General features: G+C 43.4%; 46 protein-coding genes and 1 rRNA gene. 22 read left to right on the forward strand and 25 right to left on the reverse strand.

Features of this window, described 5'->3' with window-relative positions:
- Window positions 1-4: 4 nt before the first annotated feature.
- The 6 genes from rrf to FTU91_RS05140 all read left to right on the forward strand — a co-directional run bounded on the left by rrf (window position 5) and on the right by FTU91_RS05140 (window position 6,101).
- Window positions 5-119 (forward strand): 5S ribosomal RNA (gene rrf / locus FTU91_RS05115).
- A 335-nt stretch (window positions 120-454) separates the two neighbouring features.
- On the forward strand, window positions 455-1,816 hold the full coding sequence (locus FTU91_RS05120; protein ID WP_180043981.1) for an MFS transporter: 1,362 nt from the start codon (window positions 455-457) through the stop codon (window positions 1,814-1,816).
- 342 nt (window positions 1,817-2,158) lie between these two features.
- Window positions 2,159-3,508 (forward strand): aromatic acid/H+ symport family MFS transporter, encoded by a 1,350-nt coding sequence (locus FTU91_RS05125; RefSeq protein ID WP_166170489.1) that lies wholly within the window; start codon window positions 2,159-2,161, stop codon window positions 3,506-3,508.
- Between the two features lie 102 nt (window positions 3,509-3,610).
- Window positions 3,611-4,186 carry a DUF4145 domain-containing protein gene (locus FTU91_RS05130; protein ID WP_257221658.1) on the forward strand — a complete coding sequence of 192 codons (576 nt, stop codon included), beginning with the start codon at window positions 3,611-3,613 and terminating at the stop codon, window positions 4,184-4,186.
- A gap of 88 nt (window positions 4,187-4,274) precedes the next feature.
- The gene (locus FTU91_RS05135; protein WP_180043983.1) at window positions 4,275-4,598 is read left to right on the forward strand and encodes an ankyrin repeat domain-containing protein; all 324 of its coding nucleotides are present in this window, start codon (window positions 4,275-4,277) and stop codon (window positions 4,596-4,598) included.
- Window positions 4,599-4,916: 318 nt separating this feature from the next.
- Entirely contained in the window at window positions 4,917-6,101 is a 1,185-nt protein-coding gene (locus FTU91_RS05140; protein ID WP_180043985.1) for a PQQ-dependent sugar dehydrogenase, read from the forward strand.
- 637 nt (window positions 6,102-6,738) lie between these two features.
- Here FTU91_RS05140 and FTU91_RS05145 read toward each other — a convergent pair.
- The 5 genes from FTU91_RS05145 to ribF all read right to left on the reverse strand — a co-directional run bounded on the left by FTU91_RS05145 (window position 6,739) and on the right by ribF (window position 12,351).
- Window positions 6,739-7,281: an NADPH-dependent FMN reductase gene (locus FTU91_RS05145; protein WP_180043987.1), complete on the reverse strand. Its 543-nt coding sequence runs from the start codon at window positions 7,279-7,281 to the stop codon at window positions 6,739-6,741.
- 148 nt (window positions 7,282-7,429) lie between these two features.
- Window positions 7,430-7,912, reverse strand: a complete 483-nt coding sequence (locus tag FTU91_RS05150) for a peptidylprolyl isomerase (RefSeq protein WP_180081276.1) — start codon at window positions 7,910-7,912, stop codon at window positions 7,430-7,432.
- Window positions 7,905-8,447 (reverse strand): signal peptidase II, encoded by a 543-nt coding sequence (gene lspA, locus FTU91_RS05155; protein WP_086196606.1) that lies wholly within the window; start codon window positions 8,445-8,447, stop codon window positions 7,905-7,907. The genes FTU91_RS05150 and lspA overlap by 8 nt, the downstream gene beginning before the upstream one ends.
- Window positions 8,440-11,286 carry an isoleucine--tRNA ligase gene (gene ileS, locus FTU91_RS05160; protein WP_180043989.1) on the reverse strand — a complete coding sequence of 949 codons (2,847 nt, stop codon included), beginning with the start codon at window positions 11,284-11,286 and terminating at the stop codon, window positions 8,440-8,442. The genes lspA and ileS overlap by 8 nt, the downstream gene beginning before the upstream one ends.
- Window positions 11,287-11,349: 63 nt before the next feature.
- Entirely contained in the window at window positions 11,350-12,351 is a 1,002-nt protein-coding gene (gene ribF, locus FTU91_RS05165; protein WP_180081278.1) for a riboflavin biosynthesis protein RibF, read from the reverse strand.
- A gap of 319 nt (window positions 12,352-12,670) precedes the next feature.
- On the opposite strand from ribF, the gene FTU91_RS05170 reads away from it, so the two are divergent.
- Complete coding sequence (locus FTU91_RS05170; RefSeq protein WP_166170507.1) at window positions 12,671-13,234, forward strand: 5'-methylthioadenosine/S-adenosylhomocysteine nucleosidase; 564 nt, start codon at window positions 12,671-12,673, stop codon at window positions 13,232-13,234.
- A gap of 79 nt (window positions 13,235-13,313) precedes the next feature.
- Here FTU91_RS05170 and FTU91_RS05175 read toward each other — a convergent pair whose 3' ends face one another.
- The 13 genes from FTU91_RS05175 to ubiG form a co-directional block, all read right to left on the reverse strand.
- Window positions 13,314-13,928: a TetR/AcrR family transcriptional regulator gene (locus FTU91_RS05175; RefSeq protein WP_086196602.1), complete on the reverse strand. Its 615-nt coding sequence runs from the start codon at window positions 13,926-13,928 to the stop codon at window positions 13,314-13,316.
- 346 nt (window positions 13,929-14,274) lie between these two features.
- Window positions 14,275-15,084: an ABC transporter ATP-binding protein gene (locus FTU91_RS05180; RefSeq protein ID WP_180043995.1), complete on the reverse strand. Its 810-nt coding sequence runs from the start codon at window positions 15,082-15,084 to the stop codon at window positions 14,275-14,277.
- A 10-nt stretch (window positions 15,085-15,094) separates the two neighbouring features.
- Entirely contained in the window at window positions 15,095-15,910 is an 816-nt protein-coding gene (gene ssuC, locus FTU91_RS05185) for an aliphatic sulfonate ABC transporter permease SsuC (RefSeq protein ID WP_180043997.1), read from the reverse strand.
- A complete protein-coding gene (gene ssuD, locus FTU91_RS05190) occupies window positions 15,910-17,085 on the reverse strand; it encodes an FMNH2-dependent alkanesulfonate monooxygenase (protein WP_180043999.1) in 1,176 nt (391 codons plus the stop codon). The genes ssuC and ssuD overlap by 1 nt, the downstream gene beginning before the upstream one ends.
- Before the next feature lie 16 nt (window positions 17,086-17,101).
- Window positions 17,102-18,034 (reverse strand): sulfonate ABC transporter substrate-binding protein, encoded by a 933-nt coding sequence (locus tag FTU91_RS05195; protein ID WP_257221659.1) that lies wholly within the window; start codon window positions 18,032-18,034, stop codon window positions 17,102-17,104.
- Between the two features lie 88 nt (window positions 18,035-18,122).
- Window positions 18,123-19,085, reverse strand: coding sequence for a sulfonate ABC transporter substrate-binding protein (locus FTU91_RS05200; protein WP_180044003.1), 963 nt, complete (start codon window positions 19,083-19,085; stop codon window positions 18,123-18,125).
- Between the two features lie 329 nt (window positions 19,086-19,414).
- Window positions 19,415-20,767 (reverse strand): amino-acid N-acetyltransferase, encoded by a 1,353-nt coding sequence (argA, locus tag FTU91_RS05205; RefSeq protein WP_180044005.1) that lies wholly within the window; start codon window positions 20,765-20,767, stop codon window positions 19,415-19,417.
- A 129-nt stretch (window positions 20,768-20,896) separates the two neighbouring features.
- A complete protein-coding gene (locus tag FTU91_RS05210; protein WP_180044007.1) occupies window positions 20,897-21,286 on the reverse strand; it encodes an RcnB family protein in 390 nt (129 codons plus the stop codon).
- A 228-nt stretch (window positions 21,287-21,514) separates the two neighbouring features.
- Window positions 21,515-21,913: an RcnB family protein gene (locus tag FTU91_RS05215; protein ID WP_086196594.1), complete on the reverse strand. Its 399-nt coding sequence runs from the start codon at window positions 21,911-21,913 to the stop codon at window positions 21,515-21,517.
- A 301-nt stretch (window positions 21,914-22,214) separates the two neighbouring features.
- Entirely contained in the window at window positions 22,215-22,370 is a 156-nt protein-coding gene (locus FTU91_RS05220) for a hypothetical protein (protein ID WP_180044009.1), read from the reverse strand.
- A 204-nt stretch (window positions 22,371-22,574) separates the two neighbouring features.
- Window positions 22,575-23,321, reverse strand: coding sequence for a YciK family oxidoreductase (locus FTU91_RS05225; protein ID WP_086196593.1), 747 nt, complete (start codon window positions 23,319-23,321; stop codon window positions 22,575-22,577).
- Between the two features lie 31 nt (window positions 23,322-23,352).
- Window positions 23,353-24,051 carry an HAD family hydrolase gene (locus FTU91_RS05230; RefSeq protein WP_180043141.1) on the reverse strand — a complete coding sequence of 233 codons (699 nt, stop codon included), beginning with the start codon at window positions 24,049-24,051 and terminating at the stop codon, window positions 23,353-23,355.
- Window positions 24,051-24,764 (reverse strand): bifunctional 2-polyprenyl-6-hydroxyphenol methylase/3-demethylubiquinol 3-O-methyltransferase UbiG, encoded by a 714-nt coding sequence (ubiG, locus tag FTU91_RS05235; RefSeq protein WP_166170527.1) that lies wholly within the window; start codon window positions 24,762-24,764, stop codon window positions 24,051-24,053. The genes FTU91_RS05230 and ubiG overlap by 1 nt, the downstream gene beginning before the upstream one ends.
- Window positions 24,765-24,944: 180 nt before the next feature.
- On the opposite strand from ubiG, the gene FTU91_RS05240 reads away from it, so the two are divergent.
- On the forward strand, window positions 24,945-25,562 hold the full coding sequence (locus tag FTU91_RS05240; RefSeq protein WP_180043142.1) for a thiol:disulfide interchange protein DsbA/DsbL: 618 nt from the start codon (window positions 24,945-24,947) through the stop codon (window positions 25,560-25,562).
- Between the two features lie 60 nt (window positions 25,563-25,622).
- On the opposite strand, the gene FTU91_RS05245 is transcribed toward FTU91_RS05240, so the two are convergent.
- Window positions 25,623-26,282, reverse strand: coding sequence for a TetR family transcriptional regulator (locus FTU91_RS05245; protein ID WP_180043143.1), 660 nt, complete (start codon window positions 26,280-26,282; stop codon window positions 25,623-25,625).
- Between the two features lie 172 nt (window positions 26,283-26,454).
- Between FTU91_RS05245 and FTU91_RS05250 the strand changes: the two genes are divergently transcribed.
- From FTU91_RS05250 to rph, 3 genes are all read left to right on the forward strand, one after another.
- Window positions 26,455-27,477 carry a ferredoxin reductase gene (locus FTU91_RS05250; protein ID WP_180081280.1) on the forward strand — a complete coding sequence of 341 codons (1,023 nt, stop codon included), beginning with the start codon at window positions 26,455-26,457 and terminating at the stop codon, window positions 27,475-27,477.
- Between the two features lie 87 nt (window positions 27,478-27,564).
- The gene (locus FTU91_RS05255) at window positions 27,565-28,704 is read left to right on the forward strand and encodes an acyl-CoA desaturase (protein ID WP_180043172.1); all 1,140 of its coding nucleotides are present in this window, start codon (window positions 27,565-27,567) and stop codon (window positions 28,702-28,704) included.
- Window positions 28,705-28,878: 174 nt separating this feature from the next.
- A complete protein-coding gene (rph, locus tag FTU91_RS05260) occupies window positions 28,879-29,595 on the forward strand; it encodes a ribonuclease PH (protein ID WP_166170535.1) in 717 nt (238 codons plus the stop codon).
- 89 nt (window positions 29,596-29,684) lie between these two features.
- Here rph and nadC read toward each other — a convergent pair whose 3' ends face one another.
- Window positions 29,685-30,530 carry a carboxylating nicotinate-nucleotide diphosphorylase gene (gene nadC, locus FTU91_RS05265; RefSeq protein WP_180043145.1) on the reverse strand — a complete coding sequence of 282 codons (846 nt, stop codon included), beginning with the start codon at window positions 30,528-30,530 and terminating at the stop codon, window positions 29,685-29,687.
- A gap of 175 nt (window positions 30,531-30,705) precedes the next feature.
- Between nadC and ampD the strand changes: the two genes are divergently transcribed.
- The gene (gene ampD / locus FTU91_RS05270; protein ID WP_180043146.1) at window positions 30,706-31,281 is read left to right on the forward strand and encodes a 1,6-anhydro-N-acetylmuramyl-L-alanine amidase AmpD; all 576 of its coding nucleotides are present in this window, start codon (window positions 30,706-30,708) and stop codon (window positions 31,279-31,281) included.
- Between the two features lie 75 nt (window positions 31,282-31,356).
- Window positions 31,357-32,907 (forward strand): murein biosynthesis integral membrane protein MurJ, encoded by a 1,551-nt coding sequence (gene murJ / locus FTU91_RS05275; RefSeq protein WP_180081282.1) that lies wholly within the window; start codon window positions 31,357-31,359, stop codon window positions 32,905-32,907.
- A 178-nt stretch (window positions 32,908-33,085) separates the two neighbouring features.
- On the opposite strand, the gene FTU91_RS05280 is transcribed toward murJ, so the two are convergent.
- On the reverse strand, window positions 33,086-33,244 hold the full coding sequence (locus FTU91_RS05280) for a DUF1328 domain-containing protein (RefSeq protein ID WP_180043148.1): 159 nt from the start codon (window positions 33,242-33,244) through the stop codon (window positions 33,086-33,088).
- A gap of 192 nt (window positions 33,245-33,436) precedes the next feature.
- On the opposite strand from FTU91_RS05280, the gene FTU91_RS05285 reads away from it, so the two are divergent.
- Both FTU91_RS05285 and FTU91_RS05290 read left to right on the forward strand, forming a co-directional pair.
- Window positions 33,437-33,889 carry a YcgN family cysteine cluster protein gene (locus FTU91_RS05285; protein WP_086196582.1) on the forward strand — a complete coding sequence of 151 codons (453 nt, stop codon included), beginning with the start codon at window positions 33,437-33,439 and terminating at the stop codon, window positions 33,887-33,889.
- 158 nt (window positions 33,890-34,047) lie between these two features.
- Window positions 34,048-35,322 carry a replication-associated recombination protein A gene (locus FTU91_RS05290; RefSeq protein WP_180043149.1) on the forward strand — a complete coding sequence of 425 codons (1,275 nt, stop codon included), beginning with the start codon at window positions 34,048-34,050 and terminating at the stop codon, window positions 35,320-35,322.
- A gap of 341 nt (window positions 35,323-35,663) precedes the next feature.
- On the opposite strand, the gene purC is transcribed toward FTU91_RS05290, so the two are convergent.
- From purC to dapA, 3 genes are read right to left on the reverse strand one after another with little or no spacing between them, the layout of a single operon-like run.
- Window positions 35,664-36,383 carry a phosphoribosylaminoimidazolesuccinocarboxamide synthase gene (purC, locus tag FTU91_RS05295; protein WP_086196580.1) on the reverse strand — a complete coding sequence of 240 codons (720 nt, stop codon included), beginning with the start codon at window positions 36,381-36,383 and terminating at the stop codon, window positions 35,664-35,666.
- Between the two features lie 36 nt (window positions 36,384-36,419).
- Entirely contained in the window at window positions 36,420-37,025 is a 606-nt protein-coding gene (locus tag FTU91_RS05300) for a lipoprotein-34 precursor (NlpB) (protein WP_180043150.1), read from the reverse strand.
- Between the two features lie 13 nt (window positions 37,026-37,038).
- Window positions 37,039-37,938: a 4-hydroxy-tetrahydrodipicolinate synthase gene (gene dapA, locus FTU91_RS05305; RefSeq protein WP_180081284.1), complete on the reverse strand. Its 900-nt coding sequence runs from the start codon at window positions 37,936-37,938 to the stop codon at window positions 37,039-37,041.
- Between the two features lie 722 nt (window positions 37,939-38,660).
- Here dapA and mhpT point away from each other — a divergent pair.
- The 3 genes from mhpT (at window position 38,661) to FTU91_RS05320 (ending at window position 41,827) form a co-directional block, all read left to right on the forward strand.
- Window positions 38,661-39,866: a 3-(3-hydroxy-phenyl)propionate transporter MhpT gene (gene mhpT, locus FTU91_RS05310; RefSeq protein ID WP_180043151.1), complete on the forward strand. Its 1,206-nt coding sequence runs from the start codon at window positions 38,661-38,663 to the stop codon at window positions 39,864-39,866.
- Between the two features lie 284 nt (window positions 39,867-40,150).
- Window positions 40,151-40,786, forward strand: a complete 636-nt coding sequence (gene pncA, locus FTU91_RS05315; protein WP_180081287.1) for a bifunctional nicotinamidase/pyrazinamidase — start codon at window positions 40,151-40,153, stop codon at window positions 40,784-40,786.
- 96 nt (window positions 40,787-40,882) lie between these two features.
- Complete coding sequence (locus FTU91_RS05320; RefSeq protein ID WP_180043152.1) at window positions 40,883-41,827, forward strand: bile acid:sodium symporter family protein; 945 nt, start codon at window positions 40,883-40,885, stop codon at window positions 41,825-41,827.
- Window positions 41,828-41,921: 94 nt separating this feature from the next.
- On the opposite strand, the gene FTU91_RS05325 is transcribed toward FTU91_RS05320, so the two are convergent.
- A complete protein-coding gene (locus tag FTU91_RS05325; RefSeq protein ID WP_180043174.1) occupies window positions 41,922-43,175 on the reverse strand; it encodes a hypothetical protein in 1,254 nt (417 codons plus the stop codon).
- A 77-nt stretch (window positions 43,176-43,252) separates the two neighbouring features.
- Between FTU91_RS05325 and serB the strand changes: the two genes are divergently transcribed.
- The 4 genes from serB (at window position 43,253) to FTU91_RS05345 (ending at window position 46,436) form a co-directional block, all read left to right on the forward strand.
- The gene (gene serB / locus FTU91_RS05330) at window positions 43,253-44,473 is read left to right on the forward strand and encodes a phosphoserine phosphatase SerB (RefSeq protein ID WP_180043153.1); all 1,221 of its coding nucleotides are present in this window, start codon (window positions 43,253-43,255) and stop codon (window positions 44,471-44,473) included.
- A gap of 425 nt (window positions 44,474-44,898) precedes the next feature.
- Entirely contained in the window at window positions 44,899-45,234 is a 336-nt protein-coding gene (gene aciT / locus FTU91_RS05335; protein ID WP_086196574.1) for an AciT family ciprofloxacin tolerance protein, read from the forward strand.
- 148 nt (window positions 45,235-45,382) lie between these two features.
- Complete coding sequence (locus tag FTU91_RS05340) at window positions 45,383-45,862, forward strand: SCP2 sterol-binding domain-containing protein (protein ID WP_180043154.1); 480 nt, start codon at window positions 45,383-45,385, stop codon at window positions 45,860-45,862.
- Window positions 45,863-45,929: 67 nt separating this feature from the next.
- A complete protein-coding gene (locus FTU91_RS05345; RefSeq protein WP_180081286.1) occupies window positions 45,930-46,436 on the forward strand; it encodes a hypothetical protein in 507 nt (168 codons plus the stop codon).
- Window positions 46,437-46,588: the final 152 nt, after the last annotated feature.

Here is a 46,588-nt window from a genome sequence, read left to right on the forward strand (position 1 = left end):
TTGTGCTGGCGACCATAGCAAGAGTGAACCACCTGATCCCTTCCCGAACTCAGAAGTGAAACCTCTTAGCGCTGATGGTAGTGTGGGATTACCCATGTGAGAGTAAGTCATCGCCAGCTCATTATTCTAAAGCCCCTGCATAAAGCAGGGGCTTTTTTTATGCGGGGAATTTTTATTAAAAAGAAGAATGATTAAAAAAGAACAATTCAATTTTACTTTTATTGATTCAAATTCAAAATTGTCAATTTAAGAATGGTTAAAAACTAAACCCAAGGGTCTAGGATTTTGGTCATTTTTAATACTTTAGTAGAGTGTTTACTCAAAAATGGCTGTGTTCAACTTAGTCAGTTACGAAAGCATGCTGCTATAAATCATTAAAAATAATAAAAAGATTACAGGTCATGTGCTGTGTCGTAGTAATCACAATGAATTAAAACTCACAGGAGGTGGGGATATGACAATGAATACAGTCAATGTAAATGATGTTATTGATAAAGCTGAATTTAAGACCTTTCATTTTAAGGTCGTGCTTTTGTGTTTGGTAATTATTCTGTTTGATGGTTATGATTTGGCAATTAATGGTGTAACTTTACCACTATTAATGAAGGACTGGGGCTTAAGTGCTGTTCAAGCGGGAATGCTGGCCAGTACAGCTCTTGCAGGCATGATGTTTGGCGCGATGCTATTCGGGACTTTGGCGGATAAAATTGGCCGTAAAAAAGTGATCCTGACCTGCGTGGTGTTATTTAGTGGATTTACCTTTGCGGGTGGATTTGCTTCAAATCCAACAGAGTTTGGTGCTTTACGGTTCCTTGCAGGGTTGGGCATTGGCGGGGTATTACCCAACCTTGTCGCTTTAACTTCAGAATATGCTCCGCAGCGTTTAAGAGCAACACTGGTCACCACCATGTTTAGTGGCTATGCGGTAGGCGGTGTAATGGCAGCACTATTTGGTGCCTGGTTTACTCCGAATTTTGGCTGGCAAATCATGTTCTTTATTGCAGGCGTACCATTATTGCTATTACCGCTGATCTGGAAATTCCTGCCTGAATCGTTAACCTTTTTAGTCAAGGCTCAAAAGGATGAACATGCACGAAATATCTTGCAGCGTCTTAGCGCAAATTTAGTCTTGAATGCACAAACTAAATTTGAACTGAGTGAAGTTAAAATTTCTGAACCTGCTTTTGTCAGCAGCTTGTTTAAGCACGGGCGTGCAGGTAGTACGCTGTTGTTCTGGCTTGCATTCTTTATGTGTCTGTTAACGCTATACGCCTTGGGCAGCTGGTTGCCAAAGCTGATGATGGCAGCAGGTTACTCAATGAATAACAGCTTGATGTTCCTACTTGCGATGAATATTGGTGCGGTAATCGGTACAGTTGGTGGCGGTATTCTTGCAGATAAATTCCATTTAAAACCAGTCATTATTACTTTATGTTTATCAGGTGCTGTAGCTTTATCTTTACTTGGCTTTAAATCTCCACAACCTGTGATTTATTTACTGGTTGCAGTTGCTGGTGCATCCGCGATTGGTTCACAAATTTTGCTCTATAGTTATGTCGCACAGTATTATCCGCTAACCGTACGTTCAACGGGTATTGGCTGGGCTTCTGCAGTGGGACGTACTGGTGCGATTATCGGACCAATCCTGATTGGAATGTTGCTGGGTATGGAATTGCCACATCAATTTAACTTTATGGCAGTCGGTTTACCGGTAATTGTTGTAGCACTTGCGGTAGCATTGATTGTTCGTCAAGACAAAGTGGTAAAAGCTGATCCATTAGCGGTGAAAAAACTGAACACTCTAAAAGCCCAATGATCGTATTGTGATCAGAATCTTTAAGCGTTAAATATTTCAAAAATATCTAAACCTCTTCATTTGAAGAGGTTTTTTTATGCTATTTCATAAAAGATTAAACCAATCAAAAAAATAATCGAGCTAGAAGGCCTGAAAAGCCCAATTTACTTATAAAAATGATCATAAATTACTCTAATAATAATGTGATACATCAATCAAATAAATGTTATTTCAGTGATCATAGAAGAATATCAATTAGTCTTATTGTGCGTTAAATCCGGCTTGCGTATATTGCGTCGAATTAAATATTCAGCCGAATATTTAAAGGATGTTACGGACAAGTACTCATGGGAGATGAGAACGATGACAATGGAAACTGTAGATATAAATTCTGTAGTCGACAATGCGAAATTTACGCCTTTTCACTTCAATGTAGTTGCTTGGTGTTTACTGGTAATTTTATTTGATGGTTATGATTTGGCAATTAATGGTGTAACTTTACCACTATTAATGAAGGACTGGGGCCTCAGTGCCGTTCAAGCGGGAATGCTTGCCAGTACAGCTCTTGCAGGCATGATGTTTGGTGCGATGATCTTTGGTTCCTTGGCGGACAAGATTGGTCGTAAGAAAGTCATCATGATCTGTATTGTTTTATTCAGTGGTTTAACCTTTGCTGGTGGTTTTGCCTCTAATCCAACCGAATTTGGGATGTTACGCTTCCTTGCCGGTCTGGGTATTGGTGGTGTGATGCCGAACCTGGTGGCACTGACTTCTGAATATGCTCCACAAAAAATGCGCAGCACACTTGTGACCACCATGTTTAGCGGTTATGCGGTTGGTGGTGTGATGGCGGCATTATTAGGTTCATGGTTTACGCCTGATTTTGGTTGGCAAATCATGTTCTTTATTGCAGGTATTCCTTTATTTTTACTGCCTTTAATCTGGAAATTCTTGCCTGAATCTTTAGCGTTTATGGTAAAGCAAAACAAGCAGGCTGAAGCACGTCGTATTGTGCGTCGCTTGTCGCCAAATACCAAGGTTACGGATCAAACCACATTTACTTTGCCACAGGAAAGTGTACCTGAAGCGGCAAACGTAGTGAGCCTGTTCCGTCGTGGCCGTGCAACCAATACCTTATTGTTCTGGGTAGCATTCTTTACCTGCTTACTGACCATGTATGCCTTGAGCAGCTGGTTACCGAAGCTGATGATGGCGGCAGGTTACTCGATGGATAACAGCCTGATGTTTATGATGGTGATGAATGTCGGTGCGGTTGTCGGTATTGTGGGTGGCGGTATTCTTGCAGACCGTTTCCACTTGAAACCGGTATTGATGGTCCTGGGTATGATGGGTGCGGTTGTGATGAGCTCAATGGGCTTTGCGTCTAACCAATTCTTACTTTACATCTTGGTGTTTCTGGCGGGTGCAGCATCGATTGGTTCGCAAATGTTGCTGTATAGCTATGTTGCGCAATTCTACCCACTTGCAGTACGTTCAACTGGGATTGGCTGGTCGTCTGCGATTGGTCGTATGGGCGCGATTGTAGGGCCGATCCTGATTGGTGGCTTACTTGGCATGAACCTGCCTGCACATTTCAACTTTATTGCAGTCGGTTTACCGGTATTGATTACTGCGATTGCTGTTGCATTGATCATGCATGACGATGAATCTGAAAAGATTGGTTCAGCTGAACCAGCAGTTTCTAAAGCTTAAACATTAAGTTTAAAAAGAAGCCTCCGAAAGGGGGCTTTTTTATTTACTGATCATCTAAAGCAATTTAAATTAAAAAAATCATGAGCTTAAAATTTATAAAAAATGGATTATCGCGAACAATGGGAAAGCTTTTTAAATCCTGAAGTATTTAGAGATCGAATAATTAATATTTCGATGTATATAACTATTTATGAAATGTTGAAAGATTCGATTATTAGTCGAATCAAAGACTTTTATGTTATGACTTTAATTGGTGCTAAGGATTTAGAAGGAGAGGAAGAATATAGATTAGAAGTTTTATCAAGACATAAAAATCATTTCTACGCTTCTATTTCTTGGTTAATAGAAAATGAAGTAATTAATGAAGAAGATAAGGAAAATATTGAAATTTTAAAAAGTTATAGAAATTATTTGGCACATGAAATGAGTGATATCGTTTTTAATGGTGAAATAAAAGACCTGATGAAGAACTTTCTATGTGCTTACCAATTAATTCATAAAATTGAAAACTGGTGGATCGTTAACTTTGAAATGGCAATCAATCCAGATTTTACTGATGCTAATTTGGAAGATATAGATATCGATAATATACAATCAGGGAAAAAATTAATGATTGATATGGCTTTGTCAGTGTTATCAGGAAGTGAAGAACTATTAAAAAAATTCAAAAGTAATTAACCAAAGATTTATATATGATGAACTTTCTTGATGTTGACTGGTTAAAATCAACCATTTCATAATTAGAAAAATTTTAGGTGATACAATTATGACTATTAAATCATTCTCCCCAATCCCTGAAGATGATGACGAACTGCATCTTCCTGAACTGGTGTACTGGGCATCGCTTGGTGATATTGACCAGGTCGAACAGGCTTTACAGGAAGGTTTGGATGTCAACTCTACCGATGAAGAAGGCTATAGTGCTTTACAGGCGGCAGCTGAAAATGATCACTTAGAAGTCGTGAAGCTATTGATCAGTAAAGGCGCAGATGTTGATCATCGCAGTACCTATACGGCTTTAGAGCTTGCTGAAATGGCAGGCAATAAAGAAGTCACAGCTTATCTTAAAAGCTTAAAAGGATTATCTTGATAAAAAGAAGCCCCATCATTTTGATAGGGCTTGTTTATATGGGTTGCCTAGGTATGACTCCTGTCGTACCTCACGTCCTGATGCTCAAACTTTATTATTGTTGTTTTCTGTTTGGGAAACGTCCTGTTTCCTGATGAATTTAGAATAAGAAATTTATCTTGAGGCAGATAGAGGCCAATAGAACCATTTTATGTACGTTATGTCTTACACAGGCTGACCATAGCAAATGAAAGTTTGTTACCAATCAAAAATAGTGATTTTCAATATTGTACTTAGAATAAAACGGGTGAGCTATTTGAATGGCAGAGGATCATCAGGATGAAAATATTCCGACAGCGTATGCTGAGCACTATTATATTGATCAGTACAGTAAGTTTAACTGCATGTAATGCACAAACTGATGCTGTAAGTCCGGCATCCAAGTCAGCAACAGAAACCACATCTTCCAAACCTTCTTCAGGTTCAGTCAATCAAACGTATAAACTCACCAGCGTCGCAGAATTTAATGAACCCTGGGCCATGACAGGGCTGAAGGATGGTCGTTTACTGGTTACTGAAAAAAAGGGAAAGTTACAGTTATTTGACCCCAAAACCAGAGAAAAAATTGAAGTCAAAGGCATACCTGAAGTGGCCTATGGCGGGCAAGGCGGCTTGGGCGATATCGCCTTGCATCCACAATTTGAACAGAATCATATTATTTACTTAAGTTATGCAGAAGCAGGACAGGGTGGTTATGGGGCTGTAGTTACTCCGGGTGAACTGGATTTATCCAATGTTCAGCAACCACAGGTTAAAAATTTAAAAACTATCTGGCAACAGGTGCCTAAAGTACCAGGACAGGGACATTATGCCCATCGGCTGTTATTCGGTTCTGATGGAAAGTTATGGATTAGTTCAGGTGAACGTCAGAAGTTTGATCCTGCGCAAAATATGCAATCCAATTTAGGCAAAATATTGCGTTTAAATGAGGATGGCACATCTGCCTCAGGTAATCCGTTTAGCGGTCAGGGCGAGATTGCAAAACAGGTCTGGTCGTTGGGCCACAGAAATCCCTTAGGTATAGCATTTGATCCTAAAGGGAAACTTTGGGTGGTGGAAATGGGACCGAAAGGTGGAGATGAACTGAATCTGATTGTCAAAGGTGAAAATTACGGTTATCCGCTGGTTTCAAATGGCGATCATTATGATGGCAGAGATATTCCTGACCATCATACCCGCCCTGAATTTAAAGCACCTGAAATCAGCTGGACTCCCGTCATCTCCCCATCTAGTCTGATTTTTTATACTGGTTCGCAATTTCCTGCATGGGAAAATAAGGCCCTGATTGGTGGCTTGTCTTCCAAAGCCATTGTGGTAGTAGATACAGCGATGAAACCTGTGACTGAAGTACAGCACGTGGATATGAAGCAGCGTATCCGTGATCTGCTGCAAGCCCCGGATGGTTCAATTTGGGTGCTGGAAGATGGTAGCAATGCCAGACTGCTGAAAATGACGGCGAAATAAGACAGCTTTTGTAATGATCGTTATATATTTGATTGCATTGAATCAGGCTGCGTAATGCTCGTCTGCATTAAACACATTGGCCTGAATCTGGATCAGTTTACGGTTGCCTTGTTTGCCATTCATGCCCCAATCGGCAATCCTGATATTAACCACAAGGGCGACATCACCTTTCTGTCATTGTAGTCACAGGACATCACGTTAGGTACATGGTATTAAAAAAGGTCTGCTTGTCTTGAGCGTTCCATTTTATTATTTTGTTGAGGATGGCTGGAATAATTCTGAGGGTTATTCTAATGATGCCTCATTTTTGTATGCTTGTGATTATAGAGTTTGAAGTTTCAATAGCATGTAAACTTTAATCGTTTTAGTTGAAGTTTTCGATAAATGCTCAGCCCGATCAGCATCATGCATAAAGAAAAAAAACCCGACATCCTGTCGAGGTTTTTTATATTCTTTCTAAGGTATAACTCCTGTCGTACCTTGCAGCATCCTGCTGTTATATCACTTATCTTTCTAGTTGTAAGTTTAGAGACTTCCTGTCTCGGTATGAGTTAAATATATCGTGAAAGATAATGTGTGAAAAGTAGATATATTCTTCAACTCTTGTAAGCTTAAACGTACAACGATTTTCTAGGTATCAAGTGCTTACGTATTGAATCAGTTTATCCAGTACACTTTTTAAAGCTTTTTCATCAAACTCATTCGGTTCAAATTCTTCGGTTTTATTACGTGAAAAAATATCGCGAATTTCAATCACTGCATTACTGTCCACTAAGCCAAGTTGCGTTCCGACCTGGCGAATCTGGTCGATGGAACGGGAGCCATTGGTTGCACCATAGCCAATATAGGCAGCCGGTTTACCTTGCCATTCCTTACCGACGTAATCGAGGGCATTTTTAAGTGCCGGGCTGTAGCCATGGTTATATTCAGGGCTAATAAAAATGAAGGCATCGCTTGAAGCCACTTTATCTGCCCAGTCTTGTTGTTTGGGTTGATCATAAATGCCCGTTAGGGGAGGATGGCTACCAGCAAAAATCGGCAGAGCCCATTCTTTTAAATCGACCAGTTCGGCCTGAACTGTACTGAAATTGGCCTGATCAATACTGCGCTTGACCCAACGTGCCACTTTAATGGCAGTTCGACCTTCACGCACGCTACCCACAACAATATATATTTTCATGTATAGATCCTAGATTTTTTGAATTGTCATCTTTAACTTATTATCAATATTATCTATTGAATATTAGGGATTTGTATATTTAACCATCGCTGCAAGCAGAAAATAAAAAAGCTCCCGAAGGAGCTTTTAAACGAAAAAGGCTGAAACCTTACATAATTTTAACGCCTTGCTGACCCGCCGGGGTCACTTTAAAGATTTCTACTTCAAAGGTAATGTTTTTACCGGCAAGTGGGTGATTAAAATCAATTTCAGTAATATCTTCACCGACTGATTTCACTACCCCAAACAGACTTTGCTTGGCTTTATCTTCAAATTCAATCATATGACCCACAACAGGAGGCTGTTCGAATTTAACGGTGTCAAATTTCTGTACGTTTTCAGCATTCCATGGACCAAAAGCTTCTTCTGAGGGAAGACTTACGGTACGACGGTCTCCGGCACGTAAACCAAACAGGGCTTTTTCGAAACCCGGCAATAAACTGCCATCACCCATTACCAGGCTGACAGGCGTTTCACGGTTACGGGTGTTGTCAATTTCCACGCCATTTTCAATGGCGACCGAAAAATGCAGCTCGACTTTAGAGCCTTCTGCAATTCGGGTTTCTTCATTTGGATTAATAAAATCAGTCATTTTGTTGCGCTTCCGCACGTTGAATACGGTGTTTTTCCAGGAAAAACGTATCGATCAGGAGCAAGATAGTCCCCACGGTAATGGCACTATCAGCAATATTAAAAGCAGGAAAGTGGCTGTTGTTGTAGTAAACGTGAATAAAATCGACCACATAACCCAAGGTGACCCGGTCAATCAGGTTACCGATGGCTCCACCCAGAATCAGGGCAATCGCCATAGGTAAAATCACGATTTTTTTCGGCATACGCATCAGCCAAAATACAAAAATTACAGATACTAACGCTGCCAGTGAGGTAAAGAAATAGCGTTGCCATCCACCAGCATCGGACAGAAAACTAAAGGCTGCGCCATAGTTATGTAGCAATGTCCAGTTTAAAAAGGGCAGTACAGGGACCGGATCTGCATAGTTCAGATGGGTCGTTGCAAACCATTTGGTCCATTGATCCAGAATAATTGCCACTATGGATAATCCGACCCACACCAGATTGTGCGGGTAGAACTGGAATAAGCCCTTTTTATTTTGTGGATTAGGCATACTTTCTCTCTTCGCCTTGACCTGTAGGAAGGTTAATAATACAGCGAGAACAAAGGCCTGGATGTTCATGATGTGTATTCACATCAGGCAGCACATGCCAGCAGCGTGCACATTTTTCACCATCGGCTGCAGAGACTTTGACGCGTAAACCTTCCAGATCGGTCGCTTCACCTTGCGCTGCATCAAAGGCATTTACAGTAACTTGAGAGGTGATCAGGACAAAACGTAATTCGTCATCTAACTGATCCAGTACCGTTTTCAATTCAGCATTGGCCCAAAGTTCAACTTTAGCTGACAGGTTAGAACCAATCAGTTTGGCATTACGTGCTGCTTCAATTTGCTTGTTTACTGCAGATTTAACGCTAATTAAAGTCTGCCAGTCAGCTTCTGAAACCAGGTTTGCAGTTGACGCGACCGGAATGTCATACCATTCGGCAGTGAACACGTATTTCTCGCTTTGACCTGGAATTAAAGGCCAAGCTTCTTGTGCTGTAAAGCTCAAGATCGGTGCCATCCAGCGTACAAAGGCTTGGACCAGGTGATACAAGGCAGTTTGTGCAGAATGACGGGCTTGTGAATCCGCTTTGGTGGTGTACTGACGGTCTTTGATGATGTCGAGATAGAAACCACCCAAGTCATTGATACAGAAGTTAGTCAAGGCATTGGTGACGATATGGAAGTTCATATCTTCATACGCTTGCTGAATGGTTTTTTGTACGTCCGCAGCACGTTGCAGGATGTATTGATCCAGCGCGATCAATTGATCCACTGGCAAGGCATCAGTAGCTGGCTGGAAGCCATTCAGGTTGGCCAGCAAGAAACGCAGGGTATTACGAATACGGCGGTAACCATCCGAAGCACGGCTAAAGATTTCTTTACCGGCGGTCATTTCATAACGGTAATCGGCAGATGCGATCCAGAAACGCAGACCGTCAGCACCCATATCTTTAATGATGTCTTGCGGGGTAATGATGTTACCCAGTGATTTAGACATCTTGCGGCCTTTTTCATCGACTACGAAGCCGTGAGTCAACAAGCCCTTATACGGTGCGCGTTCGTTAATCGCAATTGAAGTCAACAATGAAGACTGGAACCAGCCACGGTGCTGGTCTGAACCTTCAAGGTACAAATCAGCAGGGTCTTGCAGTTCTTCACGTTCACGTAATACCGCGTAGTGGGTTGTACCTGAGTCGAACCACACATCTAGCGTATCGCGTACGGCATTGTAGTGTTCAGCATCATCACCAATGAAGTCTTTCGCTTCACGGTTGTACCAGCCATCAATGCCTTCCTGTTCGATCAGCTTCGCAACTTCTTCGATTAGTTCAGGGGTACGCGGATGCAATTCGTTGGTGTCTTTATGCACAAAGAACGGGATTGGCACGCCCCAAGTACGTTGACGTGAGATACACCAGTCCGGACGGCCTTCAATCATCGCCTGAATACGGTTTTTACCCCAATCCGGCACAAAGCTGATTTCATTTTCAATCGCGTTCAATGCACCTTGGCGTAAACCTTTGGCATCCATACTGATAAACCATTGTGGCGTAGCACGGAAGATAATCGGGGTTTTATGACGCCAGCAGTGCGGGTAGCTGTGCTTGATTGGGTGATGCGCCCAAAGTTTGCCCGCTTCACTTAATGCTTCAATGATTTTTGGATTGGCTTTATAGATGTGTTCACCGGCAAAAATAGGTGAAGTTGGCAGGTAAACACCATTACCACCGACCGGATTATCGACTTTTAGGTTGTATAATAGGCCGACTTTATAGTCGTCCACACCGTGGCCTGGCGCGGTATGTACTGCCCCTGTACCACTGGTTGCAATGACGTGTTCACCCAGGATGACCGGTACTTGACGATCAGCGATTAACGGATGTTGCAGTTGCAGGTTTTCAAGTTTTGCGCCGGTAAAATCGGCAATCACTTCAACAGTGCTAAAGCCATAACGTTCAGTCGCAGATTCAACCAGATCTTTGGCCAAGATAAAGTTTTGCGGTTGTTTATCTTCACCACGTGCTTTGACCAATTGATATTCAATTTCAGCATGCAGGGCAACGGCCTGGTTGGCAGGTAATGTCCAAGGTGTTGTGGTCCAGATCACGATGTCAGTGCAGTCAGTTACTTGAACACCTAAACGTGCAGATAGGTCTGCTAAATCAACCACGCTGAAACCGACGTCAATCGCGTCTGATTTTTTGTCTTCATATTCAACTTCAGCTTCAGCCAATGCCGAACCACAGTCCAGACACCAGTTCACCGGTTTTAAACCCGGTTCGATATGGCCTGCTTTGGCAATTGCACCTAATGAACGCACGATGTCGGCTTCTTGTTTGAAGTTCATGGTGAGGTAAGGGTTATCCCAGTCACCGAACACGCCCATACGCACGAAGTCTTTTTTCTGTAATTCAACCTGGGTGTAGGCATACTCACGGCAGTGCTTGCGGAAAGTGGCGGCATCGACTTTCACGCCGACTTTGCCGACTTTTTCTTCAACTTTCAGTTCAATAGGCAGACCGTGACAGTCCCAACCCGGAACATAAGGGGCATCATAACCATCCATCACGCGGCTTTTGATGATGATGTCTTTAAGGACTTTGTTGACGGCATGGCCTAAATGGATTTGACCGTTTGCGTACGGAGGGCCATCATGAAGCACATATTTTTTCTTGCCAATACGCGATGCACGAATCTGCTGATAAATGTTGTCGGCATACCACTCTTCTAACCATTTTGCTTCACGTACTGCCAGATTTGCTTTCATTGCAAATTCAGTACCTGGGAGGTTTAGCGTGGCTTTATAATCCACTGCATTTTCAGGAGTTTGCTTATCGCTCATGCAAGTTGTCTTCCAATTTAATCAGTCTGAGGCTGACGCGTTTTACAATAAAAAATCTGGGATTTAAAAGGGAAAATGCGGCGTGTTTTGTCGAAACTCAAGCAGTTTCTCAACATCGTCATCAATTCCGGCTTTTAATGCTTCAAGCGAAGGGTAGTCCTTTTCGCCATGTAAATAGTTCAAGAATGTCACCCGCATTAACAGGCCATACAGATTAGCAGAAACATCAGGAAAATGTACTTCTAATCGCCATTCCGGATGGACTTGTTTGATGGCCGGTCGGGTACCGACATGTCCGGCACCGAACAGGGCGGTAGGTTCATAGCCTGCAATGCCTGATTTTTCAGGATTGTCGGCTTTCACTTTATCTTTTAACGATAGGGTTTCACACATCACCTCTACGCCGTAAATGCCTTTCAAGCACGGTTTATGACGGTTTAGCGCGACATTAATGGTTGGAAAATCAAGGGTTCGTCCAATCTGGTCACCGTATTGTACCCGACCGGTGATGCTATAGGGACGGCCAAGTAATTTGGCAGCAAGGGCTAAATCGCCTGCTTGCAAGGTCTGGCGAATACGGGTCGAACTGACGCGTTCACCATCCAGTGCAACCGTAGTTAAGTTGGTGACCTGAAAACCATAGGCTGTTAAAAATTCACTATTGCCCTGACGGTTTTTGCCAAAGTGGAAGTCATCGCCCAGAACCAGATGTTCTGCATTAAGTTTTACTTTTAACAGTTCAGCAAAGCTTTCAGCATTTAGACTGCGGAAATGGTTATCAAATTTTGCAACGGCAATGTAGTCCACGCTCAGTTTAGTCAGATATTCCACTTTTTCACGCAGTGAGGTAATACGTGGAGGAGCATCATAACCCTTAAAAAACTCCAGAGGTTGCGGCTCAAAAATCATCACCAGCGTTTTTAAATTTTCTGCGGCTGCCAGCTGTTTTAACTGGCTAATCATTGCCTGATGGCCCAAATGTACACCGTCAAAATTACCAATGGTTACGGCCGTTTTTGGCAATTGAAAATTGGGCGCTAAAGCATTCAGGCGGAGCAGCTTCATGGGCGAATCAATAAGTGAAAAGTTATCAGGGCTATATATTGCCATAATCTTACGCGTTCGTCTTGTTGTTGTGTTTTCATACAAAAAAATATTAAATTTCTTGCAAAAATAGTATTTGAAAAAATCTGCATCCAGAAGATTCATTGCATGGAATGGCTTCGAAATCGGTGATGACAAGAAAAATAAATTTAAATATTCAAGTGAATCGGGGGATCAAATTTTTGTACGGGAACGTGCTTATGATTTTAAATTTGCACTTAATTGGTAATTCTTTTCTAATGTGCACAATTTTAAATTTGCGCATCGATAAGGTTTTGCTATGTCTGATCTGGCTTTAATTATGGCTTTGCCCAGTGAATCTAAAGGTCTGTTTGAACAGGCAGGTATCGAAGTCCATTACAGCGGTATAGGCAAAGTCAATGCGGCATTTAAAGCCTTCGAGGTGATTCACAAGACTGGTTGCAAGACCCTGCTCAATTTGGGTACCGCCGGAAGTTCGCATTTTAATGCGCATGAACTGGTAGAAGTCAGCACCTTTGTGCAACGGGACATGGATGTATCCCCGCTTGGTTTTGCAGTCGGGGTTACGCCTATGGATGAGGATCATCCGGCAGAAATTCATTTGCAGTCCTATTTTCAGCATTTGCCTCAGGGTATCTGCGGAACAGGGGACAGCTTTGAAACAGGCTTACCCAAAGTACCATGCCATCTGGTCGATATGGAAGGCTATGCCATGGCCAAAGTCTGTAAAAAACTGGGGGTAAGATTCGTTTCTGTAAAATATATTACCGATGGGGCCAATGAAACTGCGCATCTGGATTGGGAAGAAAATTTATTGTTGGGTGCGAAAAAACTGTCAGAATTATATCAAACGATAAAATAAGATGGGTAACAGTAGTAATTTGGCGACCATAGAAGGCTATGGTCGTATGCCAAAATTATCCTTGAGGATAATTTAACAGTTATGAACGAGGAATGACGCCATATAACATCATATGTACAGTATGTTGAATACAACGTTGTTGCATACTGCGGTTGCGTAAGGTTTTACCCGTGACCATTTCCATTTGCGTGGCAAAATCTGCATAGTTTTGCGTCAATGCCCAAATATTCAAAATCAGCAGTTCAGGATCAATTTCTTTGGCAATTTTCCCCTGTTCCTGCCATACGCTAATCACTTTAGCCTTGCGCTTAAACAGTTTCTTTAAAGGACCTTTTAGAATTGGCAAAATATGGGGTGCACCTTGGATCACTTCCAGCGCAAACAGGCGGGATGCTTTCGGTTGAGTACGTGACACTTCAATTTTTTGCAATAAATAATTGGTAATCGCTTCTTCAGGTTCCAACTCTGATTCCAGCATTTGCAGTGGCGCAAGCCATTTCTGTAGAACGGTGGTGAGCACTTCTACATATAAAGCTTCTTTATTTTCATAATAATAGAAAATATTCGATTTATGCATTTCAGCAATCTGAGCAATCTCGTCTAAGCTTGCCCCATTAAAACCGTAAAGGGAAAATACATCGAGTGCAGCATTTAGCAATTGATGTCTTTTTTGTGTACTCTTTTTTTGTTCCATTGGCAAATTTAAAAAAATTAAAGGGGAAAGGCAAATTGTACGGCAAATCGACAGATTTGTGCATTACTAAAAATTGCATTTTTATCATAATTGATAGTTTATTCTGTAGGTTAGCTATTTAATGAGTTAAAAATCCTATAGAACCTACCGATAGGCAATGATTGCATTTCTTATATAAATGATTAAATGGGATTGATTTTTTTGGTAAATGATACGACTGGTTTTTTGTGTTTAGATTTGGTGCAGTTTTAAAAAAACTAAAGAGTATGTTTAAGCTGGACTAAAAGATGCATAAACCGAGGAAGGATAACGGATCGTTTAGATTCGTTATCGCCGTGTTGCATGCTCAGGTTGCCAATACAGCCTTTAATACTTGCTGTTCCAGCTCGGTAAATGAGTAATCTTTTTTACGTGGTCGAGGCAAATCCACTTTAAACTGCTGGGCAATGTGCCCCTTATCTAACAGGATAATCCGGTCGGCCAGTTGTACGGCTTCACTGACATCATGAGTGACTAAAATGGCGGTAAAGCCCTGTTCAGTCCAGAGTTTTTCAATCAGGTTCTGCATGTCCAAACGGGTGAGTGCATCCAGCGCACCTAAAGGCTCATCAAGCAGCAAAATGCGAGGTTTATGCGATAAGGCTCGGGCCAGTGCAGTACGCTGACGCTGACCGCCTGAAAGTTGTGATGGCCAGAGTCCGGCCTTTTCTTTCAAGCCGACTTTTTCCAGTAGTGCAGAAGCGTTGGCTTGCTGTTCTTTGGCTAAACCCAATTGTACATTTTGCTCAATGCTACGCCACGGCAACAGTCGTGGGTCCTGGAACATGACCCGAATGTCATCGCTGGTGATGCCTTCGCGAATATGACGTGCTGATTTAAACTTGATTTCGCCATAGCTCGGTTGTTCCAGATCGGCAATCAGACGCAGCAGGGTACTTTTACCACAGCCACTGCGTCCGACAATGGCCAGGAATTCACCCGGTTGAATATGCAGGTCCAGATCTTCCAGAACTTTCACTTCGCCATAGAATTTGTGCAGCTGTTCAATCAGAATTTCTGCACCCACCACTGCGTTAGGATTGATATCTGTAGGGTCAGGTTGTTGCGATATTGAGCGTTCTTCAGATACATGACGCCCGATGCTTAAATCAGTCATGTCTTATTCCTTATTTTTGATAGCCAGCGTGCCAACGCAGCAGGTATTTTTCTAAAGCGACGGCCAATACATCGGCCAGTTTGCCCAGCAGGGCATACAGTAAAATCCCTACCAAGACCACGTCAGTTTGTAAAAACTCACGCGCATTCATGGTCATATAACCAATACCGGATTGTGCTGAAATAGTTTCGGCCACAATCAGCAGTACCCAGACCAGACCAAGGGCAAAGCGTAAACCGACCAGAATCGAAGGCATCGCACCCGGTAAAATAATTTCTTTGTATAACTCCCAGCGCGTTAAGCCATAACTTTTACCCATCTCGATCAGCTGCGGATCTACTGAACGAATGCCGTGATAGGTATTGATATAGAGTGGGAAAAATACCCCTACCGCCACCAGAAACAGCTTGGCAGATTCATCAATCCCGAACCATAAAATCACCAAAGGAATTAAGGCTAAAGCCGGAATATTACGGATCATCTGTAACGTGGTATCCAGCAGGGTAGAGGCTGTCTTCGAAGAACCATTCAGCAGGCCGAGTAATAAACCCAAACCGCCGCCGACCAATAAACCGAGCAGGGCACGTCCGGCACTCACCTTGACGTGTTGCCAAAGTTCACCACTGATCAGCAGCTGCCAGAATGCAGCTACGACCGCCGTCGGTGCAGGCAGAATACGGCTTTCCAACAGCCCGGTACTGGAGGCAATTTGCCAGATAACAATCAGTGCAATCGGGAACAACCAGGGCAGCAAACGCTGCCCAAATTGTGTTCCACGTGAAACCTTGGGTTTCGCCAAGGCTCCCGCAGAAATGCTTGTGCTCATTAAGCCGGCTCCTGATGTTTCACTTCCTTCTTGGCCTCATCAGCAACATAGTTATTTGCTACGATTTCACCAAAAGGACCGGTCAAGTTCGGTTGAGCCAGTTTCTTGCGGGTTTCTAAAGGCAACAGCGGGAACACCAGTTCGGCAAAACGAATAGACTCTTCCAGATGCGGGTAGCCTGAGAAAATAAAAGTATCAATACCCAAGTCCGCATATTCCTGAATGCGTGCAGCAACCGTTTCAGGGTCACCCACCAATGCTGTACCTGCACCGCCACGAACCAGGCCTACACCAGCCCAAAGGTTTGGAGATACTTCAAGTTTAGTACGGTCACCGTTGTGCAGTTCAGCCATACGGCGTTGGCCGACTGAATCCATCTGCTTGAATTTTTGTTGTGCAGCAGCAATGGTTGCATCATCCACATACTGAATCAGCTCTTCAGCAGCAGCCCATGCCTGTTCATTGGTTTCACGCACAATCACGTGTAAACGGATACCGTAACTTAAACTACGGCCTTTGGCGGCAGCTTTGGCTCTGACATTTTCAATTTTTTCTTTTACTGCTGCCGGTGGTTCGCCCCAAGTCAGGTAAGTATCGACCTGGTCGGTGGCCAATTCCACGGCTGCATCGGAAGAACCGCCAAACCAAAGTGGCGGGTAAGGTTGTTGTATTGGCGGATAAAGCAGTTTTGCGTCATCGACACTTAAGTGTTCACCGTGGAAAGTGAAACTTTCACCAGTATGTGAATGTTTTAAAATTTCACGCCAGATGGTGGTGTATTCAGCCGCCGTTTTATAGCGCGTCGCGTGATCTTCATACACGCCGTCACCTTTAAGCTCTTGCTCATCACCACCGGTGACCAGGTTCAGCCGAACGCGACCGCCAGACAAACGGTCAAAAGTTGCTGCCATACGTGCAGCCAGTGCCGGTGTGGTAACGCCTGGACGTAATGCCACCAGGAATTTCAAATTTTTAGTGGCATCAATCAGGCTGGCAGCGGTAATCCATGGATCTTCACATGAACGGCCGGTTGGAATGAGTACGCCTTCATAACCCAGGTTATCTACCGCGACGGCAATCTGTTTCATATAAGCATGATCGACCTGACGGGCGCCTTTGCTTGTGCCTAAATAACGACTGTCACCATGCGTAGGAATAAACCAGAAAATTTTCATTGCATTGATCCTTAGATTATTTGCCTGCCCAAACGGCTTGCTGAATATTGATAGATTTCGGAATGATCTTGAGTTCGCTAAAACGGTTGGCGAGCTCTTGCTGATCAGCAATCACTTTTTTGCTGAGCAGAGCAGCACCAGACGGGTTAGGACGACGCTGGATAAAAGTCTGGCTGACAATCGGTTTCAGACCGGTGCTTTGAGCAAACAGGCTTGCAGTCGCAGCCTTGTTGCTTTGTACCCATTTATCGGCAACATTAAGCTGCTTGATAATGCCTTTAAGTGCCTGAGGATGATTCTTAACCAAATCATTTGAAGCCAGATAGAAGGTGTAATTTGGACTTAAGCCTTTCCCTGTGGTCAGTACCTTGGCCTTATCTTCCAGTTGTGCCGCAGCATAGTACGGGTCCCAAATGGCCCAGGCATCAATCGCACCTTTCTGGAAAGCCGCACGGGCATCAGCCGGACTGAGCCAGATCGGTTGAACATCTGTCCATTGCAAACCGGCCTTACGTACTGCCTGCACCAATAGATAATGTGAGCTTGAACCGCGGTGAACCCCAATACGTTTGCCCTTCAACTGGCGGAGCTGGGTAATTTTGGAGTTGCTTGGCACCAAAATGGCAGAAGCCAAAGGTTTTGCCGTTTCATAAGCAAAATAATGCAGTGGCTTGTTGCCTGCCTGAGCATAGACAGGCGGCGTATCGCCGGTTGAACCGATATCTACAGAACCGACGGCTAGGGCCTCTAAAATTTGTGGACCGCCCGGAAATTCATTCCAGCTGATTTTGGCGTTGGGAAATTCCTGTTCAAATAACTTTTGCTGTTGTGCAATCACCAGATTGACAGAAGATTTTTGATAGCCGACACGAAGCTGTTTCACTGAAGGATCAACAGCCCAGGCGGCACCTGAACCCAACATCGAACAAGCAATTAACATGGCATTCATGCCATGACTGGAGGTCTTGAACCATGTGGCTGCTTTGTTGTGTAGCTGATGCTGAGTCATGTTAAATCCCCTAGGTTTTATTTATGATTTACTTCGCCAAAATCGCGGATTGAATATTGAGTTTGTTTGGAATCAGTTTCTGCTGATAAAAGGCATCGGCAACATATTGCTGCTTTTGCACCACCTCATTAGAAATCGGTTGTACCCCAAAGCCCATGCGGGAAATGGACGTTTTCAGGATATCTTTAGACAGTCCTGTTGGTTTTTCCAGCAGCTTGGCGGCTTCGTCCTGATGCTGGGATACCCATTGTGTGGTGGTGTTGAGTTCATTCACCACCGCTTTCAGCACATCTGGATGCTGCTCGGCAAATTTGCGGTCAGCCAGATAAAACTGATGGTTACTGACCAGGTTTTCACCTGTGGCAATGACACGAGCACCAATCTGCTTTTCTGCAGCCGCAAAGAACGGGTCCCAAATCACCCAGGCATCGACTGCACCTTTCTCAAAGGCTGCGCGTGCGTCCGAAGGCGGCAAGTACACCACCTGAATGTCATTTAGGGTGAGCTTGTTGGCTTGTAACACTTTTAACAGTAGATAATGAACATTCGAGCCTTTATTGAGTGCAACACGTTTGCCTTTTAAATCCTGGATGCTATGAATGGCTGAATCTTTTTGCACAATCAAGGCTTCAGCTTTAGGTGCTTCCGGCTGGTTGGCGATATAAACCAGATTTGAATTGGCAGCCTGTGCGAAAATAGGCGGCGCTTCACCTGCTTCACCTAATACAACACTGCCGACATTTAAGCCTTCAAGCAATTGAGGACCGGCTGGGAATTCTACCCATTTCACATTGACGCCCTGATCTTTCAACGCCGTTTCTAAAGTGCCACGTTCTTTAATAATCGGTAACAAGCCATACTTTTGAAAGCCGATATTTAACGTGACTGTTTCAGCTTCTTTTTTTCCGCAACCTGACATCATCATTGCGCCAGCAACTACTGAAGAAAGGACCAGTGATTTCGCCCAGAATTTTGCTTGAATGGCGCTCATGTATGTGTGCTCCGCAATAAGGAAGTGTTGAATATTGAACACATACGCTAAAGCCTTTTCTTTTTCGAAAAAAATAAGAAAAGATAAATTTCTAATGAGGAAAAAAGATAAATAAAATAAAGAAAACCTTATGTAGAAATGTGATTTATCAGGACAACTCAATATCCAGTTTTATTTAATTAAATTATTGATATTAAGTAACTTAAATTCTAAATCTTAAGCGTGGATAAGGATATGCAAAAACGCCATAAACAAATCATGATAAATTTCGATGGGTTTATCATAAAGATATAAAAAATAAAGATATAAGCGGCATAAAAAAAGCCACTTTAAAGTGACTTTTTAAAGACCAGAGAATTACGTTGATAGTTATACAGGGCCTGACGTGCATTTGGCAGGTCATCCACACTGGCGGGTTCAAAACCATGTTCGACAAACCAGTGCGCGGTACGTGTGGTCAGTACAAACAGTTGCTGAATGCCCAGACTTTTGGCCTTGTCTTCGAGATAATGCAGAATCTGGCTGCCGCGGTTGGACTTGCGATAGGTCGGATCGACCGCCACACAGGCAATCTCCGCCGATTTAATTTCATTGGCTGAGGTGGGAATTGGATATAGGGCGGCGCAGGCCAGAATCATCCCGTCCCGTTCAATCACGGAAAACTGCTCAATTTCACTTTCTAATCTTTCACGTGAGCGATACACCAGAATGCCTTCGGCCTCAAGTGGACGAAGCAGATTCATCAAGCCGCCGACATCCTGAATCGTAGCCGTACGCACATCTTCATAATGGGCATCGGTCATCATGGTGCCCGCACCATCACGGGTGAACAGTTCTTCCAGCAAGGCCCCATCGTAGGTATAAGAAATCAGATGTACACGATGTACCCCTTGCAGGGAGGCATTTTTGGCACCGCGCAATTGCAGGGCAATATCGGGATTGGAATCCTGATATTGCAAGATCTGCCGATCCAGCTGATGCGGCGCTATTTCACGCTGCAATTGTCCAAACTCGTTGACCAGACCTTGCTGTTTACCCAAAAAAATCAGCTTGTCGGCTTTCAGCAGAATAGCCGTATTGGTGGCCACTTCTTCTGCCACCAGGTTAAACACCTCACCTGTACTGGAATAGCCGGTTGGACCCAGCAACACAATATTGTGATTTTTCAAATGTCTTTGAATGGCGTCAGTATCAACCGTTCGTACTTCACCCGTCAGCTGAAAATCGATGCCGTCCCGAATGCCATAGGGTTTGGCGGTGACAAAATTGCCCGAGATTACATCAATGCGTGCGCCATACATGGGGGAATTGACCAGTCCCATGGAAAGCAGGGCTTCAATTTGTAAACGGATCGAACCCACTGCATTCATGACGCAGCTTAAAGATTCGCGTGTGGTAATGCGGCGGTGATTGTGAAAAGGCGTTTGAATACCGCTGGCTTTGAGGTTCTGGTTGATTTGCGAACGTGCACCATGTACCAGAATCAGCCGAATGCCTAAAGAATGCAGCAGAGCAATGTCATGAATAATATGCTGGAAATTTTCATGTTGCACCGCCTCACCATCAAACATGATGACAAAGGTTTTGTTGCGGTGGGCATTGATATAGGGTGCAGAATGTCGAAACCAATGCACATATTGTAAATTTGTGCTTTGTGATGTTTCAGATGAATTCGTTTGCATACCTATCTCAAAATTAAAAAATTTCCTTCCTTGATTCTAATCAAAAAATGACGGGGGGAAAGCTAAAAAATAAAAAACACCTGAATTGAATTCAGGTGTTTTTTAGGGAAGAGGAAACTTAGGCCGGTTTTAGTTGATGATGCGCACAATACGGTCGGTACGTTCATTCACTAACACATAGTCGCCGTTGATTTTATACCACTGTTGATAACGGTTGGTATTCGGTAAGCGGCGTGCTTCACGGTCGCTAACTTTATAGCTGGATGAGCTAAATACACGCGGGAAGTTTTGGCCTGCACGCCAGTCACGGCTTGGGTTTACTCGTTTGCTGTCATAACGGTTGTTATTGTCCCAACGGTTGTGGTCATAACGGTTGTTGTTGTCCCAGCGCTGGTCATGTTGTGAGTGTGCCTGCTGATAACGCTGATGATCATCATAGCGATGGTCTGATGCTGCCATCGCTGAAGTTGCCATCAATGCAGATAAAGAAAGCGCAATTGTAGTCAGAATTTTTTTCATTACTTTCACCCTGGATCATTTAGGAAGATGTTTTCGATGATTCAAAATTAGAGGAAAAGTCGAGATAAACGATGTTGGAATCTTAGTTGAATTGTGAAATTGATGGAGAAAAAAAGAAGATTGTAAAAGACTGAAAGTTATAGAGATAAAGGGATAGGCTTGACCATAAAAGTGCAAAAATAAAAAAGCCCAAACTGGAGTTTGGGCATGGAGCATTTAAAACGGCGTTTAGAATCCTTGAATGCGTACAATATTATTGCTGTCTGTATCCACTAAAATATAGTCATTATTGATTTTGTACCATTGCTGGTTACGCGATGGTTTGGGCAAGTCATGGTTTTTATAGTCGACCTTGTAGCCATCGCCACGATAATGCTGTGGCATCACATAGCCCGGTTGCCATTTATGCTGTTGTAGACGCTTGAATCCGCGTTCTTCACGCATACGGCGTTTGTCTTGCATGTCATCGTCATCTTCACGAAAATCGCGACCGCGGCTAAATTTTGGCTGATCGGATTGATCCCAGCCACGATAATTATTGTTTTTTTCATGAGGTCCGGCAAGGCTGACACTACTTGCCATCAAAGCACTGAAAGAAATTGCCAAAACAGTCAAAATCTTTTTCATGTTGAACCCTCATAAAAAAAAGTATTAATTTCACTGATGTTAATGTACAAAATAATTGCAGAGAAACTGTGAAGATCAATCATGCATTTCTTAAAAAATGCAGAGATAATAAGGATATTATGGGAAAATATCTCATCATTTAAAAATCTTCAGCAATTTTATAGCGCTATTAAATATTAAAAAACTTTTGCTTGAGGAAAACTTTGTATCAAAGTTTTGAGATCACGTTGACTGATTTAACAATGTTCTAAGCAATGGGCTGAACAGCGGGTTGGGTTCGACAGTTCTATATAGTTTTCTTTTAGTTCCATTGTTCCACCAGGCCTTGTAGTGAGTTGACAGCCTCAGCAATTGCTTCTGCCTGTTTGACATCATCCAGACCGATGATCAAAGTATTTGAAAGCTGTAGTTTTTCAATACAACGAATCGTTTCAATTTTACGTTTTTGATCTGCCATGTTGAGCTTCCTCATACTGAATGTTTTTGAATGCTGTTCAGCATAGCGGCATTCTTTTAATTTATAAAAACGAATATTTTTGTAAAAATTATCTAAAAATACGATTTAAGCCTTAAATAGCGAAAGTACAGTTCTGAGTTTTTAAAAATTTAAGTCTGCAATAAAAAAAGGAGCATATAGAGCTCCCTTTTTTATTTTTAGAGATCAGTCTTGTGCATCAATGCTTTGACCATTCAAATGCAGGCTGTCATCCCCCATTAAATAGAGGTAAGCCGGCATAATGCTTTCCGGTGTCGCCAAGGTTTTTGGATCTTCCTCAGGATAAGCCTTGGCACGCATGGCGGTACGGGTGGCACCCGGATTGATGCAGTTAAAACGCACATTCGGATAGACATTTTCTTTGGCAAAAATCTGGTTCACTGCTTCAATGGCAATTTTGGATACTGAATAAGCGCCCCAACGTTCCCGTGCTTCACGTCCGACACCGGAACTGGCAAATACCACCGAAGCATGCTCGGACTTTGCCAGTAAGGGCAGCAGTTCCTGGGTCAAAATAAAGGGAGCACGCAGATTCACAGCCATCACATCATCCCAGACATCTACCGGGTAATGCGCCAGTTCGGTACGCTCTCCCAGAATCCCGGCATTGTGCAAAATGCCGTCTAGGCGACCGAACTGTTGCGTTAAAGTATCGACCAGTAACTCATAGTCACGAGGAGAGGCACTGGAGAGCTGCAAAGGCAGAATAGCCGGTTGTGGTGCACCCAGGCTTTCAATTTCATCATAGATGACTTCAAGCTTGTTTAGGGTACGTCCATGCAGCACTACAGTGGCACCATGCAGGGCATAGCTTATTGCAGCCGCACGGCCAATACCATCGCCCGCACCTGTAATCAGGATAATGCGATCTTTTAACAGATCGGGGCGAGGCTGATATTCTGAATATTTCATTGCATACCTCCTCGTTTATATTGTTATGTCGTTATGAAATGAGTGAATGATGATCTTGTTTTACGCCGACTAGTTGATTAATCACTTGATGTAATTCTGCAACTGTCTTCACTATACAATCCGCCTGCCATGCTGTTAAGTTATCTTTGTGTTGCAATGGTAAATAGCCATAGCCTGCCAGAATGGTGTACATATTGGCATTGCGGCCTGCATCAATGTCACGCGGATGGTCACCCACATAAATACAATCTTCAGGTCGTACCTGAATTTGCTTGGCCGCCAGATACATCGGTTCCGGATCGGGTTTGGTGTTGCTGACATCTTCCGGGCAAACCAGAACCGCACAGCGTTCGGTCAGATTGAGTGCCTGAAGCAGGGACTCACTGAGCCAGCGAGGCTTGTTGGTGACAATGCCCCAAGGAATATCCTGACTTTCCAGTTGTTCTAGCAAGGAATGCATGCCTTCGAACAGATCGGTCTCTACCGCAATATCTTCACCATACAAATCCAAAAAGCGCTGGCGATGGGCGAGGAATACCGGATCTTCCACTTCCAGTTCCGGATAGACCAGTTTCACCATGGCCCGTGCACCTTCAGAGACCTGGGTACGAATTAAATCCGCGGCCACGATGTCACAGGGTTTGTCGCGGCACATGTCCTGAATAATGCGAATAAAGTCAGCCGCAGTGTCAATTAAGGTGCCATCCAGGTCAAACAGTACAGCTTTCATCAGGCACCTTCTTTTACCGTATAAACCATATAGTTCACATCGACATTTGGTGCCAGCCAGTAACGTTTGGTCAGCGGGTTGTAATGCAGGCCGGTCATGTCTTTCAGTTTCAGATTTGCTGCCCGGATATCATGCGCCAGCTCGGAAGGCTTGATAAACTTGCTGTAATCATGGGTGCCTTTAGCGAGCATACGCAGAACGTATTCCGCGCCAATAATGGCAAACAGATAAGACTTTGGATTACGGTTAATGGTCGAGAAGAACACATGGCCGCCCGGTTTGACCAGGGTTTGGCAGGCCTGAATAATTGATGCCGGATTTGGAACATGCTCCAGCATTTCCATACAGGTCACCACATCATATTGTCCGGCCTGTTCCTGGGCCAACTGTTCTACCGGAACCTGGCGATATTCAATATTCTGCACGCCTTCCTGTTCGGCATGAATGCGGGCTACATTTAATGGCGCTTCACCCATGTCGATACCCAAAACATTGGCTCCACGACGCGCCATGCTTTCCGACAGAATACCGCCACCACAACCGACATCGAGCACTTTTTTACCGCTGAGACCGCCAGCATGCTCATCAATCCAGTTTAAACGCAGCGGATTGATCATATGCAAGGGGCGGAACTCAGAATGCTGATCCCACCATATGGCAGCGAATGCTTCAAATTTGGCAATTTCTTGTGGATCAACATTCAATTGCGACATCGGTATCACCTCAATCAAGTCATTATAATTTAAAAAAGTTACAGAAGCTTAGTGTAGCGTTAATTCTAAAAAAAGCGATAAATGCCGTAAAAAAGTTCACAGAATGAAAACGAATTCGGCATAATTGATTTATAGTGATCGCATAAATTAAGCATAACGATTTAGAGGACAATAAGGTCAATGAAAAAATTTCTTTTAGGTAGTGTAGCAACGGCTATTTTTGCCTTATCCGGTACTGCAATGGCAGCCAATTTTGTTGCAGGTAAAGATTACACCGTGGTGGCCAATCCGGTTAAGGTTGAAGTTCCTGGAAAAATTGAAGTGCGTGAATTCTTCTGGTATGGCTGCCCGCATTGCTATCGCTTAGAGCCGCATATGCAGACCTGGCTGAAAAAATTACCTAAAGATGTGCGTTTCGTGCGTACTCCGGCGGCAATGAATCCTGTCTGGGAGCAGGGCGCGCGTGGCTATTATGTGTCTGAAGCATTAGGCGTTCGTAAGAAAACTCACTTGCCTTTATTCCATGCCATTCATGCAGGTGGCCAGCAGATTTTTGATCAAAAATCCCAAGCCAAGTTCTTTGTAAAATATGGCGTGCCTGAAGCCAAATTCAACAGCATGTTTAATTCATTTGTTATTACTTCAAAAATAGCGCAAGCCAAACAGTTGGCACAGCAATATCAACTCAGTGGTGTGCCTGCGGTTGTGGTCAATGGTAAATATGTGGTGCAAGGTGAAGATGCCAAAGTCACGCAAGTGCTCAGCTATCTGGTAGAAAAAGAGCGTAAAGCCAAATAAGCAACAGGTTCTAAAAAAACCGCCATCATGGCGGTTTTTTTACATCTGGTCGTTATTCAATTATGAAGAGACCGAATCTTTGGAAGGGTCCCAGTTGGAGATGCCACGGAAAATCAAATGCACTTGAGTCATGGTTTGCAGCTTAAACTGTTTTTGTTGTTCTATACGTTCTTCAGCCTGATATTTCCGGCTAATGTCCATCCAGGTCATGGCCCAGGTAAAAGACAAGTTAATTAAAATATTAGAAAATACTTGCAGGTCTTGGGTATTACCAATGTGCTGCATGGCCTCAATTTGACCCAAATCATTAGCCAGGTCTTCAATTAAAAAATTAATTTCCCGGGCAATCGCCTGGCGAATCACTTCTGATCCACCCCAGCGTTCGGCAATCATAAATACCCACGGTTCAGGATGATGTTCAACTGCCTGAAAAAACAGGTCTAGGCTGATTTGGGTTTCGGTATCTGGCTGATAGATATAGGCTTGTCCCAGCTGATGAAAAATACCTTTTAAATGCAGGGCAACCTGATCAACCAGTTCTAGTCCCAGCTCATTCATGTCCTGAAAATGACGGTAGAATGCCGTTGGTACCAAACCGACATGGCGTGCAATTTCACGCAAACTGATGCTGCTGAAAGAGCGTCCAGACGTGTTTAACGCCAGCGCGGCATCCAAAAGTGCCTGGCGGCTCTGCTGTTTACGCTCATCCCGTATCGACATGCGACTACCCTAAAAAATGCTGCATGAAGTCTATCAAAAAAAAACAAATTAAACGACGAATGTCAGTGAACTGATGTTGACTGAATTAAAAAATGATTATAGTGTACATGTGTTCACTATAAGAACACCTGTTCACTCAAATAAATAGCCAGCAATAAAAGAGGAACGTCATATGAGTCATGTCATGCAATATCAGCCACAATGGATTCGAGAAGATTTCGTCGATTTTATTGCTGAAAAAATCAATCCAGTTTGGGCATGGAAAAAAGTCAAAGCCAGTATTGTCGATGTACAGATGCTGAGTTCAGACTTTTATCAGATCGAGTTGCAGCCGAATCATAATTTTTGTGCTGATGCTTTTTATGCCGGACAAAGTATTTTAGTGACTGTGGTGATTGCAGGTGTGCGTGAGCAACGCAGTTATTCCGTTGTCAAAATCACTGCCAACGGTAACGTGGTGATTGCCGTGAAACGTCAGGGCAAAGTCTCCAATGCTTTAACCCGTTTGGCTGTGGGCAGTGTGGTGGAAATTTCCCAGGTGCAGGGTGATTTCACATTAAGTTCATCTCAACAACCTATTCTGTTGTTAGCTTCAGGCAGTGGTATCACTGCAATTTATTCTTTATTGCAACAGGCCATCCGTCAACAAGTCAGTCAGATTGACCTGATCTATTTCGCGCGTGATGATGCGTTCCATAGCGAATTGCAGCAATTGGCCGAGCAGCATCCGCAGTTTCAATATCATCATTTTAATACTCTGGCACAGAAGCAACATTTAACCGCGGAACTGCTTGAAAGTACCATTTCAGATTTTAAGCAACGTCAAAGTTATGCCTGTGGTACCAAGAGCATGATGCAAAGCCTGAACCAGATTTATCAACAATTCGGCATTGCCGATCAACTCAAACAGGAATATTTCCAGGTGGTGGTCGATGAAAATGCGGCAGTACAACCGGTAATTTTCTTACGCGCTCAACAAGAGTTTGAAGCCAAAACCAATTTGCTGGAAAGTGCCGAACAGGCGGGATTGAGACCCGCACATGGCTGCCGTATGGGCATCTGCAATACCTGTACCTGTACCAAAGTCAGTGGTTCAACCAAAAACCTGCTCACTGGTGAAATCGACCACGATAGCAATACCCAGATTAAATTGTGTATTAGCCAGGCCGTAAGTCCGGTCACTATTAACCTGTAAGCATCAAAATTTTAAAAAACTTTCAGTGATTGATCCCGTTTTGAAACAAGCCATGCTGGATGATCACTCAGGAGAAAAACAATGAATATGTCAGTGAAATTTCCAGAAAACAGTAAATCTAAATATTTAACTGCTGAACAAATTGCCGAATTTGGTGAAAAAGTGGATGCCATTCGCCGCGAAATTATGGACAGCATTGGCGAAAAAGATGCCCAATACATTTATAAAATCCGCGATTTTGTCCGTTATAGCGAAATTGCATCGCGTGGCATGTTGATGTTCGGCGGCTGGATTCCACCAGTCTGGTTATTGGGTACAGGCTTGTTGGGTATTTCCAAAATCGTTGAAAATATGGAACTGGGCCATAATGTGATGCATGGTCAGTTTGACTGGCTGAACGATCCGACTTTAAATGGTGCCAATTATGACTGGGACACCATGGCAACAGGCGATGACTGGAAACATACGCATAACTATATCCATCACACCTATACCAATATTGTCGGTAAAGACCATGATGTTGGCTATGGCCTGATTCGGGTCAGTGAAGCACAAAAATGGGAACCGCGCTTTTTATTCAATATTCCTTTAGCTATTCAGCTTATGGTGTTTTTTGAATGGTATGTGGGCGTACAGAATTTACATCTGGAAGATGCGATTGCCTATAAAACCAAAACATGGAAAGAGGTGTGGAAAGAGTCGGCAAAATTCCGCAAAAAAGCCACCCGTCAGATTGCCAAAGACTATGTGTTTTTTCCATTAATTGCGGGTCTGAATGCACTGCCGGTATTTGCCGGAAATGCAGTGGCGAATGTTATTCGTAGCCTCTGGGCATCCGCAGTGATTTTTAATGGACATTTCACTGAAGATGCCGAAACCTTTGAACCGGACAATACGGCCACTGAAACGCGTGCTGAATGGTATTTACGTCAAATTCGCGGATCGAGTAATTTTAGCGGCACAGAATGGCTGCATATTTTGAGTGGTAATTTGAGTCATCAAATTGAACACCATTTATTCCCTGATATGCCAGCGAACCGTTATGCTGAAGCTGCACCAAAAATCCGTGCCTTATGTGCAGAGTATGGCATTCACTATAATGAAGCCAGTTTCATGAAACAGTTTGCTAGCGTCTGGGTACGTTTGGCTAAATGTTCATTGCCAAATTCATGGACTTCAACCCTTGAACAATCCAAACAGAAATTAAAAAACTTATTGAGCTTTTAAACTTCACTAACAAGCTTAAGGATATGCAGGGTGGGGAGTGAATTTCATGCAAGCTTAAATGGATGCGTCCGGGCTTGATGGTTTTTGCCAATAGAGAATCTCTTGGCAAAACCTGAGAGCATGCTTCTGTTATACTAGGCCGCAATGAATTTTAGCCGAAATTAAGGACTCATTATGCGTATCGACCAACGTACATTAGATCAATTACGTGACGTAAAAATTACCCGTAACTATACACGTTATGCGGAAGGTTCAGTGTTGATTGAATTTGGTCATACAAAAGTTCTTTGTACTGCAAGTATTGATAATTCAGTACCGCGTTTCTTGAAAGGTAAGGGACAGGGTTGGGTGACTGCGGAATACGGCATGTTGCCACGTTCTACCCATACCCGTAGTGACCGTGAAGCGGCGCGTGGTAAACAAAGTGGCCGTACTCAGGAAATCCAGCGTCTGATTGGTCGTAGCCTGCGTGCCATGGTGGACTTGAAAAAACTGGGTGAAAATACCATTACCATCGACTGTGATGTGATTCAGGCGGATGGTGGTACACGTACAGCATCCATTACTGGTGCAGCAGTGGCTTTAGTCGATGCCATGAATGTATTGCTTGAAACCAAGAAAATTAAACACGATCCGTTGAAAGGTCTGGTGGCTGCGATTTCTGTCGGCATGTATCAAGACAAAGCCTTGCTAGATTTGTGTTATGAAGAAGATTCAAACTGCCAAACTGATTTAAACGTAGTGATGACTCAAGCAGGCGAGTTTATCGAGCTGCAGGGGACTGCTGAAGACAAGCCATTTACCCGTGCACAATGTAACGAAATGCTTGAATTGGCAGAAAAAGGCATCCAAGAACTCATTAAAAAACAGCAAGAAGCTTTAGGCTGGTAAGTTGTTAATTTAACAATCTAAACAATAAAAAACGCACCCATCGGTGCGTTTTTTATTGACTCAATTTTTATTGAATTGAGTAGGGGCGATCAAGCATTAAAACGCATGGATAAATCCACTGCTTTCACATCTTTGGTTAACACACCCATTGAAATATAATCCACACCTGAGCTTGCCACTTCACGTAAGTTTGCGATGGTAATGTTACCTGATGCTTCCAGCTTGCAACGACCGGCAACATGCTTCACCGCATCAATCATTTGCTGCTGGCTGAAGTTATCCAGCATCACGATATCCGCTTTTGCTTCTAAAGCCTGGTTTAGTTCATCCCAGGTTTCCACTTCAACTTCCACCGGTTTACCCGGTGCAATGTTATGTGCCTTGCTAATCGCCTGCGCAATACCGCCTGCTGCCATAATATGGTTTTCTTTAATCAAAAAGGCATCAAACAAACCCAGGCGATGGTTCTGACCGCCACCAATCGCCACGGCATATTTTTGTGCAATACGTAAGCCCGGCAAGGTTTTACGGGTATCTAATAATTTGGTATTTAAGCCTTCCAGTTCTTTAACATATAAAGCAGTTTTGGTCGCAACTGCAGAAAGTGTTTGCACAAAGTTAAGGGCAGGGCGTTCCACCGTCAGCAGGCTGCGTGCAGAACCGGCCAGTTTTAAAAAGGCTTCATTGGCTTGTACGCGGTCGCCATCATTTTTTAGCCAGGTGACCTGTACCTTTGGATCATAAGCCTGAATCAGTGCATTGACCCAAGGCTGACCGGCCAGCACCATGTCTTCACGGCTAATAATTGTTGCTGTCGCCTGTTCATCTTCAGGAGTTAATAAAGCAGTGATATCACCTTCGCCAATATCTTCTTGTAATGCTTGTTGAATGTTGATTTGGATCGATTGTTCAAGCAAGGATTGAGATATGCTCATAAGGATTCCCGTATCTTTTTTAACCCATGAAAATTGCGCGTTATTTTAGCACTGTTCATTTAAAAGAAATGTTTTTTTCCAGCGATTTTAGCTGCGGAATTTGAGATTTTAAGTTTAAAGTTTTAGGATTGCGCTAAAATCATCAGCTTATGCGAACAGGACTCAGGATTGGACTATGCAACAGGCCCCCTTTTTTCAGGTCATCGACGGTCAGTTAATCGGTGCCAGGCAAGTACCTTCCCCAAATTATAATCAACGTCCCGAACACACCGAAATTCAACTGGTTGTGGTGCATAACATCAGTCTGCCGCCGTCACAATTTGGTGGGAGATATATTGAACAGTTTTTTCAGAACCAGCTGGACTGGTCAGAGCATCCTTATTTTCAAAGCATTGAGGGCATGCAGGTTTCTGCCCATCTGCTGATTTTACGCAGTGGTGAAGTGCTGCAATTTGTCAATTTTAATGATCGGGCCTGGCATGCCGGACGTTCGACTTACCTGGGCAAAAAAGAATGTAATGACTATTCTATTGGCATTGAACTGGAAGGCAGTGATGATTTGCCTTTTGATGATGTGCAATATGCAGTGCTGGCGCAAGTGACGGCTGCATTGCAAGCGGCTTATCCCAAAATTTTACAACATTTGGCCGGTCACTCGGATATTGCGCCTGGACGTAAAACCGATCCGGGCCCATTTTTTGACTGGGTCAAATTCAGAACTTTATTGCAGCAGCATAAAATCCATCAATAATAAGTGGGCTTTATGATTAAACAACGAAACTCCATGTGGAGTTTCATTACAATAGCGACTTAATTTTTTCACTGGGTGGTTACGATGGCGCTTTGGCGATCGACCTTTATTGTTAGTACAATGACCATGTTGTCTCGGGTGCTGGGCTTAGTCCGAGATGTGGTGTTGCTGAATGTGTTTGGTGCAGGTAAAGATTTCGATACCTTTGTAGTGGCCTTTCGTATTCCGAACTTTTTCAGGCGCTTATTTGCCGAAGGTGCATTTTCACAGGCTTTTATCCCGGTTTTAACCGAATATAAAACCACCAAAACCCATGCCGAAGTACAAATCCTGATTAGCCGGGTGTTTGGCTGTCTGGCCACCTTTATGACCAGCCTGACCTTTATTGCCATGGTGGCAGCACCTGCGGTGCTGTATATCTATGCGCCCGGTTTCCATGATGACCCGGAAAAATTTGCCCTGGCGACGGATATGTTTCGTCTGACCATTCCTTATCTGCTGTTTATGTCTTTAACGGCTTTTGCCAGCAGTATTCTGAACAGTTATGGGTCTTTTTCAACCCCGGCATTTTCGCCTGTACTATTGAATATCACCATGATTGCAGGCGCATGGTGGCTAACGCCCTATATGGCCGAACCGATTATGGCACTCGGCTGGGCGGTGGTGATTGCCGGTATTTTACAGCTGGTCATTCAGATTCCAGAGCTGTGGCGTAAAAAACTACTGATTCCACCTAAAGTGGATTTCAAACATGAAGGTGTGGAACGCATCATGAAATTGATGCTTCCAGCACTGTTTGGTGTTTCGGTTACCCAGATTAATCTATTGCTCAACACAATTTGGGCATCGTTCATGCAGGATGGTTCGGTATCGTGGTTATACAGTGCCGAGCGGATGACGGAATTGCCTTTGGGGTTGATCGGTGTGGCGATTGGTACCGTGATTTTACCTTCACTGTCTGCACGTCATGCCGAACAGGATCAGGTCAAGTTCCGTGGCATGATTGACTGGGCCGCAAAAGTGATCATGCTGGTCGGTATTCCTGCCAGCATCGCCTTATTTATGCTGTCTACTCCAATTATTCAGGCCTTGTTCCAGCATGGGCAATTTACCTTGCAAGATACTGAAATGACTGCGCTGGCCCTGCAATGTATGAGTGCCGGGGTAATTTCCTTCATGCTGATTAAAGTCTTTGCCCCGGGCTTTTATGCCCAGCAAGATACCCGCACACCTGTGCGTGTTGGCTTGATGGCTGTGGCAGCCAATGCCATTTTAAACGTGGTGTTTATTAGTTTCTTTAAACTGATTGATTGGCATGCAGAGCATATGGCCTTGGCCCTGGCTTCTTCAGGTTCGGCCTTGGTCAATGCCGGTATGCTGTATTTTTATCTGCATAAACGCAATATTTTCCGCTTTGCCGGACACTGGAAAAAGCTGTTCCTGCAATATGCAGTGGCGAATGCCGCGATGATTGCTGCACTGTGGTATGGATTGAGTTGGTACAATGGAGATGTATCACAATGGATGCGTATACTGGAAGTGATTGGTTTATGTGTCGCTGGTGTGGTGGCTTATGCGATTGGTTTATTGGTCACCGGCTTTAGACCACGCCATTTACGACCTTAATTTTTATCTTAAAACTCTACACGGTGAGATAAGTTAGATAAAAAGATATTTAATTTTTGATTCGGTTCTTTTGCTAGGTAGATAATAGAAAGCTGAATAAAAAATCGGATATGAAAAAAGAGCCTGAATAGGCTCTTTTTTTTGATCAAGTGAGATATTTTAAGTGGAGTTCATTCAACTAAACTCTTCCCCTGGAGAGGAAGCCGATGATTGCTAAAATAACGGCAACCACGAGTAAAATAACCGCAAAATCTTTAGATAATCCTGCGACGCCAGCAAAACCTAGTAGACTTGCAATCAGTGCAATCACTGCAAAAATAATCGCCCAACGGAACATAAGCTTTCTCCATGTGTTGTTATTTTCAAAGTAGATTCAGTATAGGGGCGGAAAATTTCCAGCAGTGTTATGCTTATGTTTAAAAAATGTTCAGTTTGACGGCAAATCGATGATTTAAAGTAATAATCACGTTTATGGACTGTAATCATGCACAGGTTATAATAGGCTTCATTTGCTAATTTTTGCCTTGCTATGACCGAATCCTTACGCCCACAATTTTGGAAAGAATATGCTCTAACTGAACTTAATCCTGCCGAATGGGAAGCATTATGCGATGGTTGCGGTCTCTGCTGTTTAATCAAATTAGAAGATGAAGAACTGCAAGAAGTCGCTTATACCAAGGTGGCTTGCAAACTTTTAGACTGCAAAACTGCACGTTGTAGTAATTATGAGCAGCGACTTGACCATGTGCCGGATTGTATTCAACTCACACCAGAAAAATTAGCCACTATTCATTGGCTGCCGCCGAGCTGTGCTTATCGCCGTTTAAAAGAAGGTAAGAGTCTACCTGCCTGGCATTATTTAAATACAGGAACACGTGACAGTGTGATCAAGGCGCGCAAATCGGCAGCAGGCCGTTGTATTTCCGAAACAGAAGTCAATGAAGATGATCTTGAGGAATATATTGTGCGTTGGGTGCGTTAATTTCCTGTTCATCATATAATTTTTGGCTGAAAAAATTTGCAAATTTCATCCTCACCCCGACCTGATACAGCGATTTTTTTGTAAATCGGCTCATTTGAAATGCGCGATATTAAAATTACATAGTAGACTTAGTTTAAGTACAGTAAAGAAATAACAAGATGTCTGAGAGCCATATTCCACTCCCTGAACGACTTCGTCCGCGTGATTTGTCCGAAATTATCGGGCAAGATCATTTATTGGGAGCAGGTGCCCCCTTACGTCAAATGATTGATCAGGGCCATTTACCTTCCATCATTTTTTGGGGGCCACCAGGCGTTGGAAAAACCACCATTGCTTTGCTTTTGGCTCAAGCCGTGGATCGGCCCTTTATCAGTTTATCGGCGCTCAATACCGGAGTAAAAGAACTGCGTGAAGTGATTGCCGAAAGTGGCGATTTATTGACCCCGGTCGTGTTTATTGATGAAATTCACCGTTTTAACAAGTCACAGCAAGATGCCTTATTGAATGCAGTAGAAAAAGGCAAAATTACCTTAATTGGAGCAACCACAGAAAATCCCTCTTTTGAAGTGAACAATGCCTTGTTATCGCGTTGTCAGGTGTATACCTTAAATGCGCTGGATGATGAGTCAATTCGAACTTTATTGAATAATGCCATACAGCAGGATGCCTTTTTAAAAGAGCGTTATATCCAAATTGAAGAATACGAAGCATTACTGCAATTTGCGGCTGGAGATGCACGTAAGGCGCTTAATCTTCTAGATTTAATTGCCAGTACTTTTGAACCGGAACTGGAAAATATCATCACCAATGCCATTGTGGTCAAGGTGGCGCAGCAGAATATTGCCCGTTATGACAAATCGGGTGAGCAGCACTATGACCTGGTCTCTGCCTTTATTAAATCCATCCGCGGCAGTGATCCGGATGCAGCGCTGTACTGGATGGCGCGCATGCTAAAAGGCGGCGAAGATCCGGTGTTTATTGCCCGTCGTATGCTGATTGCCGCTTCGGAAGATATTGGCAATTCCAATCCGAATGCCTTGCTTCTGGCAGGCGAATGTTTCCGTTCGGTACAGGCTGTGGGCATGCCGGAGTGTCGTATTATTCTCGGTCAATGTGCAGTGTATTTGGCGACCAGTGCCAAAAGTAACAGCACTTATCTTGCTATTAATAAGGCACTCGACCTGGCTGAAAAAACTGCAAACTTGCCTGTGCCGCTACATTTACGCAATGCACCAACCAAGCTCATGAAAGAGCAGGGCTATGGTGTGAATTATCTCTATCCGCATAATTATCCAGAGCATTTCGTTCTGCAAGAGTATATGCCACCTGAATTAAAAGGCACCAAGCTATACGAATCTGCACGGAACAAGCGCGAAGTGGAAGGAGAAAAACTGCAACAGCGTCGCTGGATGCAACAGCAACAACAGCAATAACAGTCAAGATGATTCCAGGCGCTGAGGCATTTTCTTTCATGCTAAGTTTTTTCAGATGAAAAAATGTAAAAAAAAGCCCAATCCATAGGACGGATTGGGCTGAAAATAGGATGTCTTAGGGGAGATACATCCTAGAGGGTAAACTAAAAATTTTGGTCGGTCAGCAGGAGCTTATAAAGTCATTGACTTCAACTTCTTGCTGCCCGGTATATAAGATATATTAAGTAAAAAAACCAATATTGTAAAAACGATCATTTTTATTAATTAAATCTGTTTTTTCGATTTTTGGAGATATAAAAAACCGGGCTGTTTAGCCCGGTTTTTGAAATTCGATGAACGAATTAGATATCAGAAAGGTCGATACCTAAACGTGCAGCAACTTCTTCATAAGCTTCAACAACACCGCCTAAACCTTGACGGAAACGGTCTTTGTCGAGTTTTTTCTTGGTGTCTTTGTCCCATAGACGGCAACCGTCTGGAGAGAATTCATCACCCAGTACGATACGGTCGTGGAATACACCGAATTCAAGTTTGAAGTCTACAAGTAACATGTTACCTGCATCGAACAAGCCTTTAAGCACTTCGTTCACTTTGTAAGTGAGTTCTTTCATCTGTGCCAACTGTTCAGCAGTTGCCCAACCTAAAGCAATCGCTTGAGATTCGTTCACCATTGGATCGCCAAGCGCATCATCTTTGAAGAACAATTCGAAAGTAGGTGGAACCAGTTCTTTACCTTCTTCTACGCCTAAACGACGGCATAAAGAACCGGCAGCATAGTTACGGATTACACATTCAACTGGAACCATTTTCAATTTTTTCACTAAAACTTCAGTTGGAGAAAGAAGTTTTTCAAAGTGAGTTTCAATGCCAGCAGCAGCCAATTTTTCCATGATGAAGGCGTTAAAACGGTTGTTCACCTTGCCTTTACGATCCAGCTGTTCGATTTTTTCGCCGTTAAATGCAGAAGCATCGTCACGGAAAACTAGGATAAGGTGATCTGCACTATCTGTTTCATAAACAGATTTCGCTTTACCAGTATAGAGCAAGGTTTGTTTCAACATGGGGGAACCTTTTTCAAAAAAAAATGCCTAGTACGACTAGGCTGGCCAATTTTGGTAAATCTGGGTTAACAGTTCTGCAGCTTTTTCTTGGTCTGCAAAGCTGTTATCGGCATTGAATACAGCTAAGTTGTTACTTGTGCCTACAGAGGTCAGTCTTAATACATAAATCTGCTGGTCAATCTTAATGGTTACTTCGTAACGATTTTTACTTTGACCAACAATGCTATGGTTGAGGCTACTGAGGGTGGCAAGTGTGTACTGCCAGATTGTAGCAGAATTTCCGTCTATTTTGAGCAGTGGATTTTGGTTTCCATCACGAACCAGCTGTGGACGACCGATATTTGTGCTGTCTTGTTGAGCATCGGCAGCGCTATTGCTTTGCGCCTTGTCGGGACGGGGTAGAGCAAAGCGGTTACCGTGCTTGTTTTCAAGCTTGGGTGCATGCTCAATCGCCAGCGGGTCAATTGTTGGGGCAGGATACAACGGCGTTGCCGGTCGAACCATTGAACCTTCCGGATATTTCACAGGTTCAAGGGTTGTTGTATTTTTATAGTCCAGTGAACCATTGCTGATTCCCATGGAACTACAACCCGCTAAACTGAATGCCGAAAGTGCAAGGGTTAAACCGAAACGTAATTGCATAGTGTTGTGCTCTTTATTTAATGACACCCGCAGCGCTGAGTGCTTCACGCAACGGGGTACGATATTGTTCTGCAAGAGGAGTTAATGGTAAGCGAATACCGGTACCAATTAAGCCCATTTCATGGAGTGCCCATTTCACAGGAATTGGGTTAGATTCACAAAATAAAATATTGTGTAAATTTGCAACTTTATTATTTAAAGCTTCAGCACCTGCTGCATCACCTGCGAGTGCTGCAGCACAGATCAGGCTCATTTCCTTCGGTGCGACATTGGCAGTGACAGAAATGTTGCCTTTAGCGCCAAGTCCCATTAATTGGTATGCAGTCGCATCATCGCCAGAATAAACCGTCATGTCTTTGCCGGCTAATCCTTCGATGAGTTCTTTCCCACGCGCTACATCCCCAGTGGCATCTTTAATACCGACAATTTGCGGAATATCGGCCAGACGGATCACGGTTTCGTTAAGCATGTCCACGCCGGTACGTCCTGGGACGTTATACAGAATTTGAGGCAAATCAACAGCTTCAGCAATCGCTTTGTAGTGCTGATATAAACCTTCCTGTGTAGGCTTGTTGTAATAAGGCGTAACCAGTAATGCGGCATCTGCACCGAGCTCTTTTGCTTCTCTGGTGAGCTCAATGGCTTCATGAGTCGAGTTTGCACCGGTACCGGCAATAATAGGAATGCGTTTGTTGGCTACACGGATGATTTCTTTAATCACGCGGGTATGTTCAGCCATGCTTAGAGTCGATGCTTCACCTGTGGTCCCTACAGCCACAATACTGTTGGTGCCTTGTTCTATATGCCACTCAACCAGCTTTTCTAGACCCTTCCAATCTACGCTGCCATCTTCAAACATCGGGGTGACGATTGCGACAATTGAACCTTGAATGATCTGTGCTTGCTGAGTCATTTTAAAAAATTATCCTATTTGGCCATCCAACTGGGGTAGAAAAACAGAGATGTGGATGGTTACGTATTTTGATTTATAGCAAATTCAAGCCAATTGAATAATGCTTATGCAAATTATGAACGAACAAGCGGTGAAGAACAATATGCTTTAGTCAAACCATCTAAAAACTTTATGAAAAGCAAGTGAAAAACAGCACAAATATAACCAGGGTAATTTTTTTAAATGGATGTGTCCTGAAATTCTAATCTGTTTTTAATCCTTTAAGATCAATTTTTTGACTGTGAAAATGCTTACTTTGATTTTAAAAAACTGCGCTGGGCCCAATCAACTCAATAATTCCGGGTAAAAACATCAGAATTTAAGATTTAATAAGAATCAGTATAGACTTTAAAGCTATATGAACCAGACAGTTAATCTATCAAAATGATCATTAAAAACTAGAAGAATAATTAATAAAAACTATTACTCCATTTTGACTTTTTTCGCACAGGATGATTTTTAGAATCGAATTTATCAAGATCATGTGAATTTTTCTTGTACGGATTAAGCGGATTAAGTGTTTTTGCGACTATGTGTATTTGGTACTGAAAAACTTTAAATATCCAGTATTTTTGTTAATAAACTGTAAATTATTCAACTTATTGGTAGTTAATTATGCTGCCAGTCTCATAGATGATTGCGACTTTATTATGAACAACGCTGATTGAAACAAGGATATTCCAATGGAAAAATCAGATAACAAGCACGCGGTCATCACAGTAGCGATCTGTTTTCTGATCGCGGTGATCGAGGGCCTGGATATTCAGGCCGCAGGTATTGCAGCCGCGGGTATTCGTGAGCATTTTGGTCTTGACAGCTCGCAATTGGGTGTGTTTTTCAGTGCAGGGATTTTAGGCTTACTGCCTGGTGCACTGGTCGGCGGTCGATTTGCAGATCGTATTGGTCGTAAGAAAGTCCTGATCTGGTCGACAGCAGTGTTTGCCGCATTTACTTTATGTACAGTTTGGGTAAACAGCTTTAACACGTTGCTGGCTGTGCGTTTCCTGGCGGGTGCCGGTCTGGGTGGTGCCATGCCAATTCTGATCACGCTGGCTTCTGAAGCTGTATCGCCAAAAAACCGTGGTCGTGCCGTGGGCCTGATGTACTGTGGTATGCCGGTCGGTGCTGCGATTCTGTCGTTAATTGCCGCAACTGAATTCGGTGCCAACTGGAAGAATGTATTCTACCTGGGCGGTTTATTACCGATTTTCGTGATTCCACTGATGATGCTGTTCCTGCCTGAGTCGAAAGAATACCTGAAAGTACAGAACAAAACTGCAGCTGAACTTGCCGCTGCTCCACAAGGTTCATTCAAGGATCTGTTTAACTCGAATAACCTGTTACGTACCCTGTGCATCTGGGTCAGCTACTTCTTCACGCTGATGGTGGTTTACATCATGCTGAGCTGGTTACCATCATTGTTTATGGAGCTGGGCTTCACCCGCAAAGACGGTTCAACTGCACAGTTCTACTTTATGGTTACTGCAACGATTGGTACTGTAATTTTGGGTATGTTGACCGACCGCTGGAAAAAAGCCTACGTGATTGTGTTGATGTACGGTGGTATTTTGGCAGGCCTATTGGCATTGAACGGTGCAAGCTCGCTGAGCCAGATGTATATGGCTGCAGCATTGGCAGGTGCCTTCGTGATTGGCTGTCAGGGCGTACTGTATGCTTTCGGTAGTATCGTGTATCCGACCGAAGTACGTGGTACTGGTGTAGGTGTTGCTTCTGCAGTAGGCCGTATCGGTGCAATGCTTGGCCCTGTGATTGCAGGTCAGTTACTGACTGCAGGCTTTGGTGCAGCAGGCGTTATTACCGCAGCGATTCCATGTATCATTATCTCTGCAGTATGTATGCTGATCCTGGTGAACCGCACCAAGGTGTAATACTGAAAAGATTAAAAAAAGCCTGCAAATGCAGGCTTTTTTAATGCTCAGAATTTAAAAAATCATCATGGTATTGATAGGGGGAATTTTCTGTTTTTGCTTATCATTTGCGATGCAATCAAAGCGATTTCCTAATTTATTAGGCATTGCAAAATAATACAGATATGGAACTGATTGCAAGATTAATCCGAATGAACAGTCATTCTATTTTTATCGCTAGCGCTAAAAATCCTCTACTATTTTGCGCTATGCTTGGGCGTAAATTGATATTTCAAGGGATGAAAATAATGCAGAATGCGGCTTTGATTGTGGTGGATGTGCAACGAGGATTTACGCCGGGAGGCAATTTGGCTGTGGCCAATGCTGATCAGATTATTCCGAACATCAACCAGTGGGGGCTGCATTTTGACAATATTGTGATTACCCAGGATTGGCATCCAGAAAATCACATTTCCTTTGCCGAGAATCATTCTGGTAAAACACCTTTTGAGATGATTCAGCTGGATTATGGCTCGCAAGTCCTGTGGCCAAGCCATTGTGTGCAAGGCACTGCTGATGCAGAACTTCATCCAGATCTGCATTTACCGACTGCCCAACTGGTCATCCGCAAGGGCGCGCATGCCCATATCGACAGCTATTCAGCTTTTCTGGAAGCAGATCAAAAAACCACAACCGGTTTGGCTGGCTATTTAAAAGAACGTGGCATTGATACGGTTTTTATTGTCGGCATTGCCACAGATTTTTGTGTGGCTTGGACCGCAATAGATGCCTGTAAACTGGGCTTTAAAAGCTATGTGATTTCCGATGCCACCAAAGGTATCGATTTACACGGGTCATTACAGCATGCCTGGCAAGATATGCTCGCGGCAGGGGTCAAGCGTATTTTGATGAAGGATATTGTTCAACGCCATATCTCCTAAAAAACAGGATCAAGCTGAAAAAGTTGCTGTTTTGCTGAATAGATATGGTACAACCTGCTCTCCAGATCAGAACAGCATAAATATTGGATGTATTGTATGTCTGCTTTTTTGCGCTTTACCCAATGTATTCAGAAAACCTTTGCCCTGTGGGTAGTGCTATTTGCCGCTATTGCTTTAATTTTCCCGGAAGCCTTTGTCTGGCTTAAAGCCTATATTACCTGGATGCTCGGAATTATCATGTTCGGTATGGGCATGATCATGACCGTGGATGATTTTAAAGGGGTAGTGCAAAGTCCCAAAGCTGTGGGGATTGGTGTGGTCGCACAATTTGTGGTGATGCCGGGACTGGCTTATGGCTTATGCCAGCTGTTTCAGTTGCCCCCTGAAATTGCCATCGGGGTAATTCTGGTCGGCTGTTGCCCGGGCGGCACAGCATCCAACGTGATTACCTATATGGCCAAAGGCAATACTGCGTTATCGGTTGCCTGTACTTCGGTTTCGACTCTTTTAGCACCTGTATTAACTCCGGCAATTTTTTATCTTCTGGCCAGCCAGTGGATTGAGATTAATGCCTTGTCGATGCTGGGTTCGATTCTGCAAGTGGTATTGTTTCCGATTATTCTGGGTTTAACGATTCGGGCGGTACTGAAGTCAAAAGTGGACTCTTATATTCAGGTGATGCCCTTGATTTCAGTGCTGGCGATTGTGGCCATTGTGGCAGCAATTATTGCAGGAAGTAAGACACAAATTTTACAATCTGGTTTATTGATTCTAGAGGTTGTGGCTTTGCACAATGGTCTGGGCTATCTGCTGGGTTTCTGGGCAAGCCGTTTGTTTAAATTACCTTATGCAGACTGTAAAGCCGTTGCGGTAGAAGTCGGCATGCAAAACTCGGGTTTAGGCGTGGCTTTAGCAGCAGTGCATTTTGCTGCCTCACCACTAACTGCGGTGCCGAGTGCCATTTTTAGTTTATGGCATAATATTTCAGGTCCAGCATTAGCGAGTTATTGGGCAAGCAGGACAGATAAAATAGAAGAATGATCAAGATATCTCTGTTGAGCACAGTTGTACTTCAGCACAGAATCCTAGAGATAAAAAAACCGAGCAGTTCAGCTCGGTTTTTTATCTCTTAAGTTTAAGAGGCCTTGGATTGTTTGGCTTTTAAAATTTCGGTTCTAAAGGTTTGTGCCAGTTCCGCCACTTCGCTGTCCATCCCGTTCATCATAAAGGCATGACGGGTCAGTACATTGGTTGGATTCGGCAGGCTAACCAGCTGGTAACAATCCGAGATCTGCTTTAGAAACTCATTGGGTAAGTGAATAGCACTTTCCTTGGCAGTCAATTGTTGTACCAGACGTTCTGCTGCCTGGACAGGGCTGAGCTGCATGGCCTCAACGTGGCTGGAAATGGCACTGCGGGTCTGCAACACAAAACGTTTTTCTTCACGATAACGTTTGTACAGCACATCGGACAAGAGCTGGAACACGGTACTGATCATCACCAGGCAAGGCACTGCATTTGGTGTTTCTACCGTCATGCTAATGGTTGCGCCATGTTCATCAAATTTATGCACCGTGGTGATGTCTGAACTGTTTAACTTGTAGTGTTGCACACAGAGTTCAGTGGCTTTATTCAGGAAAATCTGGCATAGATTGAAATAGGGGATGGAAACGGTTTTATTGACCGAATCCATCAGCTGTTTAGGGTCATAAAACTGGATATTTAAGGCAATACACTTGTCATCCAGTACCACAGGTTTCGATTCTTTGATTTTAGCTTTGGCCTGAGCATTGTTCTGTGCCTGGGCAATCGCGACTGCGGCATTGTGCTGTTCTTGTTCCAAAGCCTGAGTCAGGGTTTGGATTTCATGTTTGAGGCGTGATTCATTATTGATACGTGCCAGATATTCGGTACGGCTTGGGCGGGCAATGGCACGGTAGGCCAACCATAACAAGCCATGAATCAGCAGCGATAATAAAATCGCCAGCCATTGGGTACGTAAAATTTCTCCAATACTGGGTTGAATGAGGGTAATTTCAATACTGCCCACTTTCTTTTCATTTTGCAGTGCTTCACGAACAAACACTTCACCTTGGCGTGTTTTGGTTAAACCACCTGTTGCCAGTACCTGATTGTTCGCATCCAAAATACGGATAGAAGCCACACTCGGGTTGGTGGCATAACGGTCGGCCAGTAAAGCCAATGACACCGTATTGGCCGGTTCCAGCTCGGACAGGCTGTCTGTGACCAGTTGTGAGGTCATCAGCTGTCCCTGACTGGCGCGGTTAGCATTCAGCTGATGCGTCGTCGCAAGTACCAGTAAAAAGGTGTGAAAAGCAAAACTTACAATCAGTAGGCTAGCAAATAGCCCTTGTCTAGGCGCATTCAACGTAAACTTCCAAGGCATTTATGTTCAAATTCGATTATGATTCTAGCAATAGTTGTAGCTCAGATCCGAGTCAATTCATGCGAGAAATCATTCTTATATCATTTTTGGGACCCGACCAGCCTAATCAATTTACACGATTAATGCAGGTATTGTCCGTACATTCGTTACAAATTTTGGACGTTGGACAAGCCGTCATCCACAACCAACTGACTTTAGGTATTGTTGTTTCGTCAGATGACCAAACTGCTACAGCATTAGCCATGAAGGAGATTCTGATTCTAGCACATGATATTGGCTTAACAGTGCGCTTTAAACCAATCTCTACATCAGAATATGATCAATGGGTGAGTGAAGGTGGGCAGACCCGTTATATCGTGACGGCACTGGCACCTGAATTGACCGCCTCACATTTGCAGGCCGTGACCCAGATCGTCTCTAACCAGGGTTTTAATATTGAAACCGTGACCCGTTTGTCGGGCCGCCCAGAGCGCAATGGCACAGTTGAAGGACCAAAACGCTCTTGCGTACAATTTGGCCTCAAAGGACAAATGCTCGATGCCACTGCCATGCGTGCCGCCTGCTTGCGTTTATCCAGTGAACTGAGTGTTGATGTTGCGGTTCAGGAAGATAATGCTTACCGTCGTAATCGCCGTCTGGTCTGCTTCGATATGGACTCGACCCTGATTGAACAGGAAGTGATTGATGAGTTGGCCATTGAAGCCGGTGTTGGTGAACAAGTGGCTGAAATCACTGAACGTGCCATGCAAGGTGAACTGGACTTCCAGCAAAGTTTCCGCGCCCGTGTCGCTTTGCTCAAAGGTATGGATGCCTCTGTTTTACCCAAAATTGCTGAACGTCTGACCGTGACTGAAGGGGCAGAGCGCCTGATTTCAACCTTGAAAGCGTTGGGCTATAGAACTGCAATTCTTTCCGGTGGTTTCCAGTATTTTGCCGAATATCTGCAAGAAAAATTGGGGATTGATGAAGTCCATGCCAATATTCTGGATGTAGAAGATGGCGTGGTCACAGGTGAAGTCAAGGGTCATATTGTGGATGGCGCTCGCAAAGCCTTGTTGCTACGTGAATTGGCAGACAAAATGGATATTTCACTGGAGCAGGCCATTGCCGTGGGCGATGGTGCCAATGACTTGCCAATGTTGTCGATTGCCGGTTTAGGGGTGGCTTTCCGCGCCAAACCTCTGGTTCGCCAGAATGCCAATCAGGCGATTTCAAGTGTGGGTCTGGATGGGGTGTTATATCTTCTAGGTGTACATGATAAAGACCTGAGTCGTGCCTAATGGTTCAGTCTAACGGTGGATGTTATTGACAAAACGCGACATTGATGTCGCGTTTTTTTGTGGTCAAAATAGTGAAATTACGATGAACGGTTGGCTTAAATTGCCGATCAAAACACCAATCTATCCATTGATAGAAAATATTTTTTTAATGCTTTTAATGCATTATTTTTTTTTGTAATGACACGGCAAGTCCGAGCCCATCTTATTTCCAGAAAAAGTTAAAAATAAAAAAATGTAATGACAAAATAATATTGCGACAAGGTATGTCGCTTGTTGAAAATACAAGACTTTTTTTCTTCAAAAAACTCCGCATAATGCTTGCATAGAAATTGATATAAATATATTTCAGCATTTATTCACGCTATCGGGGATTTGATTTAGACCCATATAAAAGTGTCAACATCCTTTATAGGACGGAGGTTTTTATGGTTACAGCGAATTTAGCAACCATCATAGGCTTAAGCTTGATTGCCGCTGCTTTGATAGCTGTTTTCTTCTCGCCTTATCGTCGTTTGTTAAGCTTTATGTTTGCAGGTATGCTGTTTTGGGGCTTGATTGAAGCCATTCGCTTTAGTACTCAACTGGCGTTTGATTTACCGATGGGATACAGCTACCTGACGGCGTTAATGTCGGTCATGGGGATTTTAACCCTGCTGTTAATCCGCGAAGATCGTCGTGCAGAACGCGCTTTAGCCAAACGTCGCTATATTGAACATACACCAGTCTATGATGATGAGCAGCAACACTACTCAAGCCGTTAATTTGAAAAACTGATAATCAATAAAAAAAGATGTGCTGCGGCACATCTTTTTTTATTGATTATTGTTATACAAAGCCTTACTTCAAAAAACCCAACTTATGGTAGGATAAGTCGTCAATTTTCCAACAATTACAATAGGCTTAAATGTCATGAAACTATCTTCGATTCCTGTCGTAAAATTACCACTGGTCGATGTAAGCACGGATCCGCTTGATTTGTTAGTTGCGGGCTTAGCTTTGCGTATGAAACAGTTGGCGCGTACCAGTCCAAAATTTATTGAACTGGTTCATGAACGTCAATTCCGTATCCAAATTGGCACTGATCTGGGCTTTGCACGTCAAATTATTGTAAATAATGGGCAAATTGACACAGTAGCAGGCGATGCAGAAAAAGCGGACTTCATTTTGCAGTTCGCAGACAGTGAACAGGGCGTAAAAACCTTAATGAAAGGTGATCCAAGCGCTTTCATGACCGGCATGCAAAATGGCACGATTAAAATGGAAGGCGATTTTGGCCTTTTGGTCTGGTTTAATAAGGTTGCCAAACTGATTCCGCCAAAATTACCAAAACCGGTACAAGAAAAAGTGAAACTGGTACGTTCATTTATTCGTGAAAAGACTGGTAAATAATTAAGATTAATTGAAAAATATAGTTTTCCTATTAATAATACCCCCCGCTTATATAGGGGGTATTTTTATGAAGAAAATTTTAACAGCTTCAGTAATTGCAGCGTCAATGACTTTTACTGGTTGTGCGAGTATTTTTTCTGGTTCAACACAGACTTTGACTTTTAAATCAGTACCAGAGTCAGCCAACATCACTATTACAAATAAATCAGGTGAAAAGATTCATACTGGCTCGACTCCTGCTACTGTGACTTTAAAACGTGGTAATGGTTTCTTTAAACCAGCAGGATATGAAGTTGCTTTCTCAAAAGAAGGTTTCCAAACTAAAAAAATTCAAGTAACTGCAAGTGTAAATGGCTGGTATATAGGTAATATTATCTTTGGTGGTTTACTTGGTCTTCTGATTATTGATCCAGCTACTGGAGCAATGTATACATTGTCTCCAAAAGATGTAAATGCAGTTTTAGAAACTCAACAATCAGCAAAAGTTAAAGGTCAGCAATCATTAACAGTGATGTTAGTTCAAGACATTCCTACAGATGTGATGGACCGCGCAAAATATCTTACAACTCTTTAATTAGAATAAAAAAGCCCTCAATCGAGGTAATGCCAGTCAGTTAAGAAATTGACTGGCATTTTCTTGGGTATTTCTGTGGTTTTAGCTTCACAACCCTGGGACAATTTCTTTTCCTTCTCTCCGGCAAGATATACATCCTTGCTTGTTCCAAC

This window comes from Acinetobacter sp. YH12201 (genome assembly GCF_013418145.1).
In the GTDB taxonomy this organism is placed as follows: domain Bacteria; phylum Pseudomonadota; class Gammaproteobacteria; order Pseudomonadales; family Moraxellaceae; genus Acinetobacter.

Excerpts from the sequence above, each read along its gene's own strand:
- FTU91_RS05120 (WP_180043981.1), top strand. The coding sequence starts at position 455 with ATGACAATGAATACAGTCAATGTAAATGATGTTATTGATAAAGCTGAA.
- FTU91_RS05125 (WP_166170489.1), top strand. The coding sequence starts at position 2,159 with ATGACAATGGAAACTGTAGATATAAATTCTGTAGTCGACAATGCGAAA.
- FTU91_RS05130 (WP_257221658.1), top strand. The coding sequence starts at position 3,611 with ATGGATTATCGCGAACAATGGGAAAGCTTTTTAAATCCTGAAGTATTT.
- FTU91_RS05135 (WP_180043983.1), top strand. The coding sequence starts at position 4,275 with ATGACTATTAAATCATTCTCCCCAATCCCTGAAGATGATGACGAACTG.
- FTU91_RS05140 (WP_180043985.1), top strand. The coding sequence starts at position 4,917 with ATGAAAATATTCCGACAGCGTATGCTGAGCACTATTATATTGATCAGT.
- FTU91_RS05145 (WP_180043987.1), bottom strand. The coding sequence starts at position 7,281 with ATGAAAATATATATTGTTGTGGGTAGCGTGCGTGAAGGTCGAACTGCC.
- FTU91_RS05150 (WP_180081276.1), bottom strand. The coding sequence starts at position 7,912 with ATGACTGATTTTATTAATCCAAATGAAGAAACCCGAATTGCAGAAGGC.
- lspA (WP_086196606.1), bottom strand. The coding sequence starts at position 8,447 with ATGCCTAATCCACAAAATAAAAAGGGCTTATTCCAGTTCTACCCGCAC.
- ileS (WP_180043989.1), bottom strand. The coding sequence starts at position 11,286 with ATGAGCGATAAGCAAACTCCTGAAAATGCAGTGGATTATAAAGCCACG.
- ribF (WP_180081278.1), bottom strand. The coding sequence starts at position 12,351 with ATGAAGCTGCTCCGCCTGAATGCTTTAGCGCCCAATTTTCAATTGCCA.
- FTU91_RS05170 (WP_166170507.1), top strand. The coding sequence starts at position 12,671 with ATGTCTGATCTGGCTTTAATTATGGCTTTGCCCAGTGAATCTAAAGGT.
- FTU91_RS05175 (WP_086196602.1), bottom strand. The coding sequence starts at position 13,928 with ATGGAACAAAAAAAGAGTACACAAAAAAGACATCAATTGCTAAATGCT.
- FTU91_RS05180 (WP_180043995.1), bottom strand. The coding sequence starts at position 15,084 with ATGACTGATTTAAGCATCGGGCGTCATGTATCTGAAGAACGCTCAATA.
- ssuC (WP_180043997.1), bottom strand. The coding sequence starts at position 15,910 with ATGAGCACAAGCATTTCTGCGGGAGCCTTGGCGAAACCCAAGGTTTCA.
- ssuD (WP_180043999.1), bottom strand. The coding sequence starts at position 17,085 with ATGAAAATTTTCTGGTTTATTCCTACGCATGGTGACAGTCGTTATTTA.
- FTU91_RS05195 (WP_257221659.1), bottom strand. The coding sequence starts at position 18,034 with ATGAATGCCATGTTAATTGCTTGTTCGATGTTGGGTTCAGGTGCCGCC.
- FTU91_RS05200 (WP_180044003.1), bottom strand. The coding sequence starts at position 19,085 with ATGAGCGCCATTCAAGCAAAATTCTGGGCGAAATCACTGGTCCTTTCT.
- argA (WP_180044005.1), bottom strand. The coding sequence starts at position 20,767 with ATGCAAACGAATTCATCTGAAACATCACAAAGCACAAATTTACAATAT.
- FTU91_RS05210 (WP_180044007.1), bottom strand. The coding sequence starts at position 21,286 with ATGAAAAAAATTCTGACTACAATTGCGCTTTCTTTATCTGCATTGATG.
- FTU91_RS05215 (WP_086196594.1), bottom strand. The coding sequence starts at position 21,913 with ATGAAAAAGATTTTGACTGTTTTGGCAATTTCTTTCAGTGCTTTGATG.
- FTU91_RS05220 (WP_180044009.1), bottom strand. The coding sequence starts at position 22,370 with ATGGCAGATCAAAAACGTAAAATTGAAACGATTCGTTGTATTGAAAAA.
- FTU91_RS05225 (WP_086196593.1), bottom strand. The coding sequence starts at position 23,321 with ATGAAATATTCAGAATATCAGCCTCGCCCCGATCTGTTAAAAGATCGC.
- FTU91_RS05230 (WP_180043141.1), bottom strand. The coding sequence starts at position 24,051 with ATGAAAGCTGTACTGTTTGACCTGGATGGCACCTTAATTGACACTGCG.
- ubiG (WP_166170527.1), bottom strand. The coding sequence starts at position 24,764 with ATGTCGCAATTGAATGTTGATCCACAAGAAATTGCCAAATTTGAAGCA.
- FTU91_RS05240 (WP_180043142.1), top strand. The coding sequence starts at position 24,945 with ATGAAAAAATTTCTTTTAGGTAGTGTAGCAACGGCTATTTTTGCCTTA.
- FTU91_RS05245 (WP_180043143.1), bottom strand. The coding sequence starts at position 26,282 with ATGTCGATACGGGATGAGCGTAAACAGCAGAGCCGCCAGGCACTTTTG.
- FTU91_RS05250 (WP_180081280.1), top strand. The coding sequence starts at position 26,455 with ATGAGTCATGTCATGCAATATCAGCCACAATGGATTCGAGAAGATTTC.
- FTU91_RS05255 (WP_180043172.1), top strand. The coding sequence starts at position 27,565 with ATGTCAGTGAAATTTCCAGAAAACAGTAAATCTAAATATTTAACTGCT.
- rph (WP_166170535.1), top strand. The coding sequence starts at position 28,879 with ATGCGTATCGACCAACGTACATTAGATCAATTACGTGACGTAAAAATT.
- nadC (WP_180043145.1), bottom strand. The coding sequence starts at position 30,530 with ATGAGCATATCTCAATCCTTGCTTGAACAATCGATCCAAATCAACATT.
- ampD (WP_180043146.1), top strand. The coding sequence starts at position 30,706 with ATGCAACAGGCCCCCTTTTTTCAGGTCATCGACGGTCAGTTAATCGGT.
- FTU91_RS05280 (WP_180043148.1), bottom strand. The coding sequence starts at position 33,244 with ATGTTCCGTTGGGCGATTATTTTTGCAGTGATTGCACTGATTGCAAGT.
- FTU91_RS05285 (WP_086196582.1), top strand. The coding sequence starts at position 33,437 with ATGACCGAATCCTTACGCCCACAATTTTGGAAAGAATATGCTCTAACT.
- FTU91_RS05290 (WP_180043149.1), top strand. The coding sequence starts at position 34,048 with ATGTCTGAGAGCCATATTCCACTCCCTGAACGACTTCGTCCGCGTGAT.
- purC (WP_086196580.1), bottom strand. The coding sequence starts at position 36,383 with ATGTTGAAACAAACCTTGCTCTATACTGGTAAAGCGAAATCTGTTTAT.
- FTU91_RS05300 (WP_180043150.1), bottom strand. The coding sequence starts at position 37,025 with ATGCAATTACGTTTCGGTTTAACCCTTGCACTTTCGGCATTCAGTTTA.
- dapA (WP_180081284.1), bottom strand. The coding sequence starts at position 37,938 with ATGACTCAGCAAGCACAGATCATTCAAGGTTCAATTGTCGCAATCGTC.
- mhpT (WP_180043151.1), top strand. The coding sequence starts at position 38,661 with ATGGAAAAATCAGATAACAAGCACGCGGTCATCACAGTAGCGATCTGT.
- FTU91_RS05320 (WP_180043152.1), top strand. The coding sequence starts at position 40,883 with ATGTCTGCTTTTTTGCGCTTTACCCAATGTATTCAGAAAACCTTTGCC.
- serB (WP_180043153.1), top strand. The coding sequence starts at position 43,253 with ATGCGAGAAATCATTCTTATATCATTTTTGGGACCCGACCAGCCTAAT.
- aciT (WP_086196574.1), top strand. The coding sequence starts at position 44,899 with ATGGTTACAGCGAATTTAGCAACCATCATAGGCTTAAGCTTGATTGCC.
- FTU91_RS05340 (WP_180043154.1), top strand. The coding sequence starts at position 45,383 with ATGAAACTATCTTCGATTCCTGTCGTAAAATTACCACTGGTCGATGTA.
- FTU91_RS05345 (WP_180081286.1), top strand. The coding sequence starts at position 45,930 with ATGAAGAAAATTTTAACAGCTTCAGTAATTGCAGCGTCAATGACTTTT.